The organism is Marinobacter sp. B-21, from assembly GCF_056857895.1.
The window spans coordinates 1-56,134 of the sequence record NZ_JBSXNZ010000083.1 but is presented as its reverse complement, the minus strand read 5'-3'; the positions used below and the strand labels follow the sequence as shown (position 1 = coordinate 56,134).

The 56,134-nt window shown below is 59.4% G+C and carries 54 protein-coding genes (1 of these 54 cut by a window edge); 22 read left to right on the top strand and 32 right to left on the bottom strand.

Annotation, left to right across the window (positions count from 1 at the left end):
• Together AC13C0_RS14635 and AC13C0_RS14630 are read right to left on the bottom strand one after the other, a co-directional pair.
• Positions 1 to 305: the start of a ribonuclease R family protein gene (locus AC13C0_RS14635; protein WP_341581034.1), read on the bottom strand. It extends 1,681 nt beyond the left edge of the window; only the first 305 of its 1,986 coding nucleotides appear in the window; it begins with the start codon at positions 303 to 305; its stop codon lies beyond the left edge, outside the window.
• 84 nt (positions 306 to 389) lie between these two features.
• Positions 390 to 1,064 carry a Fe2+-dependent dioxygenase gene (locus AC13C0_RS14630; protein WP_482954634.1) on the bottom strand — a complete coding sequence of 225 codons (675 nt, stop codon included), beginning with the start codon at positions 1,062 to 1,064 and terminating at the stop codon, positions 390 to 392.
• 133 nt (positions 1,065 to 1,197) lie between these two features.
• Between AC13C0_RS14630 and AC13C0_RS14625 the strand changes: the two genes are divergently transcribed.
• On the top strand, positions 1,198 to 2,076 hold the full coding sequence (locus AC13C0_RS14625) for a hypothetical protein (protein ID WP_341581038.1): 879 nt from the start codon (positions 1,198 to 1,200) through the stop codon (positions 2,074 to 2,076).
• A gap of 54 nt (positions 2,077 to 2,130) precedes the next feature.
• Here the strand turns inward: AC13C0_RS14625 and AC13C0_RS14620 are convergent, their stop codons facing one another.
• The 10 genes from AC13C0_RS14620 to folE form a co-directional block, all read right to left on the bottom strand.
• Positions 2,131 to 2,580 (bottom strand): DUF411 domain-containing protein, encoded by a 450-nt coding sequence (locus tag AC13C0_RS14620; protein WP_341581040.1) that lies wholly within the window; start codon positions 2,578 to 2,580, stop codon positions 2,131 to 2,133.
• Complete coding sequence (locus tag AC13C0_RS14615; RefSeq protein WP_341581041.1) at positions 2,577 to 2,708, bottom strand: hypothetical protein; 132 nt, start codon at positions 2,706 to 2,708, stop codon at positions 2,577 to 2,579. Before AC13C0_RS14615 ends, AC13C0_RS14620 begins: the two co-directional genes overlap by 4 nt.
• Positions 2,708 to 5,338, bottom strand: a complete 2,631-nt coding sequence (locus tag AC13C0_RS14610; protein ID WP_482954633.1) for a heavy metal translocating P-type ATPase — start codon at positions 5,336 to 5,338, stop codon at positions 2,708 to 2,710. Before AC13C0_RS14610 ends, AC13C0_RS14615 begins: the two co-directional genes overlap by 1 nt.
• Before the next feature lie 3 nt (positions 5,339 to 5,341).
• Positions 5,342 to 5,788, bottom strand: a complete 447-nt coding sequence (locus AC13C0_RS14605; RefSeq protein ID WP_117620407.1) for a MerR family transcriptional regulator — start codon at positions 5,786 to 5,788, stop codon at positions 5,342 to 5,344.
• A gap of 252 nt (positions 5,789 to 6,040) precedes the next feature.
• The gene (locus tag AC13C0_RS14600; protein ID WP_117619041.1) at positions 6,041 to 6,355 is read right to left on the bottom strand and encodes a hypothetical protein; all 315 of its coding nucleotides are present in this window, start codon (positions 6,353 to 6,355) and stop codon (positions 6,041 to 6,043) included.
• A gap of 51 nt (positions 6,356 to 6,406) precedes the next feature.
• A complete protein-coding gene (locus tag AC13C0_RS14595) occupies positions 6,407 to 8,674 on the bottom strand; it encodes a putative bifunctional diguanylate cyclase/phosphodiesterase (RefSeq protein ID WP_482954632.1) in 2,268 nt (755 codons plus the stop codon).
• 43 nt (positions 8,675 to 8,717) lie between these two features.
• Entirely contained in the window at positions 8,718 to 10,034 is a 1,317-nt protein-coding gene (locus AC13C0_RS14590) for an HD-GYP domain-containing protein (RefSeq protein WP_341581045.1), read from the bottom strand.
• Between the two features lie 105 nt (positions 10,035 to 10,139).
• On the bottom strand, positions 10,140 to 10,577 hold the full coding sequence (locus tag AC13C0_RS14585) for a CoA-binding protein (protein WP_117619044.1): 438 nt from the start codon (positions 10,575 to 10,577) through the stop codon (positions 10,140 to 10,142).
• Positions 10,578 to 10,600: 23 nt separating this feature from the next.
• Entirely contained in the window at positions 10,601 to 10,975 is a 375-nt protein-coding gene (folX, locus tag AC13C0_RS14580) for a dihydroneopterin triphosphate 2'-epimerase (protein ID WP_117619045.1), read from the bottom strand.
• Between the two features lie 25 nt (positions 10,976 to 11,000).
• Positions 11,001 to 11,570, bottom strand: a complete 570-nt coding sequence (folE, locus tag AC13C0_RS14575; RefSeq protein WP_117619046.1) for a GTP cyclohydrolase I FolE — start codon at positions 11,568 to 11,570, stop codon at positions 11,001 to 11,003.
• Positions 11,571 to 11,784: 214 nt separating this feature from the next.
• Between folE and AC13C0_RS14570 the strand changes: the two genes are divergently transcribed.
• Together AC13C0_RS14570 and AC13C0_RS14565 are read left to right on the top strand one after the other, a co-directional pair.
• Positions 11,785 to 12,705 carry an alpha/beta fold hydrolase gene (locus AC13C0_RS14570; protein ID WP_117619047.1) on the top strand — a complete coding sequence of 307 codons (921 nt, stop codon included), beginning with the start codon at positions 11,785 to 11,787 and terminating at the stop codon, positions 12,703 to 12,705.
• 110 nt (positions 12,706 to 12,815) lie between these two features.
• Entirely contained in the window at positions 12,816 to 13,064 is a 249-nt protein-coding gene (locus tag AC13C0_RS14565) for a CDGSH iron-sulfur domain-containing protein (protein ID WP_117619048.1), read from the top strand.
• 9 nt (positions 13,065 to 13,073) lie between these two features.
• On the opposite strand, the gene znuB is transcribed toward AC13C0_RS14565, so the two are convergent.
• From znuB to pilG, 11 genes are all read right to left on the bottom strand, one after another.
• Complete coding sequence (gene znuB / locus AC13C0_RS14560; protein WP_117619049.1) at positions 13,074 to 13,886, bottom strand: zinc ABC transporter permease subunit ZnuB; 813 nt, start codon at positions 13,884 to 13,886, stop codon at positions 13,074 to 13,076.
• Positions 13,873 to 14,661 (bottom strand): zinc ABC transporter ATP-binding protein ZnuC, encoded by a 789-nt coding sequence (gene znuC, locus AC13C0_RS14555; protein WP_117619050.1) that lies wholly within the window; start codon positions 14,659 to 14,661, stop codon positions 13,873 to 13,875. The genes znuB and znuC overlap by 14 nt, the downstream gene beginning before the upstream one ends.
• Positions 14,654 to 15,145 (bottom strand): Fur family transcriptional regulator, encoded by a 492-nt coding sequence (locus tag AC13C0_RS14550; protein WP_117619051.1) that lies wholly within the window; start codon positions 15,143 to 15,145, stop codon positions 14,654 to 14,656. Before AC13C0_RS14550 ends, znuC begins: the two co-directional genes overlap by 8 nt.
• Positions 15,146 to 15,227: 82 nt before the next feature.
• Entirely contained in the window at positions 15,228 to 15,689 is a 462-nt protein-coding gene (locus tag AC13C0_RS14545; protein ID WP_117619052.1) for a chemotaxis protein CheW, read from the bottom strand.
• 11 nt (positions 15,690 to 15,700) lie between these two features.
• Positions 15,701 to 16,753: a chemotaxis protein CheB gene (locus tag AC13C0_RS14540; RefSeq protein WP_117619053.1), complete on the bottom strand. Its 1,053-nt coding sequence runs from the start codon at positions 16,751 to 16,753 to the stop codon at positions 15,701 to 15,703.
• Positions 16,753 to 24,300: a hybrid sensor histidine kinase/response regulator gene (locus tag AC13C0_RS14535; RefSeq protein ID WP_117619054.1), complete on the bottom strand. Its 7,548-nt coding sequence runs from the start codon at positions 24,298 to 24,300 to the stop codon at positions 16,753 to 16,755. Before AC13C0_RS14535 ends, AC13C0_RS14540 begins: the two co-directional genes overlap by 1 nt.
• Positions 24,301 to 24,311: 11 nt before the next feature.
• Positions 24,312 to 25,211, bottom strand: coding sequence for a CheR family methyltransferase (locus tag AC13C0_RS14530; protein WP_117619055.1), 900 nt, complete (start codon positions 25,209 to 25,211; stop codon positions 24,312 to 24,314).
• A gap of 27 nt (positions 25,212 to 25,238) precedes the next feature.
• On the bottom strand, positions 25,239 to 27,314 hold the full coding sequence (locus tag AC13C0_RS14525; protein WP_162893734.1) for a methyl-accepting chemotaxis protein: 2,076 nt from the start codon (positions 27,312 to 27,314) through the stop codon (positions 25,239 to 25,241).
• A gap of 91 nt (positions 27,315 to 27,405) precedes the next feature.
• Positions 27,406 to 27,951, bottom strand: a complete 546-nt coding sequence (locus AC13C0_RS14520) for a chemotaxis protein CheW (RefSeq protein WP_117619057.1) — start codon at positions 27,949 to 27,951, stop codon at positions 27,406 to 27,408.
• Between the two features lie 20 nt (positions 27,952 to 27,971).
• The gene (gene pilH, locus AC13C0_RS14515) at positions 27,972 to 28,334 is read right to left on the bottom strand and encodes a twitching motility response regulator PilH (protein WP_011787171.1); all 363 of its coding nucleotides are present in this window, start codon (positions 28,332 to 28,334) and stop codon (positions 27,972 to 27,974) included.
• Positions 28,335 to 28,366: 32 nt separating this feature from the next.
• Positions 28,367 to 28,759: a twitching motility response regulator PilG gene (gene pilG / locus AC13C0_RS14510; RefSeq protein ID WP_008175635.1), complete on the bottom strand. Its 393-nt coding sequence runs from the start codon at positions 28,757 to 28,759 to the stop codon at positions 28,367 to 28,369.
• 297 nt (positions 28,760 to 29,056) lie between these two features.
• On the opposite strand from pilG, the gene gshB reads away from it, so the two are divergent.
• From gshB to AC13C0_RS14470, 8 genes are all read left to right on the top strand, one after another.
• The gene (gene gshB / locus AC13C0_RS14505) at positions 29,057 to 30,010 is read left to right on the top strand and encodes a glutathione synthase (RefSeq protein WP_117619058.1); all 954 of its coding nucleotides are present in this window, start codon (positions 29,057 to 29,059) and stop codon (positions 30,008 to 30,010) included.
• Between the two features lie 48 nt (positions 30,011 to 30,058).
• Positions 30,059 to 30,925, top strand: coding sequence for an energy transducer TonB (locus tag AC13C0_RS14500; RefSeq protein ID WP_482954631.1), 867 nt, complete (start codon positions 30,059 to 30,061; stop codon positions 30,923 to 30,925).
• A complete protein-coding gene (locus AC13C0_RS14495) occupies positions 30,922 to 31,488 on the top strand; it encodes a YqgE/AlgH family protein (protein WP_162893735.1) in 567 nt (188 codons plus the stop codon). The genes AC13C0_RS14500 and AC13C0_RS14495 overlap by 4 nt, the downstream gene beginning before the upstream one ends.
• The gene (gene ruvX / locus AC13C0_RS14490) at positions 31,481 to 31,924 is read left to right on the top strand and encodes a Holliday junction resolvase RuvX (protein ID WP_117619060.1); all 444 of its coding nucleotides are present in this window, start codon (positions 31,481 to 31,483) and stop codon (positions 31,922 to 31,924) included. The genes AC13C0_RS14495 and ruvX overlap by 8 nt, the downstream gene beginning before the upstream one ends.
• Positions 31,925 to 31,966: 42 nt before the next feature.
• Positions 31,967 to 32,476 carry a bifunctional pyr operon transcriptional regulator/uracil phosphoribosyltransferase PyrR gene (pyrR, locus tag AC13C0_RS14485; RefSeq protein WP_117619061.1) on the top strand — a complete coding sequence of 170 codons (510 nt, stop codon included), beginning with the start codon at positions 31,967 to 31,969 and terminating at the stop codon, positions 32,474 to 32,476.
• 27 nt (positions 32,477 to 32,503) lie between these two features.
• The gene (locus AC13C0_RS14480; RefSeq protein ID WP_117619062.1) at positions 32,504 to 33,517 is read left to right on the top strand and encodes an aspartate carbamoyltransferase catalytic subunit; all 1,014 of its coding nucleotides are present in this window, start codon (positions 32,504 to 32,506) and stop codon (positions 33,515 to 33,517) included.
• Entirely contained in the window at positions 33,514 to 34,821 is a 1,308-nt protein-coding gene (locus AC13C0_RS14475; RefSeq protein ID WP_117619063.1) for a dihydroorotase, read from the top strand. The genes AC13C0_RS14480 and AC13C0_RS14475 overlap by 4 nt, the downstream gene beginning before the upstream one ends.
• Before the next feature lie 228 nt (positions 34,822 to 35,049).
• Positions 35,050 to 36,054: a putative solute-binding protein gene (locus tag AC13C0_RS14470; protein WP_117620409.1), complete on the top strand. Its 1,005-nt coding sequence runs from the start codon at positions 35,050 to 35,052 to the stop codon at positions 36,052 to 36,054.
• A 48-nt stretch (positions 36,055 to 36,102) separates the two neighbouring features.
• On the opposite strand, the gene AC13C0_RS14465 is transcribed toward AC13C0_RS14470, so the two are convergent.
• Positions 36,103 to 36,375 (bottom strand): HU family DNA-binding protein, encoded by a 273-nt coding sequence (locus tag AC13C0_RS14465; protein WP_117619064.1) that lies wholly within the window; start codon positions 36,373 to 36,375, stop codon positions 36,103 to 36,105.
• Positions 36,376 to 36,676: 301 nt separating this feature from the next.
• On the opposite strand from AC13C0_RS14465, the gene AC13C0_RS14460 reads away from it, so the two are divergent.
• On the top strand, positions 36,677 to 37,741 hold the full coding sequence (locus AC13C0_RS14460) for a hypothetical protein (protein ID WP_341581063.1): 1,065 nt from the start codon (positions 36,677 to 36,679) through the stop codon (positions 37,739 to 37,741).
• A 26-nt stretch (positions 37,742 to 37,767) separates the two neighbouring features.
• Positions 37,768 to 39,834 (top strand): TRAP transporter large permease subunit, encoded by a 2,067-nt coding sequence (locus tag AC13C0_RS14455; protein WP_117619066.1) that lies wholly within the window; start codon positions 37,768 to 37,770, stop codon positions 39,832 to 39,834.
• A 64-nt stretch (positions 39,835 to 39,898) separates the two neighbouring features.
• Here the strand turns inward: AC13C0_RS14455 and AC13C0_RS14450 are convergent, their stop codons facing one another.
• The 6 genes from AC13C0_RS14450 to mutM form a co-directional block, all read right to left on the bottom strand.
• Positions 39,899 to 41,434 (bottom strand): phosphoenolpyruvate carboxykinase, encoded by a 1,536-nt coding sequence (locus AC13C0_RS14450; protein ID WP_117619067.1) that lies wholly within the window; start codon positions 41,432 to 41,434, stop codon positions 39,899 to 39,901.
• Positions 41,435 to 41,605: 171 nt separating this feature from the next.
• Positions 41,606 to 42,460, bottom strand: a complete 855-nt coding sequence (gene hslO / locus AC13C0_RS14445; RefSeq protein ID WP_117619068.1) for an Hsp33 family molecular chaperone HslO — start codon at positions 42,458 to 42,460, stop codon at positions 41,606 to 41,608.
• 76 nt (positions 42,461 to 42,536) lie between these two features.
• Entirely contained in the window at positions 42,537 to 42,944 is a 408-nt protein-coding gene (hslR, locus tag AC13C0_RS14440) for a ribosome-associated heat shock protein Hsp15 (protein ID WP_117619069.1), read from the bottom strand.
• Between the two features lie 41 nt (positions 42,945 to 42,985).
• A complete protein-coding gene (yrfG, locus tag AC13C0_RS14435; RefSeq protein WP_341581065.1) occupies positions 42,986 to 43,675 on the bottom strand; it encodes a GMP/IMP nucleotidase in 690 nt (229 codons plus the stop codon).
• 95 nt (positions 43,676 to 43,770) lie between these two features.
• Positions 43,771 to 44,103, bottom strand: a complete 333-nt coding sequence (locus AC13C0_RS14430) for a hypothetical protein (protein ID WP_117619071.1) — start codon at positions 44,101 to 44,103, stop codon at positions 43,771 to 43,773.
• Positions 44,104 to 44,288: 185 nt separating this feature from the next.
• Positions 44,289 to 45,101 carry a bifunctional DNA-formamidopyrimidine glycosylase/DNA-(apurinic or apyrimidinic site) lyase gene (gene mutM, locus AC13C0_RS14425; RefSeq protein WP_341581067.1) on the bottom strand — a complete coding sequence of 271 codons (813 nt, stop codon included), beginning with the start codon at positions 45,099 to 45,101 and terminating at the stop codon, positions 44,289 to 44,291.
• Positions 45,102 to 45,239: 138 nt separating this feature from the next.
• Here mutM and AC13C0_RS14420 point away from each other — a divergent pair, with 138 nt between their 5' ends.
• On the top strand, positions 45,240 to 46,424 hold the full coding sequence (locus tag AC13C0_RS14420) for a DesA family fatty acid desaturase (RefSeq protein WP_117619073.1): 1,185 nt from the start codon (positions 45,240 to 45,242) through the stop codon (positions 46,422 to 46,424).
• 59 nt (positions 46,425 to 46,483) lie between these two features.
• Here AC13C0_RS14420 and rsmD read toward each other — a convergent pair whose 3' ends face one another.
• Complete coding sequence (rsmD, locus tag AC13C0_RS14415) at positions 46,484 to 47,134, bottom strand: 16S rRNA (guanine(966)-N(2))-methyltransferase RsmD (RefSeq protein WP_341581068.1); 651 nt, start codon at positions 47,132 to 47,134, stop codon at positions 46,484 to 46,486.
• A gap of 160 nt (positions 47,135 to 47,294) precedes the next feature.
• Here rsmD and ftsY point away from each other — a divergent pair, with 160 nt between their 5' ends.
• The 8 genes from ftsY to AC13C0_RS14375 all read left to right on the top strand — a co-directional run bounded on the left by ftsY (position 47,295) and on the right by AC13C0_RS14375 (position 55,473).
• The gene (gene ftsY / locus AC13C0_RS14410; RefSeq protein WP_341581069.1) at positions 47,295 to 48,476 is read left to right on the top strand and encodes a signal recognition particle-docking protein FtsY; all 1,182 of its coding nucleotides are present in this window, start codon (positions 47,295 to 47,297) and stop codon (positions 48,474 to 48,476) included.
• 29 nt (positions 48,477 to 48,505) lie between these two features.
• The gene (gene ftsE / locus AC13C0_RS14405) at positions 48,506 to 49,195 is read left to right on the top strand and encodes a cell division ATP-binding protein FtsE (RefSeq protein WP_117619076.1); all 690 of its coding nucleotides are present in this window, start codon (positions 48,506 to 48,508) and stop codon (positions 49,193 to 49,195) included.
• On the top strand, positions 49,185 to 50,189 hold the full coding sequence (ftsX, locus tag AC13C0_RS14400) for a permease-like cell division protein FtsX (RefSeq protein WP_341581072.1): 1,005 nt from the start codon (positions 49,185 to 49,187) through the stop codon (positions 50,187 to 50,189). Before ftsE ends, ftsX begins: the two co-directional genes overlap by 11 nt.
• A 195-nt stretch (positions 50,190 to 50,384) precedes the next feature.
• The gene (rpoH, locus tag AC13C0_RS14395; RefSeq protein WP_117619078.1) at positions 50,385 to 51,245 is read left to right on the top strand and encodes an RNA polymerase sigma factor RpoH; all 861 of its coding nucleotides are present in this window, start codon (positions 50,385 to 50,387) and stop codon (positions 51,243 to 51,245) included.
• 239 nt (positions 51,246 to 51,484) lie between these two features.
• Complete coding sequence (locus AC13C0_RS14390; RefSeq protein ID WP_117619079.1) at positions 51,485 to 52,396, top strand: NAD(P)-dependent oxidoreductase; 912 nt, start codon at positions 51,485 to 51,487, stop codon at positions 52,394 to 52,396.
• A gap of 7 nt (positions 52,397 to 52,403) precedes the next feature.
• A complete protein-coding gene (hyi, locus tag AC13C0_RS14385) occupies positions 52,404 to 53,183 on the top strand; it encodes a hydroxypyruvate isomerase (RefSeq protein ID WP_117619080.1) in 780 nt (259 codons plus the stop codon).
• 132 nt (positions 53,184 to 53,315) lie between these two features.
• Positions 53,316 to 53,996, top strand: a complete 681-nt coding sequence (locus AC13C0_RS14380) for a winged helix-turn-helix domain-containing protein (protein WP_117619081.1) — start codon at positions 53,316 to 53,318, stop codon at positions 53,994 to 53,996.
• Positions 53,983 to 55,473, top strand: a complete 1,491-nt coding sequence (locus AC13C0_RS14375; RefSeq protein WP_117619082.1) for a HAMP domain-containing sensor histidine kinase — start codon at positions 53,983 to 53,985, stop codon at positions 55,471 to 55,473. Before AC13C0_RS14380 ends, AC13C0_RS14375 begins: the two co-directional genes overlap by 14 nt.
• Here the strand turns inward: AC13C0_RS14375 and AC13C0_RS14370 are convergent.
• Positions 55,467 to 55,748, bottom strand: coding sequence for a hypothetical protein (locus AC13C0_RS14370; protein ID WP_117619083.1), 282 nt, complete (start codon positions 55,746 to 55,748; stop codon positions 55,467 to 55,469). The genes AC13C0_RS14375 and AC13C0_RS14370 overlap by 7 nt on opposite strands.
• Between the last annotated feature and the right edge of the window lie 386 nt (positions 55,749 to 56,134).

Below are 56,134 nucleotides of genomic sequence, written 5' to 3'. Positions count from 1 at the left end.
ACGAAATGGCCTTTGCCTTTGACCAGGTAACGGCCAACAAAGGTGTTCAGGCGGGTTTCCAGCAGTTCGTCCACCACACCCTGGGTTTTGCCTTTCTCCACTTCCTGCTCGGTGACATTCACCCGGTCTCCCGGCAGGACTTTCTGCATTTCTTCCGGAGGCAGAAAAACATCGCGGCCCTCGTCAAGCGCAACGAACCCGAAGCGGCCATTGGTGGCTTTGACGGTACCGGGGAAGACCACCTTGTTTTCCTCGATGTCGGATTTCAGCTGGCGCAACTGGCTGAGAGCGTCGGCATTAAGCATGAAGTAACCTGGCTGGTAAATAATGAATGATGGGGCGGAGTATAACGGTTATGGCCTCATGCGTCAGATAGCAGAATACCCGAATCAGATCTCGGCCCAGAATCGCTGGAGATTGGCCAGGGACTTGGTGAGCAGATCGAACTCGGCGGTCTTGCCCTCACGTTCGAAAAGCTGCCGCCGGGCGGTGTCGAGATCGAACAGCACCTCTCTGTGAGCCGGATCCCGGATGGTACTCTGAATCCAGCCAATGGCGACACGGCGCTGGCCAAAGGTCACCGGCTCAACCCGGTGCAGGGTCGAGGAGGGATAGACCACGGCGGCGCCGGCGGGCAGTTTGTAGGACTGTTCACCGGCCGTGGTATCGGTCACCAGCTCACCGCCCTCGTAGCTGTCGGGATCATCCAGGAACAGGGTAAAGGAAATGTCGGTCCGCAACCGGCCGGGCCCGCGGCCCATCACCGGATCGTCCACATGGTTACCGTAGGTCATGCCATCCCGGTAGCGACTGAACAGGATGGGCGTCATTTTCGCGGGCCTCACCGCCATCTGGAAGAGCGGGTGTTCGGTCAGTGCCTTCTCCACCTCGGAGCGAAGCTCGTTTGCGGTTTTGTCGGCCATCTGCATCTGTTCATTGTTCTTGACCAGTCTGGCGTGCCAGCCGGCGGTGTTGCGGCCATCCTCAAAGCGGCCGCTGTCCAGCGCAGCGCGTATACGGTCCAGTTGCCCGGTGGTCAGGATCTCGCTGATGCACAGAATCATGGTTCCTCCAATCCGTAATACGAATAATTTGCAATCAGGTGTGGCATTAAAGCATCATGCACCACCATGGTACAGCCATTAATCTTCCCGCCGTTGAGGGCCCTCCGCCTGCGGCCTGTTTGAGGAGAACACGATGACAAATCAGAAACTGAAACTGTGGACCGGCATTGGTGTGGCGACCTTGCTGGCAAGCTCCGGTGCCATGGCCGATGAACACAAGGATCGGCAACACGACGATGGGATGACCTCTGGCTCCCACGGTGGAGAGGGCGGTGAAGGTGGTGAAAACCATGGCGAAGCCGGTGCCGCGTTCAGCTATTTTGCTGCCGGTGGTGAAGGTGGCGAAGGTGGTGAGGCCGGAGGCGCTGTGTCTGCCGCTGACTCCGACGGAGCCTATGTTGCCATGCTCCAGATGATGCAGGGGCACCTGATGGCCGCCCGGGAACTGATCAAATCGGGGAAAGCCGCCGACGGCCGGCCCCATCTGACCCATCCCTGGGTTGAGATATATCCGATGGCCGAGGCAGGCCTTGAGAGCCGGGGTCAGAAAGAGCTGGGCAACCATCTGAAGGCACTGGCTGAAAATGCCGGACAGGTAGAAAACTGGGGGGATGTCAGCCAGGAGTTTCAGGCGGCCTGGATGGCCATCCAGAAGGCGGAGAAATCCGTTGAGGGCCGCAGTGCCGCCAGCGTGTCCAAAGTTGTACTGTCGCTGACCAAGCAAGCGGTACTGGAGTATGATGGGGCGTTGGAAAACGGGCGTTTCGTGGCCGAGCATGAATACCAGGACGGCCGTGGTTTTGTCCGCTCTGCCCGGGAATATCTGAATAATCACCAAGTGGTTCTCAAGAAGCGGAATAAAGAAGCCTGGCGGGATGCCGGCAAGGCTCTGGATGAGATGCTGAAGGCCTGGCCAACAGCAGTGCCGCCGGAACAGCCTGTCATTCCTGTCGCCAATCTGTATGCCGCCCAGGCACGCCTGGAGCTGGCACTGGCACCTTACCTGTATTGAGCCCGCCACCAAAACCGGGGCCGCAGTGGCCCCGGTTTTGGCGTAATGTCCGGGTTAATTGTACTGTGCAAATACCCGGGTCTGGCCGGTCTCGTTAAACAGGATGACCTTATAATGGTCTTTCCGGTCGCCCATTTCCATACCCGGTGAGCCGATCGGCATGCCCGGAGCGCTCAGCCCGGTGGCTTTCGGCGCTTCCGCTATCAGCCGCTGGATGTCGCTGGCCGGCACATGGCCTTCGATTACATAGTCACCGATAAATGCGGTGTGGCAGCTGGCCAGGGCCGGAGTGAGACCGGCATCGGCCTTGATCGGATTGAGGTTGCTGGTTTCGGTGACGTCTACCTCAAAACCGTTTTCCTCCAGGTGTTTGACCCAGGCGGTGCAGCAGCCGCAGGTCGGTGATTTGTAAACATGGATATTCTGGGCGGCACCCGCCGCCAGCGTGGTGGTGCTGAAGCCCAGGGCGGCCATCAGGCCGAGAGCCAGGGTGTGTTTTTTCATGGCGTTTTCCTCAGTGGTGACTGTTGGTGTTCGTTTGAGCCCTTTTCGCCGGCTCCGGAAAGCCAGAACCACCAGACAATGGCAGCCATCAGGGCAAGTCCTCCGGCATTGACCAGAAGTGTTTCCATCAGTTCCGCTCCTTTTGCTGTTTCGGACCACTGTTCGCGTCGTCCCGTGCCGGTCTGTGACTGCTTTTGAACAGCCGCAGGCGGTTGGCGTTGGAGACCACGGTCACCGACGACAGGGACATGGCGGCGCCGGCCAGTATCGGGCTCATCAGGATTCCCCAGACAGGGTAAAGCAGGCCGGCGGCCACTGGAATACCCAGTGTGTTGTATATGAAAGCGCCAAACAGGTTCTGGTGAATGTTTTTCACCGTGGCCCGGGAAATTTCAATGGCATCGGGCACGCCGTGCAGGGAGCCGCGCATCAGCGTGATACCGGCGCTTTCGATGGCAACATCGGTGCCGGTGCCGATGGCAAAGCCGACATCGGCCGCTGCCAGGGCCGGGGCGTCATTGATGCCGTCGCCGACCATGGCGACGGTATGGCCCTTGCTGCGCATCTCACTGACCACTTCGGCCTTGTCTTCCGGCAGCACTTCCGCCCGGTAGTCGTCAATCCCCGCTTTGTTCGCAATGGCTTTGGCGGTGGCGTCGACATCGCCGGTGACCATCATTACCCGAATTCCGGCGTCGTGCAGGCGCCGTATCGCCGCCCGGGAGTCGGCCTTGATGGCGTCGGCAACACCGATGACACCGAGGGCTTTGTTGCCCAGTGCCAGGAACAGCGGCGTGCCGGCCTCTTCAGCAATCGTGCTGGCGGCATCGGTCAGGTCGCCCAGGGCAATACCTTCGCCTTCCAGCCAGCGCCGGTTGCCCAGGCGCAAGGGCTCGCCGTCGAACTCGCCTCTAACGCCCTTGCCGTTCAGGGCTTCAAACCCGCTGACCTTTGCGGCCTCGGCACCTTCCTCTTTCGCCTTTGCCAGAATGGCTTCGGCGAGAGGGTGTTCCGAGTGCTGTTCGAGCCCAGCCGCCAGAGTCAGCAGGCGCTGCTTGTCGCCATTGCTGGCATGCACGCGGGTTACCGCCGGATGGCCTTCGGTGATGGTGCCGGTCTTGTCCAGAATCACCAGATCCAGCTTTCCGGCCGTCTGCAGGGCATCGCCCTGGCGAATCAGCGCGCCGTATTCCGCCGCCTTGCCAACGCCGACCATCACCGACATGGGGGTGGCCAGCCCCAGGGCACAGGGGCAGGCAATGATCAGCACCGTGGTGGCGGCTACCATCATGTGGACCACTGCCGGCTCCGGCCCGAGGTTGTACCAGACCAATGCCGCCGATACCGCAATCAGCATGACCGTGGGTACGAACACCGAGGAAATCCTGTCGGCCAGCCGGCCAATGGCGGGCTTGGAGCCCTGGGCCTTTTTCACCAGCCTGATGATTTGCGCCAGTGCGGTTTCGCTGCCCACCCTTGTGGCTTCGTAGACAATGGAGCCACGGGTGTTCAGGGTGCCGGCGGACACCTCATCGCCCTGTGACTTGCTCACCGGCATGGGCTCGCCGGTCAGCATGCTTTCATCAATACGGGTGGAGCCTTCGGCGATAATACCGTCCACCGGCAGTTTCTCCCCGGGCCGGACCCGGATGTGGTCGCCCTTCCGGACCTCTTCCACCGGGATATCCTGCTCTTCACCGTCACGGATCACCCGGGCAGTTTTCGCTCTCAGGTCCAGCAACCGGCGCACTGCTTCGGAAGTCTTGCCCTTGGCCCGCAGCTCCAGAGCCTGACCCAGGTTGATCAGGCCAATAATCATGGCCGAGGCCTCAAAATACACATGCCGCGCCATCTCCGGCAGCGCGCCGGGTACACTGGCTACCACGATGGAGTAGAGCCAGGCGGTGCCGGTGCCGAGGGCGATCAGGGTATCCATGTTGGCGTTATGATGCCGGAGGGCCTTCCAGGCCCCGGTGTAGAAATGCCCGCCGGTGGCGGCCATCACAATCAGGGTCAGCACCCCCAGCCCGAGCCAGGTGCCCTGGTTGGCCTCGGTCACCACCATGGTGCCAAAGCCCATCCCCCAGACCATCAGACCGAGCCCCAGCACGAGGCTCACTGCCATCTTCACCAGCAAGGACTTGTACTGCCTGGTGTCCTGTTCCTGCCTGCGGTCGTCCGCTTCGTCCTCATCCTCAATCACGCTGGCGCCATAACCGGCGCTTTCCACTGCCCTTACCAGAGTCCCGGGATCTGCGTCACCCGTGGCCGTTGCGGTGTTGTCCGCCAGATTCATGTGCGCATGGCGGATACCGGGCACCGACATCAGGGCTTTCTCGATGGTATTGACACAGGATGCGCAGGTGGCGCCTGTCACCGACAGAAGAACCTGGCCGTCCCCGGCAGCAGAAGATCCGGACCGGCTATCGTCAGAGACCGCCTCAGGAGTAACGTCAGCCAGATCATCCTGACGATCACCGATGTCTTTGCTGTCCCCATGTTTGGACGCGCAGCAACCGGCAGGCTCCGGGGTGTCTTCGAAGGGTTCGGCCGGATAACCCGTTTCAGTCACAATCCGTGCCGCCTCGGCCGCATTCACTCCTTCAGGCAGTGCGACTGTCTGTTTGTCGAGATCCACTTCTACCAGCTCCATATCGCCAGTCAGCGGCTCCAGGGCCGTGCGGATCTTTCTGGCACAACCCTGGCACGAGGCCCCGGAAATACTGAGTGTGGTGTGTAACACGACTGCCTCATTCATTCGTTACTGCTCCTCAACCGGGTCGCTTTTCCCACGAATGGGCGAAGGGTCTTCCCAGTGTTCGATCAACCGACAGATGGTATGGCCATCCGGCGTGCCATCCGGCATCTCCTGCCACGCGGACAAGGCCGCGGTCATCCGCTGGCGAAGCTGCTGCAACTCACGAATTTCCCGCTCAACCTCCGCAAGCCGCTGCTGAAACACATCCCGCACCATCGGACACGGAGAATGGTGATCGTCCGCCTGATCCAGAATCTGCCGGATCTCCGGCAATGAAAACCCCAACTGCCGCGCCTTCCGGGCAAACCGGAGGCGTCGTAGATCGTCGGCATCAAACTGCTGGTAGTTGTTGTCCGGATTGCGAGCCGGCTTCAGCAGATTTTCCCGGGTGTAAAAGCGCACGGTATCCGGGTTCACTCCAGCGGCTTCTGCAATGTCTTTGACTTTCATGGCGGATCTTCCGATGCAGTTCTGATCATTTACCCGGACGGGAAGCATACAACTTGCGGAGCGCCGGCGTGGGAGATTCTTCCGAAAACCGCTGTGAATACGTCCCTGTACGCTTGCTCTCCGCCATCCTTGGCTCCGAGCATTTTCGGAAGAATCTCCCACGCCGACGCGGCAATCACCGAAACCGAAAACTTAGAACAGTTTAAAACCTGTGAGCAACTCACAGGTCAAAGGTTTTTTTGGGAAGGAAAGCTACTGGCCCCTGGAGCGAAGAAACGTACCGCAGGCCTTGCACTGGTCCGGTGCCATCAGTTTCGCCTGCCAGCCAATCCTGTGGCCACAGGCCGGGCACGCCAGCCGCAACTGAAGCACAATGATCGGCGTAATCAGAGCAGCGATCAGAACCCCAAGAGGCCCCCAGCTCTCACCACTGGACAACCCAAGCTGACTGCTGAACACCAGGATGATTGTCAGCGCCACAAAGGCAAAAATAAAATAGTTCCGGTTCCAGCGCTCCCACTGGCGGATTTTTTCGTCCTGTTCCGGAGTCAGGTATTTTTCGGCCATAAAGTCTCACCTGAAGTATCTGACGGGTATCATGGCGATGGCCGGCGGCAATTACAAACCGGAATCGGCGGTAATGCCCGCCACCAGAATGCCGGAAGCCAGCGCCTGCTCAAGATCGGACACTGGAATCGGCCGGCTGATCAGATACCCCTGGGCAAAGTTGCACCGGTGATTCTTCAGGAAACTCAGTTGGTCCTCGGTTTCGACACCTTCCGCGACCACCTGAATGCCGAGATTGTGGGCCAGATTGATCACTGCCCGCGTGATCACCGCATCATCATGGCGCTCGGTGACATCCGTGATAAAGGAACGGTCAATTTTCAGCAGGTCCACCGGGAAGTCGCGCAGATAGCCCAGAGAAGAATAGCCAACCCCGAAATCATCAATCGCCAGACGCACCCCGAGTTGATGCAGGCGGGAGAGCTGGTTCAGGTTGTGCTCAATGTTCTGGATGAAGATCTCCTCGGTGAGTTCCACCTCCAGGCGATCAGCGGGCACATTTTCCGCGGCCAGAGCTTCCCGGATGTGATCCACCAGGCCTTCGTCATCCAGCTCCCGGCCGGAGAGATTCACTGCAATGCAAAGCCCTTCTTGCGGGGTCCCCTGCCATTTTGCCAACTGGCGACACGCCGCCATCACCACCCAGCGACCGATATCGGTAATCCGGCCGCTTTCCTCGGCCAGAGGAATGAACTCCACCGGCGGCAATAGCCCCCGCCGTGGGTGCTGCCAGCGAATCAGCGCTTCAACACTCTGGATTTCACCGTTGTCCAGGTTCAGCTGGGGCTGGTAATAGAGCACGAACTCATTGTTGGCCAGGGCCTGGCTCAGGTCCTTGTCCAGCTCAAGGCGCATGACCTCCCGGTCCTGCATGCCTTCGGTGTAGAACTGATAAGTGTTCCGACCCTGCTCTTTGGCCCGGTAGAGGGCGACGTCGGCATTGCGCAGCAGGGTGTCCGCATCCAGACCGCTCTGGGGATACACCGCCACGCCCACGGTGGCGGTAATGCTGTGGGATTGTCCCTGCACATCAAAAGGCTGGTCGAAACACTGTTTGATCTGGCCCAGCAGGTGGATGATATCGTCAATATCATCCACCTGCTGCTGGCAGAGCATAAACTCATCGCCACCGGAGTAGGCCACCAGAATCCGCTCATTACTGAGTCGGTTCAGCCGCTCGGAAACCTTGATCAGCAGCTCATCGCCAAACTGGTGGCCAAGGGAGTCGTTGAGGGTCTGGAAGCGGTCCAGATCGAGCATGATCAGGGCGACCTGGCGCATCTGGCGATCGGCAATATTCAGGGTATGGGACAGGTCTTCCATGAAGAAACGACGGTTCGCGAGGCCGGTCAGGGTATCCGTGGATTCCAGCCGGGCCAGGTCTTTCTGGATGGCGGCTCGTTGCGCGATTTCCCGGTCCAGCTCCCTGCGGGTCTTCAGCAGGGTCCGGTTCCGTTTCAGGATCAGTTGCACCAGCAATGCGGTCAGGCTGGTGAGCAGCCCCATCAGCAGGAGGGTTGTGAAGGTCATTCCCGGCCAGTCGCTGTACCGGTTCTCCACCCACTCTTCGGAAGGGTAGAGGGTCAGTGTCCAGTCCAGTGTTGGCAGATCAACCGGGTGGGTATGCGCGAAGTCAGGATTAACGGATTGCGAGTCGTTCAGCACATAGCGCACTGCGCCGGCCTGGCGGATCTCGATCCGGACAAACTCCAGCACCCGGCTGGTCAGGAGCTGGCGGGCCAGTACGTCCATCCGGAACACGCCGGCAATGAAGCCGTTGTTGTCGGCGCCGGCGCCCACCGGCGCATAGATCACCATGCCCTTGCCGCCCTGGCGCAGATCAACGATGCCGGACAGGTCCCAGTTGCCGGTTTGCCTTGCCAGCTCAAGGGCCTGTCGGCGTTCATCGTTAAACGCCACGTTGTAGCCGATAACCTCTTCGTTGTCGGTTACCGGCTCCAGCCAGCGGATAACAAAGTTCCGGTCGATCCACTCGATAGCCTGGTAAACACCGAAGTCGTCCAGGTAATTGCGGGCGTCTTGCCGCCACTCACGTTCGGTCGTGGAGGGATTTGCCTGCAGGCGTTTCGCCATGCGCCGGATGGCCTCGGAATGGACCCGAAACTCCCGTTCCAGATGGTTGGCCAGGGCCCGGGCTTCATTGGCCAGACTGGTATCGATCTGGTTCCTGTCCTGTTGTGCCAGTCCGTAACGCAGGCCCGTGGCCAGGCCCAGGAAAACCAGAAAGATCACCACCGGAAACACCGGGCTTAAAAGACCCGATATAACGGCTCCAGGGGGCGATGCAGGTTTTTCCACAGGTTACTCCGTGACTTTGAACGGGTTGGCAGAGCGAAATCGATTATGAGGCATTTTGATCGGGCACCGCTATCAGTTGCTGAATCCGGTCATGCAACGAGACTCCGAAGGCACCATCAGGCAGGGGGCGTGCAATTTCCGGTGAGGTCCGGCCCTGGAAAGCGGTAGTGGCTGCAAGATCAATCACCCTGGGCTCTACCGGCTTCTTGCCGGCATCCAACATAATTTCCACCCTCGGCCTCAGCTTGCGCCCCGGGTGTGTTGCCACCACGATGGCAACCTCTCCGGTAGACAGTTCTACCAGACTGCCAGGCGGATACACACCAACCATTCGGATAAATGCCTCCACCATACTGGCATCGAACTGCTGGCCCCGGTTCCGGTAGAGAATGCGAATGGCATCGGAAGTGGGCAGCCCGTCCCGGTAGCAACGGTCGCTGGTGATGGCATCAAAGGCATCAACGATGGAGACGAGCCGGGCAAACCGGCTGATCTGCCATTCCGCCAGTTGTTGCGGGTAGCCCTGACCATCCATTCTTTCATGATGGTGGCAGGTGACATCGCTGACGATGGGGTCAAGGCTTGAGTCGGCCCGGAGCAGTTCATACCCCAGCGTGGTGTGCTGGCGCATGATGCTGTGTTCGTCCGGAGTCAGTGCTCCGGGCTTGTTGAGGACCTCGTCAGGCACCTTGAGCTTGCCGAGATCGTGCAGAAGCCCGCACATTCCCACTGTCTCCAGATCATCGTCCGGCAGTCCCAGAAATCGGGCAAAGGCCACGCAGAAAATGGCCACCCGCAGACAGTGCTCAGCGGTGTAGGCGTCCCGGGATTTGATCCGGCTCATCCAGAACATGGCGCTGGCATTGGCTTTCACGCTCTCAACACACTCCCGAATGACCGGGCGGGCACTCTGGAGATTGAGGTCCTTGCCCGCCTCGATCTTTCGGGTAACCTCCTCCACAAACGCCTGAGTCCGGTTCCAGGTCTCTTGTGCCCGGGGGATTTCCTGGGCCAGGGTGCGGGTTTCCGGTAACGGCTCAGTAGTGCGCCGCTTGAGCAGCGATACCTGGTCGAGCACCGGATTCAGCCGATCTTCCTCGTCTTCCACGAGGACCCATTCGCAATACTGGCGGAGGATCTGCGCCTCGTCATCATCGGTGAGGGTAAAACCCTGGAACAGAACCGGAACCTGGGTCCATGGCCGGTCCAGGCTGACAATCCGCATCCCCGGTTTTAACAGATCGACAGGTAGCCTTGCCCGCTGAAGGATCGAAACGCGGGAGCGGGCGTTGTCAGGAAACGTGCCTGCTGAATTCGTTGATTCCAGGGCCGGTTTACTGGATTTACGTCGGAACCACATGGCGCTACCAGACTTCTGATTATTTGTGCCGATTATGTCAGACCTGACAGGCCTGTTACAGCGGAGTGCCAGAAGTGTGACGTGGTTCCTGATTCAGGTCAGGTTTCAGGTGCGTCCGGCAACTGGGGGGATGCCCTGGCGTGGGATTTCCTGTTTCGGACAGCGATCCATCACCACTGTCAGGCCGGCGGCCTCGGCCCGGGCAGCGCCCTCTTCGTTAATCACCCCAATTTGCATCCAGACCACCGGAATATTCAGTTCGATGGCCTGATCGATCACTGTGTCGGTGCGCTCAGGCGCGAGGAAGAGCTCAACCATGTCAACCGGTTCCGGCAGGGCATGAAGGTCGGCGTAGACGGGTTCACCGAGTACCTGCTGCCCGGCCAGCCGGGGATTCACCGGAATGATCCGGTAGCCGTGGGCCTGCAGGTATTCCATGACCTCGTGAGAGGGCCGGGTGGTCTTTTCACTGGCGCCCACAAGTGCAATGGTTTTTACGGTTTCCAGAATATGGCGCAACTGGTCGGGATTGTTGCTTGGCATAAAGAATGGACGCCTTCGCTGATTTAACGGTGTGCCTCAAGGCAGACTGACACAGATTCCGCATAGCGTAGCGCGTGTGGCTTGTCGATTTCCACCTGGGCCCATTGGACCGCCTCGTGCTCCATCACGATAGTCAGCACTTCATGGGTCAGCCGTTCCAGCAGGACAAAGCGGTTGCCATTCACATGATGGATGATCTGCTTGGTGATCGTGCGGTAGTTCAGGGCCGCCGAAATCTCATTGCGGTTGACCGCCTCGGTGGCATCGTAAGTCAGGCTTACGTTAATCAGCACGTCCTGCTGATTGCTGATCTCTTCTTCCTTGATACCAATATAGGCTCTCAGTAACAGGTCCTTGATACGGACCCTGGCCTGGTGATTCCCGATAACCTCTGTCATACCGTCGCCCTCCGGGTTGCTGTTCTCAGCGGTTGGTGCCTATCAGGTTGAGAAACTCGGTACGTGTCGCCTGGGATTTTCGGAACTGCCCCAGCATCATGGAGGTTTTCATGCGGGAGTTCTGTTTCTCCACGCCCCGCATCATCATGCACATGTGCTGCGCCTCGATGACCACGGCCACCCCCTTGGCGTCGGTGACGCTTTCAATGGCCTCGGCAATCTGCCGGGTCAGGTTTTCCTGGATCTGCAGGCGGCGGGCATACATATCGACAATGCGAGCAAACTTTGACAGGCCAAGCACCTTGCCCTGGGGCAGATAGGCGATGTGGCACTTGCCAATGAACGGCAGGATATGGTGCTCGCACATGCTGTACAGCTCGATGTCCTGAACCACTACCATCTCGTCCATGGCAGACTCGAACACGGCATTGTTGATCAGGTCGCCGAGATCCTGCTGATAGCCGTGGGTCAGGAACTGCATGGCTTTGGCGGCACGCATGGGGGTGTCCTGCAGACCTTCACGGTTGGTGTCTTCGCCCAGCCCGTCAATAATGGCGCGGTAGTGGCCCGAGAGGTCGTCAAGGAGTCTGGTCATAATCTCTTCCGGTTAGCTGTGTCTTACGAGGGCAAAAGCTTAAGTCAATTCGTCCGTTATCTCTACGGTTTACGGCAACACGCCGGGAAAAGACCACTTTCTCGGTAACGCTGCCCGCCTGTTTGGTAAGGCTATGGCAGTTCGCTAAGGCTATGGCAGAGGGGGCGGGTTTGTTCTAAAGTTTCAGGCTGTGAACGTTCGCCGGGGACAGTGCATGGAACAGGTGATAGCCAATGTCGGTGGTGCAACCGCCGCAGGGCATGATGCCGCCACCCTTGAGGGGTGGCAACAGGGAGGTAAATGGTTCAGTTACGAGGGCCATGCCATTTTCAGTCGCATGGCGGGCACGGGAGAGCCGCTGGTCCTGATTCACGGATTTCCCACTGCCAGTTGGGACTGGAACCGGCTTTGGCCGATGCTGGTGCAGCAGCACAATGTTCTGACCCTGGACATGTTGGGTTTCGGTTTTTCCGACAAGCCTCTGAACTACGATTACAGCATTGAGGACCAGGCTGACCTGTTCCAGGGCTGGATCGAGGGCCTGGGTTTGCCTTCGGTACATCTGTTTGTCCATGATTACGGATGCAGTGTGGCACAGGAGCTGCTGGCCCGTGAGCAGGAAGGTGGTTTGCCGTTCCGGATTGCCAGTGTGTGCTTTCTGAATGGTGCCCTTTTTCCGGAAGTGCACAATCCCTTGCTGATCCAGAAGCTGTTGCGAAGCCCTTTTGGCGGGCTGATCAGCCGGGGTCTGACCCGGCGCAGTTTCGAGCGCAACTTCCGCCGGCTGTTCGGGAGCCAGAACCCGCCGGACCGGCAGGATATGGAAGACTTCTGGCACCTGCTGACCTACAACAACGGCCGGGGCATACTGCACCACCTGATCCAGTTCATGGAGGAGCGCCGGTGTCATCGAAACCGGTGGGTCGGCGCCTTGCAGAAGGCAAAACAGCCGATGCGACTGATTTCCGGTACCGCCGATCCGGTGTCCGGTGCCGGCATGGCCAGACGTTACCGGGAACTGATTCCAGATGCCGATGTGGTCTGCCTGAGGAATACCGGCCATTACCCCCATTTCGAATGCCCTTGGGACGTCTTCAGCGCCTACCGGGATTTACGCAAACAGTGCGATCATTGAGCGGGCCTGGCAGCCTGTCCGAGGTTGTCAGACCCCTCTGAGTCGCGGACGGTCTATACTGGTACAGATTACAGGTAAAGAGTGCAGACCGAACCGTCCGGGAGAAGAATATGTCAGATGAGAAACCGGTAGTGGCCAGTAAGACACCCTTCTCCGTGCTCGTGGAAGCCGGCAAGAACTACTTCTGGTGTGCTTGCGGGCGAAGTCAAAGCCAGCCCTTCTGTGATGGGACCCACAAAGGAACCGGGATAACACCGGTGAAGTATGAGGCCCGGAAGAAGGAGTGGGTCTGGTTTTGCGGCTGCAAGCAGACCGGCAATGCCCCGTTTTGCGACGGCAGCCACAAGAATCTTGCCTAAGGGAAATACTCAGGCCCGGGCCTTGCCGGCCGCGCCGTACACCAGTAGAAACGTCGCAAAGGCCGTCACCACAACCGAAGGCCCCGCGGGCGTGTCCAGGTGCCAGGACAGGCTCAGGCCTCCGGTCACCGCAACAAATCCGAACACCACCGCCATGGCCGCCATGATTTCCGGGTTATGGGCCAGTCGCCGGGCGGTCGCGGCGGGAATAATCAGCAAGGCGGTGATCAGCAGCACACCGACGATTTTCATGGCCACCGCGATCACCAGGGAGAACATCAACATCAGCACCAGCCGGAGACGTTCCACGGCAATGCCTTCGACCCGGGCCAGCTCCTCGTGGATGGTGCTCATCAACAGCCCGCGCCAGAGCACGGCCAGAAGGATCAGGATGAGCGTGGCGCCCCCGTAGATCCACAGCAGGTCGTTCCGGCTCATGGCGAGCAGGTCGCCGAATAGCAGGCCGGTGAGATCCACCCGGACATCCGGCATGAAGCTCAGGGTAACCAGACCGATGGCGAGGGCACTGTGGGCGAGAATGCCCAGCAGGGTATCGGTGGCCAGGGCCTGGGTGCGGGAAAACATCACCAGTGCCATGGCCAGAACCGCACAGGTGATGATCACGCCGACGTTCAGTGGCACGCTGATCAGAAAACTCAGGGCAATGCCGAGCAGGGCAGAGTGTGCCAGGGTGTCGCCAAAATAGGCCATGCGGCGCCAGACCACAAAACAGCCCAGCGGTCCCGCCACCAGCGCCACACCCAGGCCGCCGATCAGGGCACGCCAGAAGAAGTCGTCCAGAACGGCATCAATGGTGGGCATGGTCACACCCCTCATGGCCGGTATGGGCACGATGCGGTCCAGCGGCAACCACATCGCCGTGCAGATCATGGCGATGATTGTGGTGGTGATGGTAAACCGCGAGGGACTCAGCCACCGGCTGTCCGAAGGTTTCGATAAAGGCCGGGTCGTGGGAGATATCCGCCGGGGAGCCGCTGCAGCACACATGCTGGTTCAGGCAGATGACCTTGTCGGTTGCCGCCATTACCAGGTGCAGATCGTGGGAGATCATGATCACGCCGCAGTTCAGCTCGTCCCGGAGCTGGCGAATCAGGTCATACAGCGATGCCTGGCCGTTGATATCCACGCCCTGGGCAGGTTCATCGAGTACCAGAAGATCCGGCTTCCGGGCCAGGGCCCGTGCCAGCAGGAGCCGCTGTTTCTCGCCGCCGGACAGGTGGTGGACGGAAGCGTCCAGCAGCTGCCGGACCCCGGTGCGGGCCAGGGCTGACTCACATTCCGCCAGTGGCATGCCACTGAGCAACATGAACCGCTTTACGCTCAGGGGAAGCGTTGCTTCGAGTGTGAGATGTTGCGGAACGTAGCCGATCACCAGGCCCTTCCGGAGCGACACCTTGCCATCCGACACCTTCTGAATGCCAAGAATGGCCTTGATCAGGGTGGTCTTGCCCGCTCCGTTGGGGCCGATAACGGTGATGATATCCCCGCGGTGCACTTTCAGATTGACCCGGTCCACCACCGGCCGTTTGTCAAACCGGACGGTGAGATTGTCGAGGGTTACCAATGGGTCAGTCATGGCCGGGCTCCGCCTGGCAACGGGGACATAGCCCGGCGATCTCGAGGGTGGTGTTTTCGGCTCTGAAACCCTCGTCAGCAGCCGCTTTACGTACCTCGGAAGAGACTTCCGGCACAGTCAGCTCCAGGACATTGCTACAGGCGCGGCAGATCAGAAACATACCGGTGTGGCTTTCCCCGGCGTGGGTACAGCCGATAAAGGCATTGAGGGAGGCAATGCGGTGCACCAGGCCGTTTTGCTGCAGGAAATCCAGCGCCCGGTAAACCGTGGGTGGCGCCGCGTTATGGCCATCAGAGGACAGCTCTCCGAGCACATCGTAGGCCCCCAGGGGCTTGTGGGACTGCCAGATAAGTTCCAGAACGCGCTCCCGGATGGGGGTCAGGCGGGCATTGTGCTGCTGACAGATGATCCTGGCGTCAGCAAGAGCCTGGCTGACACAGGCATCGTGATTGTGGGGCCGATAGGGAATGGGTCGGGCAGACATGACGGAAATCCTGCAAAATTTGCAACATTATAACATTTGCAAGAATCCCTGCCATGCCGGCGCGGCGGTCCGGGAGAACAGCTCAGTGACGGGTCTGTCGGACGAGAGACTCCAGGAACTCAAGGTTGGGAATCCAGGCGTTTTCCCCGTCCACTTCCACCTGCATCAGGTCAGCGGGGCCGGGTTCGCCATCCAGCTTCCTGACCTGTTCCCCGGTCAGGCGGGCCTGGCTGGGAATACCCTGGGTAACCAGGGCCATGAACGGAACTTCCTTGTGGTGGTCTCCGATGCTGTTGAGAACCACAATCCGGCCACGGCTGTCGCCGGGCACGGTCAGAGCGCCGCCGTTGGCCGCGTCGTAGGAAATCACCGGAAGCTGCAGGCCCCGCCAGTCCAGGTAGCCCACAAGCCACTCCGGTGTATTGGCTCCCGCTTCGGTGCTGGCGTAATCCACCACTTCCGCAATCGAGACGTTGGGCAGCAACAGTTGCCGACCGCTCATGGGGATCATGACGCAGGAGAGGGTTTGGCTGTTGTCATTCATTGCTTGTTTCCTCAGGCGGAATCACGTTTCTGCCGGTTCTTGAGCAGGCAGGATTCTTCAATGATTTTTACCAGTTCCCGGGCCAGTTGTTCCGGGGAGCCGCAGAATCCGGTGCAGCCGGTGGCTGCCACGGAGTCCGGCATTGAGCTGTTGCCGCAGCTGGTGCTTTCCTGCACCCAGATCCGGCTGCCGTAGGCTTTCAGCAAAGGTGCTGCAATCGCGCCGTCGTTGCCCATGCCGGAAAAAAGAATCGCATGGCAGCGCTGGCCATAATGATCCGCAACATTCAGCAGCACCTGATCGATGGAAGGGCCGTAGGGTCCCGGCCAGGTGTTGCCGGTTTCCGTCAGCGCACCCTGCTCATTCAGCTTCCATTCGTGTTCAACCGGCATCAGTACCACATCGCCGTTTTTCACCCGGTAGCCTTCGTGTGCCCGTTTGAGCTGGTAATGGGCATGGCGGCCCAGCACCCGGGCCAGCACATCGGTGAAATTGCCATCGATGTGCTGGGCGTAGATAAAACCCACCGGAAGGCCGGCTGGAAGGTGATCGAGGAACGTCTTGACCGCCGCCGGGCCACCCAGTGAGGCGCCCAGAATCCAGACTTCCTCGGCCACCGATCCGGGAACCGCCGGCGTAATCCAGTGTGGCAGGTCCGGCGAGGAAGGCACGGCCGGCGCGTCCTCCTCCAGTTGCTCCAGTGTTGCCTTTGAATCCAGTTCTTCCAGGTGCCCAAGCTGTTGCTCCAGCTTGCCCAGCAGTCGCCGTTCCCAGCGAAAATACTCGGTGCTGCCGGGCCTGGGCGCTTCGTCCAGACCGAACAGCACCGGCACTTCGGTGTTCTCCAGAAGGTGATCGAACAGCACCGGGTGATCCGCCTCGTCTTCCAGGGTCACCAGCCAGAGGCTGGCATCCGGAAATTCCGGATAGCCCTGAAGCCGGTCCGGATCCCCGGAAAAGCAGACGTCGAGACCGAACTTGGCCGTGGCGGCCTGCAAGCGATGACGCTGCAGGACCACATCCGAGACAATCCCGACCCTCGGCCTGGCAGACTGGCCGGCCATCACTGCCTTCCGGTCAGTCGCTCAATCGTCTCGAGCAGCTCGGTTTCCTGGAATGGCTTGCCGAGGTACTCATTCACGCCGATGGCGAGCGCCCGCTCGCGGTGTTTCTCACCGGTACGGGAGGTGATCATGCAGATCGGGGTTTCCCGCAGGTTATCGTCGTGGCGCACGAAGCTGGCAACCTCGAAGCCATCCATGCGCGGCATCTCGATATCCAGCAGAATGATGTCCGGTTTGTGGTCCTGAAGCTGGGCCACGGCATCCAGGCCGTCTTTCGCAGTGATGACTTCCATGCCATTGCGCTCCAGCAGTCGCGAGGTAACCTTCCGTACCGTAACCGAATCGTCCACCACCATCACCACGGTGGCCTGCTCCTCATACCGCGCCGACTCGCGGGCTTTCTCGAGATTGGCCAGGCGCTGGCGTTCGGACAGGATGTCGGAACGGATCATCGCCGGCAGGTCGAGAATCACCACCACGTTACCATCCCCCAGGATGGTGGCACCGGACACGCCCCGGACCGTGCTGAACTGCGGCCCAAGGGATTTAACAACAATTTCCCGGCTGCCCATCAGGTTATCCACCTGCAGGGCCATGGGCTGTTCGGCACCACGAACCAGAATCACCGGAAGTGGCAGGGCCTGGCCCTGCAGCTTGGGATGGTGGTCGCTGTTCAGCAGGCTGCCGAGGTACTGAAGCCGGTATTCCTGGCCGGCATACTCGTACATCGGCGCGTCCGGCTTGTAGTACTCTTCGAGTTCGTAAGTGCTGACCCGGACAATGCCTTCAATGGTGTTCAGCGGGATGGCGTAGAAGTCTTCGCCGGTGGAGACCATCAGGGCCCGGTTCACGGATACGGTAAACGGCAGGCGCACCGTGAAGGTCGTACCACGACCGACCGCAGAATCGATATCCAGGCTGCCACCGAGCTGCTTGATTTCGCTGGCAACCACATCCATGCCCACACCACGGCCGGAAATCTGGGTTACCTGCTGCGCGGTCGAGAAGCCCGGCTGCAGGATGAACTGCAGGATTTCCCGTTCGGACAGATCCTCATCTTCCCGCAGCATGCCCTGGCGGATGGCCTTGTCGCGGATGACCGGGGAGGGAATGCCGGCGCCGTCGTCAATCATGCGCAGCACCACATCACCACCTTCGCGGGTCAGTGACAGGGTGACTTCGCCGGTTTCCGGCTTGCCGGATTTCTTGCGGTCGGCGGGGCTCTCGATACCATGGTCAAGCGCGTTCCGGAGCATGTGCTCCAGCGGTGCAATCATGCGCTCAAGGATGTTCCGGTCCATCTCGCCTTCGGCGTTGCGGACATCGAAGTCCACTTTCTTGCCCAGTTCGCCGCTGATCTGGCGGACGATCCGCCGCAGGCGCGGCACCATGGAGGCGAACGGAATCATCCGGGTCTTCATCAGACCTTCCTGGAGTTCCGTGTTGATCCGGGACTGCTGTACCAGCAGGGTTTCTGTGTCCCGAACCCGGTCAGACAGGGTTTCACGAAGGTCTGCCAGGTCAGAGGAGGACTCGGTCAGTGCCCGTGACAGCTGCTGAATGGACGAGTAACGGTCCATCTCCAGAGGGTCGAAATCGTCGCCGTAGTCCGGCCCGTGCTCCTTTTCGGCACTGAACAGGATCTGGGCTTCGGTTTCGATTTCCATCCGGCGCAGCTGCTCCCGCAGACGCTCGATGGTGGCGGCCATTTCGTCCAGGGTTTGGCCGAAGTCACTGGTCTGTTGCTCCAGCCGGCCACGGGTGATACTGGTTTCACCCGCCAGGTTGACCAGCTCGTCCAGCAGCGGTGCGGATACCCGGATGGTTTCCTGGGCAGCGCGCTGTGCTTCCGCCGCCTGTTTGCGAACCTTGGCGGGAGACTTCGCGGGCTTTGGCGTTGGTGCGGCCGGCTCTTCCGGCCGTTTCGGTTCCGGCGCGACGGGGGCTGGCCTGGGTTCTTCGGCCTGGACCCGTTCCGGCGCAGACGCACCGGATTCAAAGCGTTTCTGAATACCGGAGACCAGGGCAATAATGGCGTCGTGGTCTTCGGTAATGGCCTGCCACTGATGCTCGTCGGGGGCATTGCCGCCCAGGTCAATCAGCCGGGTTTCAAGGGCGTGGGCCTTGTCGCCAAGCTGGGTAAGCCGGGACAGGCGGGCGCCACCCTTGAGGGTGTGCAAGGCCCGCTGGGCTTCCTGGTTGAAGTGGTGGTTTGCGGGTTCCTTGCGCCAGTCATCGAGCAGCTGTTCGAGCTGATCCATGATGTCACCGGCTTCCTCAAGGAAGATTTCCATAACTTCCGGATCAATGGCTTCCTGCCCCGTTTCTTCGGTTTCTTCCCGAGGCGAGGCAGTCTCTCCGGCAGCGATGTCGTGGGCTGACCGGAAGTCAGCGATGAGTCCGCCATCGGGTTCCGCCTTTTTGCCTTCTTCCAGGCTGTTGAGCATGACCTTCAGGCTGGCCAGCGCGCGGTCGCTGAGGCCAAGCAGGGTATTCTGGTTGTTGGCACCCGAGATCAGGGGGTCCAGGGCATCAGACCAGGCTTCCGCCAGATCGGCAATCGGGTCGATGTCGGAGAGTCTTGCTCCGCCTTTAAGGGTATGCAGCTCCTGCTGCAGCTGGGTCACGCCGGTCAGTTCTTCCGGTTCGTCGCGCCACTGGTCCAGACACTCACGGATGGCGTCGCGGATTTCCAGGCCTTCATCCAGGAAAATACCAGTGAGGTCGTCATCACTGGCTTGGGCCAGGGTGGCGCTGAGGCTGGTTGTTTCCGGCATTGCCTCGGCAGGCTCGGCTTCTGTCGGCTCGCCGGACTCTTCCACGCCGGCCAGAGGCGGCATGGGTTCGCCACGAAGAAGAGCCTGAACCTGAGCGACCAGTTCGTGCGCTGGCGGGCAGGGTTTCTGGGTGGCGACCTGTTCGACCATCCGGGCCAGCCGGTCATGGCAGGCGAACAGCAGGTCGTTCATGGTATCGCTGGCGTCCAGCTGACCTTCAGCAACCTTCTCGAAAAGGTCTTCAAGAACGTGAGTCAGGTCGCCGATGGCTTCGACGCCGGCCATTCTGGCGCCACCCTTGAGGGTATGCACGTCCCTCTGGAGTTCTGCGGCAACCTGGCGATCCGAGGGATCTTCGGTCCAGGTGTGCAGGGCGCTGCCGGTGGAATTGATCAGGTCATAGGCTTCTTCCAGGAAGATGCCTAACAGTTCCGGATCCAGGTGGGAGAGGTCGGTTACGCCGTCCCCGGCATCAGGCTCCTGTTCGGAGGCAACCTCTGCCGGTTCGAACTTCTCCGGCTCATCAAGCTCCGGAAGTGGAGCCTGCTCACCGGAGCTGTCCTCCAGGTCCGTCTGATCGTCGCGGGCACTGACGTTAGTCACTGGCCGTGTCCCGGTGGCGCTGTCCATATAAGCCTGGATCTCACCGATAAGGTCCGGTGCCGGGCGCGGTGTTTCCCTGGCTTCCAGGTTCTCTACCATGCCGGCCAGGCGATCGTGGCAGCGGAACAGCAGATCTGACAGCTCATCGTTGACCGACAGCCGTTGTTCAGTCAGTCCTTCGAACAGGTTCTCCAGCTCGTGGGAGAGATCGCCAACGGCTGGAATATCCGCCAGTCGTGCACCGCCCTTGAGGGTATGCAGGTCCCGCTGCAGCAGGCGGAGGATATCGAGGTTGCCGGTGTTCTCGCTCCAGCTCTGGAGGGCTTCCGCGGTGCTGTCGATGAGGTCCTGGGCTTCTTCCAGGAAGATTTCTGCCAGTTCCTCGTCCATATCATCGTCGGATTCCGACAATTCCGGCAGGGGCGGCTGTTCTTCGGCCGGGGATGGTGCTTCCGAAGGCGCTTCTGTCTCGTCCATGTCGAAGCTGAGATCGATCTCTTCCAGGTCGTCGGTGAACTCCTGTTCGAAGGCATCCGGCTCGGCGTGTTCTTCCGTTGGGGCCTGCTTCAGGGCTTCGAGACTGGCAACCAGCTCGTCACTGGACTCGGTGGCGAGTCCGGCGGCGACCTGATCCATCATGTTGATCAATTGTTCGTGGGCGGCCCGAACGGTCTCAAAGAAACCGTCATCGGGCGCTTCATCGTTTTCGGCGGCGGAATCGTAGGTATCTTTCAGGGCACCCGAGAGCGCGGCCAGGTCGGTAAGTCCAGCATCGGAAGAACCCTGGGTGAGCTGCTCAAGTTCGGAGCGAAGCTGGTCCAGTGAGCCAGTCTCCTGGGGATTAGCGGCCCAGTGATCAAGAATCCGGTCGGCATCCAGAACGATATCCAGACCTTCGTTCAGGAACAGTTGAACCAGCTGAGAGGGGGCTTCCTGCTGATGCTGGTCGGTCTTGTCTTCGCTATGAGTGCGCAGGGTCTCATCCGTGAGGCGATCCAGTTTTTCAAGGAACACTTCAGTGCCTGGCAGGGAGGCCTGCGGGTTTTCGCGAATCTGGGCCAGTCCCTGGGTCAGGAAATCGCAGGCAGACCCGATCAGCGAGAGTACCTCGCGGTTGGCCCGTTTGTTCTGGGCACGGGATTCCTTGACGAACCGTTCCAGCGGCGTGATGACTGCCGCGATCGGTGCAATACCGGCCGTATGGGCGCTGCCCTTGAGTGTGTGCAGGGCCCGGGACAGGTCGTCGGTATAGGTAACGGTCGTCTTGTCACCGGCTGTGGCCAGGAAGTCCTTCAGCGTTTGCAGGTGGGTCTCGGTTTCGCTCTCAAAGATGTCGAGCAAAACTGGATCAACGGCGTCTTCCTCAGCTTCTCCGGCGTCAGTTCCGGTCTCTGTTTCCACCTCGTCCATGGATTCCGCGGCGGGCATTATGCTGGCGTCCGGAATTTCTCCATTGGCCAGAGCGTTGGCCCGGGCTTCAAGATTGGAAATGTCCAGTGAGGGTGCCCGGCGCTTTTCAAAATCCTCAACCAGTGCCGGCAGATTGGTGGTGACATCGTCCAGCAGGCTGGCAATGTCGTCATTCATGAAGATGCTGCCGTCGATGACCCGGTTCAGCATGTTTTCCACGGACCAGGCCAGCTCCCCGACAACCAGTGCGCCTACCATCCGGCCACTGCCCTTCAGGGTATGGAACGCCCGGCGGACTTCGGATAGCGCACTGCGGTCATCGTGCCGCCGCAGGAGCATGGGCAGGTATTCGCGGATGGTTTCCAGTACCTCGCCGGCTTCCTCGACAAAGATTTCAAGGATTTCGTCGTCGATCAGGTTGTCGTCATCGGCGGGCTTTTCAGCTGCGGCGCTGGTGTCCGCGGGCGTGAGCTCAGGTTCCTCGACAGGAGGCGCCTGCACCATTGGCTCTTCAGCGGCTTTTCGGGTATCCGCTTCGGCCGGTGCCTCGCCCTCGGTGCGGCGTGTGGTAGCCATGGCTTCGGCGCGCTGAATGAGCTCACCGACATCACCGGCCGTCTGGCCAGCCTTGAATTCCCGAATCAGTGAGGGAATGCGGGCATTGACCTCATCCACCAGAGTAAACATGTCGTCGGTCGGCCGGATGGTCTGGTCGATAACGCGGTTGAGCAGGTTTTCCACCGACCAGGCTAATTCACCAATGCTGGTTGCGCCGACGAGGCGACCACTGCCCTTGAGCGTATGGAATGCGCGACGCACTTCGGTCAGGGCTTCACGATCACCATGATTCTGGCGCAGGCGCGGGTAGAACTCATGGATGGTTTCGAGAACTTCCTCGGCTTCCTCAACAAAAATACCGAGGATTTCATCGTCCAGAAGTTCCGAATCCGAGCCCTTGGATTCTTTGGGACTGGCTGCATCGGTTTCCGGAAACTCTTCAGCCGGCTCAACCACGGGAATTTCTTCCGCAGCGGATTCGGACCAGGTGGGCTCGGCACCAACCGGGAAGCCGAGGGAGGCCAGGCTGTCCTCTGCCACTCTGAGGATGGAGTCGTTCTCGCCGATCCCTTCGGCAAGGCGCTCCAGGTAATATTCGATGCTGGTTACCGCATCGGCCAGGATGTCGAGCTGTTGCCAGTCCGGTACCTGCTTGCTGCCCAGCAGCACGTCGGTAATGTAGCGCTCGGCTGAGGCCAGCATGCTGGCAACGCGATCCAGCGGGATCAGACTGAGGCCACCGCGAATGCTGTGCAGCAGGCCGGGCACGTGCCCAATTTCCCGGGTATCCCATTGTGATGCAATGAAGTTCACAATGGCGGACTTGACCTGTTCCAGGGTGTTCCGGGATTCTCTCAGCAGGGCGCCGCTGGCCTCTCCAAGCTCACGAGAGCCCAGGTTAACCGGAGCATCGTTGGCTTCATCGCCGGAAGTTTCCTGGCGGCCTTCTGCGTCCAGGCCGGCCAGACTGGCTTCGACATAGAGCAGCGCACCGGCAATGTCCATCAGGGTGCCGTCATCCACCGGTTCGGTCTGGGCGCTGAGTTTTTCGACCAGTTCAACCTGCTCGGTAATGACTTTTCGTGGTATGCCGAGACCGAGTACCGCCAGGGTATTGGCCACCTGGCGCAGTCCGGGCAGCAGGTCGTCAAGCTCGCTGTTCTGGCGAAGCTCTGAACGTACATACAGGTCGAGCTGGTCTTTTAGCTTGGCCAGCTCTTCGTTAAGTGCGCCGACAACCGAGTGAATAGCATCCCGGCCAGGGCCGGAGACCCGGCTTCGGGCGGCATCCACGTCGTCTTCCGAGGGCAGCGCCTGACTGAGCTGGTAGGTATCCCGAAGGGCACTGACCTGAGGTGAGTCCAGGTCACGGGCGCGGGCCACGTAGTAAAGCAGGTGCTTGAGCAGGGCTTCCGGCGCTGGTTGCTGAAGAATATCCGCGTGCTCATCGGTCAGCCGGCGCACTTCGCTGTCGAGTTCCCGAAGCAGGGACTTCACCGCTGCGTTCACCGGATTGACGTTTGCCTGCAGGGTCTCAACAAATGCGCTTGCGGCCTTCCAGAGTTCGCCCCTGGGCGTTTTCTGGCATAACCGGATGAGCCGTTGGATGACCTTCTGCATGTAATCGAAGTGGGCGCCGAGATCCGCCTCCCGGATGACGCCGGCCAGAGCGAACTGGTACATCTGCCGCAGTTTGCGGATGTGGCCGAGAACTGTCGGGTCCTGCAGACGCTGTGAAACCTTTCCGGTGACCCGGATCTTTGAGGGGCTCAGGTCAGGTTTGAACAGTGACGTATCAGACAGCAGGGATTCGCCACGGGCAGCACGGAGGTCATTCAGCAGCGGCAGCAGCACCATTGGAAAATCGTCCTGGCTGCTGGCCAGGTGCTCAAGGTACTGGGGCAACTGAAGGATTGCCTGCATCAGTACTTCGACCGCTTCATCCGTATTGGCAACGGTGTCGTTGAGTACCGCCTGGGTGAGCTTTTCCATTTCTTCGGTGAGCAGCGCCGCACCGTAAAGCTCGACCATTTGCAGGGTGCCATGCACCTGATGGAGATAATTCAGGCAGAAGCGCAGGCGCGCAGTGTCGTCACGATTCTCGACATACGCTTCCAGTGCATGCTGGCCCTGGGTCAGCGTGTCCTGTATTTCGCCCCGAACCCAGTCGAGGGCGATGCTGTCATGGTGATTGCCCATAACCACTCCGGTTATTCTTCGTCAGTCTGGCGTTTGATCCACGCCAGCACATGTTCCGAGGGAACTCTCTGTAACCCTGGAGGCTGCCAATCGGTCAGTTCCCCCTGGCCCAGAACCAGCAGCCCCCCGGGCGCCAGCCGCTCTGCAAGTCGCCTGACAATTTCCCGCCGGCGCCAGCGGCGAAAATAAATCAGCAGATTCTGGCAGAAGATAATGTTCATCCCGTGCATGGGTGCCTTGTCGAGATCCAGAACGTTCAGTCTGGTAAAGCACACCCTGTCGCGGATGCTGTTCACAATTTCTACAGTATTCCGCTCGGCCGGGCGGAAATACCGGGATTTCATGTCCTCGTCCACTCCCAGCAATTTGCGGGGATTGAACTGGCCGTTCCTGGCCTTGTCGATCACGGGCTTGCTGATGTCAGAGCCGGTGACACCAAACAGCGGCTGCAACGCCAGCTGGCTCATGCACTCGTTCAGCACCATGGCCAGTGTGTACGGCTCCTCTCCGGTGGAGCATCCGACACTCCAGGCTTCCAGGGGACGCTTTTTCAACGGTTCCCGGGGCCGTGTCAGAACATAGTCGGAAACCAGCCGGAAGGCGTCGGGATCCCGGAAGAACCGGGTTTCCTGAACCGTCAGCCTGTCTACCAGCGTTGACCATTCCCTGATCGCATCAGGCCCGGAGACGATTTTTTCGTAATAGGCCTGATAGCTGCTGCAGCCGATTTCCCGCATCCGGATGCCAAGGTTGGTCTCCAGAAACGAACGGCGCCCGGCCGGCAGGGTTATGCCGGTGCGATGTTCCAGCAGGGTTTGCCACTGGCTGAACTGCGCCTCGTCCATATCCGGGAGTCGGCGCAGTGACCAGATGCCCTCGGCGGGTGACAGGTTGTTATGCATTTGCGCCATAAACCGTCAACAGCCCTGGATCCGAAATCAGCCCACCACCGGAACGTCGCTGTCTTCCTCTTCTTCCTGATCAGCCTCGTCTTCTTCCGGCAGGGTGAAGCCGGCAACGGAGGACCGCAGCTCGGACGCCATTTCCGCCAGGTTACCGATAGACTTCGCAGTGGCGTTGGTGCCGGAGGAAGTCTGGGACGTGATTTCCTGGATAACGTTCATGGTGTTGGAAATGTGCGCCGCAGACGACGACTGCTGTCGTGCCGCGTTGGAGATGTTCTGGATCAGTTCCGCCAGAGACATGGATACGTTCTCGATTTCCTCGAGGGCGATACCCGCGTCCTGGGCCAGACGGGCACCACGGACCACCTCGGCGGTGGTGTGTTCCATGGAGATAACGGCTTCGTTGGTGTCAGACTGGATCGTCTTGACCAGTGCCTCGATCTGCTTGGTTGCCGCAGAGGAACGTTCCGCCAGCCGCTGAACTTCGTCCGCAACCACCGCGAAGCCCCGGCCCGCGTCACCGGCCATGGAGGCCTGGATTGCGGCGTTCAGGGACAGGATGTTGGTCTGGTCGGCAATGTCGTTGATCAGGGATACGATGTCACCGATTTCCTGGGAAGATTCACCCAGGCGCTTGATCCGCTTGGAGGTTTCCTGGATCTGCTCACGGATGTTGTCCATGCCGCGGATGGTGTTCTGCACCACTTCCGCGCCTTTCTTCGCGATCGCAACCGACCGCTCCGCAACCGCGGAGGATTCCGCCGCGTTCGAAGATACCTGGTCGATGGACACCGCCATCTCATTCACCGCGGCGGAGGCGCCGGCAATTTCCTGGGCCTGGTGCTCGGAAGCATCGGCCAGGTGCATGGCCGTGGCCTGGGTTTCCTGGGCGGCTGAGGCTACCCGTACGGCAGTACCACGAATCGCCTGTACCAGTCCGCGCATCTGGTCAATCGCGTAGTTGATGGAGTCGGCGATGGCACCGGTGAAGTCTTCGGTGACCGTGGCCTCGGTGGTCAGGTCACCGTCGGCCAGGTCGGCCAGTTCGTCCAGCAGTCGCAGGATCGCGTTCTGGTTCTGTTCGTTCTGTTCCTGGGTGGCCGCCAGCCGGGCCTGGGCTCCCCGGTAAAGGGCGAGGCCGATGAACACAACAATGGCCACCATGGCGGCCAGGATAGCAAAGGCCAGGGTCGGGCTGATCAATCGCGAGCCGGGCTGGTTGCGGAAACTCTCCGCCAGTACAGAGAGTTCGGAAAGCAGGATTTCGGAATTCTGGAAGATGTCGCTGGCCGCAGTACGCACCTTGAAGAGGTCGGGAGAGGCTTCAAGGATGGCGTCTACGTTCTGGGAAACGAACTGGAACAACTCATCAACGGCCTCGAGGCCGTAAATGGCATCTTCATCGTTTACCCGGGAGATGCCCATGGCTTCATTGCCATTGAGCTGGCCTTCAAGAACCCGGCCAAACAGGCTGGCGTCCCGGCCGAAACGGTCGGCGGCGATAACCGCATCCTCGTCACCGGACAGTACGTTGTTAACCGAGCGGACAATCCGCTCCGCCAGCAGGGACTGGCGCTGCGCCAGTGCGATCTGTTCGGCGGGCGCGTTGTTGTCCAGCAGGATCTGTACGATGTCGTCGTACTCGACCTGAAGCTGCGGGATGGTTTCGTTGAGGGTCCGGGCTACTTCGTGCAGGCCAAGTACCGCGTGCTGGGTCGAGAGGATGCTGTCGGCGTTTTCCCGGACAGTGTTCCAGTTCTCCTGTACACCGCTTTGCCGGGCCAGCTCACTCGGTGGCAGGTCGGTCTTCGGGTTGCCCTCGGTCACGTTGGTCCAGAGCTGCTGGAAATCATCACGGGAGCTGCGCAGCTGGTTGAATGCTTCGGCGGTACCACCGGCAGCCTCAGTCGCGTTCTTCGCGATCTGCTGCGAGAGCACCCTCAGCTCGGCGGTGTTGGAGATGTATTCCTGATCGTGCTGGCTGTCTTTATTGAGAATGAACAGCACCACAACGAGCAGGACGGTGAGTGCGATCAGTGCGGCGATCAGGCTGGCAACCAGCTTGTTGCCTCCCTGTCCCATACTGAGTCTTCCGGCTCTGTTCTTCATTTTCTGGCTCCCGGCCTCTTCAAGAAATTGGCAAGTTTGTTTTATCGGGCTTCAGGCGGTCAGGGTGATGTTCCTGCCATTGTCACCACCCTTACCACTGTGCGACGTCCAGGAAGCGTTCGTCTTCGAGCAGGTCGACGGCCGAAAACACTTTCCAGACTTCTTCGTTGCGCTCGTAACCGCCTGAGACAAACGGCCGAACGTTTTCAGGTACGCCTTCGGGCGCATCCTTGAAACTGTCTGTTGCGAAGTACTGCATGCCCAGTACGCTATCGACCACGAGCCCGCTGAAAATGTCCCCCTGTTCAACAACCAGTACCCGGCGCTCCCGTTGGCTTCGGGACGAGCGGGGAATATCAAAAAAGCCGGCGAGATCGACAAGAGGCAGGAGGCGGCCGCGAACATTGGCCGCTCCGAGCAGAAACGGGCGAACCCCCGGAATATGGGTAAACCGGGGGACGTGGAGGATTTCAGTGACTTCGCCCATTGGGGTAACGTAGCGTTCACCTGCAAGAACGAAGCCGATGCCGTTCCACAGTTCAACGGCTTCCTGTTGTTCCGGCAGGCCGGCGGCCATGGACCGGCTGCGCTGGGCGATATCCGTCAGAACGGCGAAAGGGGCGGCCTGGGCGGACATGCATACTCCACGGTTGGGGATCAGGCAATCAGACTGTTGATTGTTTTGATCAGATCGTCTTCGTTAACCGGCTTGACCAGATAACCCTTGGCGCCCTGGCGCGTGCCCCACACACGATCAGTTTCCTGATCCTTGGTGGTCACGATAACCACGGGGATGGATGCGGTCTCCGGCGCGCGGGTCAGTTGACGGGTTGCCTGGAAGCCGTTCAGGCCCGGCATAACCACGTCCATCAGAACCAGATCCGGGGTTTCAGCACGGGCCTTGGCAACGCCGTCCGCGCCATTATCGGCGGTCAGAACTTCGTGCTTGTGCTTTTCCAGAATGGTGGAAATTTTCTTAACCTCGGTAGGGGAATCGTCAACAATCAGAATGCGGGCCATGGTTTCCTCGATGGTTCTTGGTGTCAGCAGGTTTACTGTTCCGCCTGCGGAACGTACTGGCGGATGGTATTAAGGAGCTCATCCTTGCTGAACGGTTTGGTCAGGTACTGGTCCGAGCCTACGATCCGGCCTTTGGCCTTGTCGAACAGCCCGTCCTTGCTGGAGAGCATAATAACCGGCGTCTTTTTAAAGGAGGAATTGTTCTTGATGAGTGCGCAGGTCTGGTAGCCGTCCAGGCGGGGCATCATGATATCAACAAAGATGATGTCCGGCTGGGAATCGGCAATCTTGGCGAGAGCGTCAAAGCCGTCAGTTGCGGTGATGACCTCACAGCCGACCTTTTTCAGAAGGGTTTCCGCGGTGCGACGTATGGTTTTACTGTCGTCGATCACCATGATCTTCAAGTTCTCGAAGTTGTCATCCATTGTCCAACTGCCTTGCGCTCAGCGACTGTCATTATTTTAAAACGGGGTTTTTAACACAAACCTTAGGGTTCTTCTATAAACCCCGCTCATTTATAGATTATCAATGGCCGGATAAAAAGTATTAGTTTGTGACCAAATGTACTTCTGCCCGCAACGTCACGTAACTGACTGAGGATTTCTCCGGATGCATTCGCGGCTCGGGTACAATACCATCTGATTTCACAGCATAGCACTGTTTGCCCGGTGCACTCTGCAGACCGGTTCGTGTTTTTAATCCTCAGGAGCGCAAGAGAGCCTATGACCGTCCGCCTCGGGATCGTGATGGATCCGATTGAAGATATCCACTTCAGGAAAGACAGTTCACTGGCCATGTTGCTGGCTGCCCAGAAACGGGGCTGGCAGATCGAGTACATGGAACTGCCGGACATGTATCTGGATGGCGGCAAGGCAATGGCCCACACCCGGGATCTGACCGTGCACATGGATCCCGAGAACTGGTACAGCTTCGGCCCGGGCCAGGATAGGGCTCTGGGCGATCTGGATGTGATCCTGATGCGCAAGGACCCTCCGGTGGACCGGGAGTTCCTGATGGCCACCTATATTCTGGAGTCGGCCGAGCAACAGGGCGCGCTGGTGGTCAATCCTGCTTCAACATTGCGCGATTGCAATGAAAAGCTGTTTGCCACCCAGTTCGAGGATCTGACACCACCACTGTTGGTCAGCCGGTCGGCGACCCGTTTCCGGAAGTTCTACGCCGAGCACGGCGATGTCATCATGAAGCCGGTGGATGGCATGGGTGGTCACTCCATCTTCCGTATCCGGGAAAACGACTTCAATCTCGGTGTGATCATTGAAACCCTGACCAACTATGGCAGCCATCAGGCCATGGCCCAGAAATACATCCCGGAAATCAGTGATGGCGACAAACGCATTCTGCTGATTGACGGTGAGCCGGTGCCCTATGCACTTGCGCGAATTCCCTCCCAGGGAGAGAATCGCGGCAACCTGGCAGCTGGCGGGCGAGGCGAGGGCCGTGAGCTGACCGCCCGGGACCGTGAAATCTGTGACCGGGTAGCCCCGGCGATTCGGGAAAAAGGCCTCATCTTTGTCGGGCTGGACGTGATCGGTGATTACCTTACCGAGATCAATGTCACCAGCCCGACCTGCATCCGGGAGCTTGATACGGCCTTCGGTATCGATATCGGGGGCATGCTGATGGACGCCATTGCAAAGCGTCTGGGACAGGCGTAACCCGGCAACACTGGCGGGACAGGTTTAACGACAGGACCAAGATCAGGAATGGCAGTTCAGGTAAGCGACTTTGACCGGTTTTCCTTCACCCTTTTTATGGCATTGGCGGTGCACGCCATTGTTGTACTGGGGATCAGCTTTGCGCCTGAACCACCCCGGTCGTCCGCTCAGACCATGGAAATTACCCTCTCTCAGTTTGATGACGAGAAAGCACCGGAGAAAGCGGACTTTCTTGCCCAGACCAGCCAGCAGGGCAGTGGTACTGAAGAAGAGGTCCGGGAAATGACCACGCCCCTGCCGGCCGAGGTCAGCCAGCCGGAAGTGGCCCGGGTCCAGCCGGAGCCACCCGCGCAGACCGAGCCGCAGCCGCGCCAGGAAAAAACGGTGGTGCAGACCGAAAGCCGGTCCAGTCAGACAGTGCAGCAGCCGGAGGAGCGGACGACACCGGAAGAAGAGCCACTGCCGGTGCGCAAGAAAAGGAGCCTGATGGAGCGCAGTCTTGAGATCGCCAGCCTGGAGGCCCGCTTCGACGCCCAGCAAAGGGCTTACGCCCGGAAGCCGAGGGTGATGCGCGTAACCGCAGCCTCCACACTCAAATCCACCAACGCCTGGTACGTACAGAATTGGGTGACCAAGGTGACCCGGGTTGGCAATATCAACTACCCCACCGAGGCGCGCCGTGCCGGAATCTATGGCACACTGAGAATGCTGGTGTCCCTGAAGCAAGACGGCACCCTCAAAGAGGTAGCGATTCTGCAGTCCTCCGGCAGCACCGTTCTGGACGATGCCGCCATCCGGATTGTCAGAATGGCCGCACCTTTTACCCCGTTCCCCGAGGAAATGCGGCAAGAGGTGGACGAACTTGAAATCATACGCACCTGGTCCTTCCAGCGTCGGGGGCTGACATCCGGATGACAGCGTCAAAACATTCTCCCCACAGCCTGCGGCACCACTTTCTGGTGGCTTCGCCTTACCTGGCCGACCCGCGTTTCCATGGCGGCGTCATCTATCTCTGTGAACATTCCGATGACGGTGCCCTGGGATTAATGATCAATCACCCGTTGGACATCCATCTGGGCGAGATTCTGGAGCAGCTGGACTTGCCTGGAGGTGAGCTGGATTTGCCGGTATTCAGTGGTGGCCCGGTGCAGCCGGAACGGGGCTTTGTCCTGCATTCTCCCGGGACCAGCTGGCAGAATACGGCAAAGGTGACCGAAGACGTTCTGCTGACCACATCCCGTGATGTACTGGCGGGCATTGGCCGTGGGGAAGGGCCGGAGGAATACCTGGTGGCGCTCGGATACTCGGGCTGGGGCGAGGGCCAGTTGGAGGACGAACTGGGCAGCAACGCCTGGCTCACGTGTCCTGCTACCACGGATATCCTGTTCCGGACTCCCTGGGCAGATCGTTACAAGGCCGTGCTTGAAGTGATTGGTATTGATCTTAACCAGCTCAGCGAATCGATTGGCCATGCCTGAGACCGGTAACCGTCGCGTGATGGCGTTTGATTTCGGAACCCGCCGGATCGGGGTTGCCACCGGCCAGGAAATGCTGGGAACCGGCCAGCCCGTGGCGCTGATAGCCGCCCGGGACGGTATTCCGGACTGGCAAAAGATTGAAATGCTGCTGCAGGAGTGGCGTCCGGATCTGGTGGTGGTTGGTCTGCCGCTGAATATGGACGACACTGAGAACGACATGTGTGCCCGGGCGCGCAAGTTCGGCAAGCGCCTCCACGGCCGTTACCATGTGCCGGTTGAAATGGTGGACGAGCGCCTGACCAGTTTTGAGGCCAAGGGCGATGTAATGGCAGCCGGTGGCAATCGCGACTTTGGCCGCCATGGGGTGGATGACCGGGCGGCGGTTCTGATTCTGGAAACCTGGTTTGGCCTGCAGGGCAACCTTGCCGGTGAATGACAGTAAGGATAGTCCCCGGCTTTTAATAACAGTGAGGCATTAATGACCGCATTGCTTGATATCGACCAGTTACTGGATCAGATGGAAACCGGATTGCGCCAGGTTCTTGAGCAACGGGGCGCTGAATCCCCAGTGCTCATTGGTATCCGTACCGGTGGGGTCTGGCTGGCGGATGTGCTTAGTAAGCGTCTTGATATTGAAGAGCCGTTCGGGGAACTGGATATTTCCTTTTATCGTGATGACTTCAGCCGCATCGGGCTGAACCCCAGGGTCAAGCCTTCCAGTCTGCCCTTTGATACCGAAGGACGGGACATCATCCTGATTGACGATGTCATCATGAGTGGCCGCACCATTCGCGCGGCAATGAATGAAATTTTCGATTATGGCCGTCCAGCCAGTATCATACTGGCCACCCTGATAGACCTCGGAGCCCGGGAACTGCCGATCCAGCCGGACGTGACCGGCAAGACGCTGGCACTGGACTCCCATCAGCGCGTCAAGCTCCGTGGCCCCGACCCGCTCCGCATCGAGTTCCAGGAAGCCAGACAGTAAACCTCCGAAACAGATAACAGGCGACCCATGACCGCAAACGACGCTTCCCCGCACCCCTTGCAGCTGACCCGGGATGGTCAGTTGCGGCACTTTCTCACCCTTGATGGCCTCGACCGCGCCTTACTGACCGACATCCTGGATACCGCCGATTCGTTTATTGAAGTCGGCGAACGCACCATCAAGAAAGTGCCCCTGCTTCGCGGCCGGACTGTGGTGAACCTGTTCTTTGAATCCAGCACCCGGACCCGCAGCACCTTTGAGCTGGCCGCCAAGCGTCTGTCTGCCGATGTGCTTAACCTTGATATCAGCACCTCGGCCACGTCCAAGGGCGAATCCCTGTCCGACACGCTTCTGAACCTGGAGGCCATGGCCAGCGACATGTTCGTGGTTCGGCATTCCCAGAGTGGCGCGCCGCACTTTATTGCCGAGAGCGTCACCCCGGGCGTGGCCATTATCAACGCCGGTGATGGCCGCCATGCGCACCCGACCCAGGCCATGCTCGACATGCTCACCATTCGCCAGCACAAGGGGCATTTTGAGGGCCTGAAGGTGGCCATTGTGGGTGACGTGCTTCACTCCCGGGTGGCCCGCTCCCAGATTCGTGCCCTGAATGTGCTTGGGGCGGAAGAGGTCCGGGTGATTGCCCCGGGGACCTTGCTGCCCAAGGATGTGGAAAGTCTGGGTTGTAAGGTCGAGTACGATATGACCCGAGGCATGAAGGATCTGGATGTGGTGATCATGTTGCGCCTGCAGAACGAACGGATGGAAGGCGCCCTGCTGCCGAGCGAGCGTGAGTTTTATCGGCTCTATGGCCTGAATCAGGAAAAGCTGGCTCTGGCTCATCCGGCGTGCATTGTGATGCACCCGGGCCCGATCAACCGGGGCGTTGAAATTGAATCGGCGGTGGCCGATGGCCCGCAATCCGTGATTCTCAATCAGGTGACCAACGGCATCGCCATCCGGATGGCGGTCATGTCCATGGCCATGGGTGGCCAGGTGGCCGAGCGCCAGCAGAAACTGAGTGGGAGGGGGCAGGCATGAGCAGTGTTGAAACATCCAGCGGCAACAGCCTGAAAATCACTGGCGGACGTCTGTACGATGGCGAAGGAAATGAGTCTGAAAACATCGCCTTGCTGGTTCGGGATGGCCGGATCGCCGCTATGGGTGAAACGGCCACCAGGGAGCGGGCGGACGAAACCATCAGCGCTGAAGGCTGTGTGATTGCCCCGGGTTTTGTTGATCTTTGCTGCAACCTCCGTGAACCGGGCAATGGCCAGAAAGGCAATATTGCCTCGGAAACCCGGGCAGCGGCCCACGGTGGCTTTACCACCGTCTGTGCCTCTCCGGAAACCTCTCCGGTGAACGATTCCAGTGCCGTTACCCACCTGATTCGTGACGGTGCCGCCAGCCGGTCGCCTATCCGGGTGCTACCCGTAGGTGCGATTACCAGGGGCCTTGAAGGCGACCTGCTCAGCGACATGGCTGGGCTGGCCGCTGCCGGTTGCGTGGCGGTCGGTAATGGCTCCCGGGGTGTGCGCAATGCCCGGATATTGCGCCGGTGCATGGCCTACGCCCAGACCTTCGGTTTAACGGTGATGTTCAGCCCCGAGAACCAGGCCCTGGCGGCGGACGGCTATGCCCACGACGGGCTGGTAACCTCCCGTCTGGGTCTGCTGGGTATTCCGGAAGTGGCGGAAACGGCGGCGGTGATGGAAATGCTGTTGCTGGCAGAGGAAACCGGCGTGCGGTTGCACCTGAGCCAGCTGTCCTGTGCCCGCAGTGTTGAGATGCTCGCGGATGCCCGCCGCCGAGGCATTGCCGTGACGGCCGACGTGGCCATGCACCAGTTGGTGTTCACCGACGACGCCCTGGCCGGATTCGACAGCCGGTTCCATGTGCGTCCGCCACTGCGCAGCGAGAAAGACCGAAAGGCCTTGATTGCAGGAGTCCGAGAGGGCGTCATTGATGCCATCGTGAGCCAGCATCAGCCCCATGACACTGCGGCCAAGCAGGCGCCCATGGCGGCCACCGAACCGGGGCTCTCCAGCATTGAGAGTGTGTTGTCGCTGGGGCTGGAACTGGTGGAAATGAACGAACTGGCTTTGCCTGACCTGGTCCGGGCGCTGACCACCGGTCCCGCCTCCGTGCTTGGCCGAACGGCCCGCCTTGCGGAGGGTGAGCCTGCCGATCTTTGTCTGTTTGATCCGGAAGCGTTCTGGGCACCGGGTCCGCAAACGCTTGTCTCGGTTGGCCGTCATGCGCCGGTAACCGACCGGGAATTGCCTGGCGTGGTCCGGCTCACTCTTGCTGAGGGCCGAAAAGCCTGGCAACAGCCGGCGGGCTGATTTCCGGTCGCCGGTCCAAAATGCGGCAGGGGTTGCGGAACCTCTGTCGACACCATCACAGAATCACCCCCTCTTGCTGAAAAACCCTTGATAGCAGGCACCCGTGCCGACGTATTCTTGTAGCCGTCGTCCTATGGTCGACCAAGGAACGTGTGGCCCGGCCGGTGCCCGACAATAAAAATCAGGAGTCATCCCGTGAAATCAACAAATCTCCCCCAGTGGGTAGCCATGGCGGCTGCCCTGTGTGCCAGTCTGGCGTTGCCCTCGCTGGGTCATGCTCAGGCACAGAACGAGCCTCTTGAGCGCAGCTTCTGCGTCTTCGACCCGGTTGGTGCCAATGGCCCGCTGTTCGCCATCACCAAAACCTTCCAGCCGGCTGCCCTGAATAGTGGCATCAAGCTGGATCTCCGGGCCTACACCGATGAGAAAGTTGCCGCCGAGGACTTCAAGGCAGGGCAGTGCGATGCCGTCCTGCTAACCGGCACCCGGGCCCGGGAGTTCAACAAGTTCACAGGCAGCCTGGAGGCCATGGGTGCTGTGCCCGGTGAAGCGGAAATGCGGCTGCTGTACAACACCCTGAGCCAGCCCAAGGCCCGGCCGTTCCTGATCGACGGCCCCTATGAGGTTGCCGGTGTCTTCCCGGGCGGTGCCATTTATCTGCACACCCGTGACCGCAGTATCGATTCGGTCGAGAAGCTGCAGGGCAAGCGGATCGCTACCCTGGACTATGATCAGGCGTCCGTCCGTATGGTTCGCCACGTAGGCGCATCGGTGGTGGGATCGAACTCGGCCAACTTTGCCGGCAAATTCAATAACGGCAGTGTCGATCTGGCGTACGCACCGGCGGTCGCCTATACCCCGCTTGAGCTCTACAAGGGTGTGCAGCCAAACGGCGCGGTGGTGAAGTACGCTTTGGGTTACATGAATTTCCAGGTGATCATCCGCCGCGACCGTTTCCCCGACTCCGCCGGCCAGATGGTGCGGGAACAGGCGATCAAACGCATTGATGAGGCCTATGAAATCATTGCCCAGGCAGAGGCGGAGATCCCTGAGGATGTCTGGATGATTCTGCCACAGGAAGACACGGCGGAGTATGACAAGATGCTGCGCAAGGTTCGTCTGTCTCTGCTGGAAGACGGGGTTTACGACGAGCGCGCCATCAAGCTGATGAAAGCGATTCGCTGCCGGGTTGATGCCACCCGTTCCGAGTGTGCGTCCGTGGCCGGAACCTGAAATTCGGTCAGAGGGTAAACAGGCCCGCGTCGGCGGGCCTTCGACTGCCTACCGGATCTTGTCTTTCAGTGCCTTGCCGGCCTTGAATCCGACCGTTTTGCTGGCAGGGATGCGAATGGTTTCGCCGGTTTTCGGGTTTCGCCCTTCCCGCGCCTCGCGGCTGCGGATATTGAACGTGCCAAAGCCGGTCAGGGTGGTATCTTCGCCCCGGGAAGCAGCGGCTGAGACCTGGTCGGTAAAGGCGGTGATCACTTCGCTGGCTTTTTCACGGGTCAGGCCTGTGCGGTCGGCAATGGCCGCGGCGAGTTCAGGTTTGCGCATCGGATACTCCTTTTTTGTAGTTCTGCTTTGTAATTCTGCTGTTTGGTCTGGGTCCTGGCCGGAATCACAACGACTCACGGTTGCTTCAATCTATAGTGGCTCGCGGCCTGTTGTGCAAACGATCGGGCGTTGGCGGTGTGTGTAATTTGGCGTCATTTGCGGCATCGGTCGCATAAAAACAGAATCTCGTACGCCATAATGCGTGCCTGATTACACTCTGTAACAAACCGGTTGGTTAGCCGGTGTGACCGGCATCGCATAAGAGTGCATCAGAACAAAACACGCAAAAGGTGAAGAAGGTATGACCCATTTCCGGAATCCATCCCGCAAGGCGCTTTTTACGGCGCGCCGTTTCCGTAACCTGGTGGCAGCCTGTACAGCCAGTGCGATCCTGAGCGGCTGCGGTGCGGTCAATCACATGATGTACAAGACCACCGGGGATGTCATGCAAGGCTTCTCCCGCGATCACACCGTTCCCTTTCTCATGGAGAGCGGTGACCTGGCCATGGGTTGTGCCATGAGTGAGGCGACGGCACCGTTGCTGATGTCTTTCGGCCGGGTGACCAGCGAGCCGGATCAGCTGGCGGTCATGCTCTATCTCTCTGCCGGCGGTTGTGCCGATGAACAGGCGCGGGAACATGAGCTGGCGGCCCTTGCCGCCCTGCACGCCATGAACGGGAATGCCGCAGAAGATGCGATGATCCGTCAGAAGCGGGCCCATGCCCTTGCTGCCCGGCGCTATTTCAAGGGCTGGCAGCACCACAACGCCCATTACGGTGAGCCAGGCAATGGCGAGTGTCCCGATTTTGACGACGACATGGATGAGTTCATCTACATGGCCGGCCTGCTTTCAGGTCTGCAGGCCCTGAACGCCCAGACCCAGTCCACCTCATCCATTGGCGTTCCGGCGAATATCGGTTCGGTCGTGGCCCGGGCCACCGGCTGTCTTGAAAATGACAAGTGGTGGGGCGCACCTATGGCTTTGCGGGCAACCGTATGGGCCATGATCCCCGGCGCCCAGCCGAAGGGTGAAGACGCCTTCGAGCGACTGGAAATTGCGGATGCCCAGGGGGAAGCGGCCGGTGTTCGGCTGCCCCATGTATTTCACGCCATCGCTGCCCTGAACAGGGGTGATGAGGCCATGGTCCGCGAGGTGATCCGGAACCATGCCGAGTCCCTGGAGAGTGCGCCAGCCAACGAGGACTGGCGGTTTGTAGATGCCATGGCAACGGACATGATCGTGGCAGTCTCCGACCGCCTCTGGGTTGAGAACACAGGCCACCGTACACCGCTTGGCCAGCTTGGTACCTTCTGGGATGACAAGCAGGAAGCCGTTGAAACCATGGATCTGGACGATCTGCTGTAACCATTCCATACCCAGAGTGATCAGTTATGTCGAAGCGCGGTTTTCATCGTAGCGGGCTGGAGTGGTTTTCGTCGCTGCCCGCGTGTCTGCTGTTGCTGGCAGTGGTCATCTTCTCCACCAGCAGTGATATCCATAACCAGATGTTGCGCGGAGGTGAGCAGCTGTGGAGCGGGTATTACAAGTTGCGCGTGGATCCGGTTCAGCCAACCTGTGATCCCGATCGGGACATTGAGGCGGCAGTGGCTGCTGAACTGGCCGCGGATGCCCCTGCAGACGACCCGATGGCCGCCTTGCTGGGCGCCGGGGAAAAGGACCCGGCAGACATCCGGCTGGCCATCGAGCGGTCTGTCGCCGACTGCAGGCAGGCCCATCGAAGCTTCGAGAACCTCCGGGACCAGCTGACGCCGGGTGTCACAGCCTACCGGACAGTGGAACTGTTCATTGCCGACCTGATCGCCTTTGGCCTGGAATCCCAGCGTTTCATTCTGGTGATTTTGGTCATGTTGTGCGCGGTGACCGCCACGTTGACCCGCCATCACATCGCCATGCGTGCGATGGAGACCCGGCTGGACCACACGGTATCCCATACGCTGCAAACCATTGCTAACGCCATGTTGCTGGGTTCCAGTGCCATCTTCCGGCAATCCAGCCTGGGCTCGGATACCGCGGTTTCATCGGAAGAACTGCTGCTGCACAATTTCTGGATTATCGGTTTTGCCTGCCTGACCCTGGCCAGCCTGTACCGGCTGTTCCGGGTGCCGGATGATCTGCCCGAAGGCGGCAGCCTGAACAAGGCCTTCCTGGCGGTGCCGCTCTACACCGTTATGACCCTGATTTCCGGTACCTATTTCGCCCTGATCGGGCACGCCTCGGGGATCGGCATCTATCTCGGCAAGATGATGGAACTGTCCGATATGTTCCTGAATGTCGGTCTTTACGTGTGGGTGGGTATGATGCTCAAGCAGACCCGACTTGCCACTCTGGTGTTCAATGTCTTTCGGCCCTGGCGCATGCCGCCGGAGATGCTGGCCGTCGTAGCCGTTCTGGTTGCGGCGGTGCCGACCGCCTACACCGGTGCTTCCGGCATCTTTGTGATTGCGGCCGGGGCGGTGATCTACAGTGAGTTGCGAGCCGCCGGCGCCCGCCGCCATCTGGCACTGGCCGCGACGGCCATGTCCGGTTCGCTGGGGGTGGTCTTGCGGCCCTGCTTGCTGGTGGTTGTGATTGCCTATCTGAACCGGGAAGTGACCACCGACGAGCTGTTCGGCTGGGGCATCTGGGTGTTTGTGCTGACCGCCACCCTATTTGCGGTGGTGGCCCTGACGGTAAACCGCCAGAGCCAGTTCAATCTTGCACCGTCCGCCGAGGCCTTCCCGGCCATGACTCAGGCCCTTTGGCCGCTGATTCCCTATGTGCTGGTGATCACCGGTGTGGTGCTGTTCTACCGTCTTGCCCTGGACGTGAGCATGGACGAGTTCTCCGCACCCAGGCTGTTGCCGGTGATTATGCTCGCAATCCTGGTGTTTGAGCATGTCAGCCTGAAAAACCGCAGGGGCAGGGCATCCGGGGAGATTAATCATCAGGGACTGGAGCGAAGCCTGCGTGGCGCCACCAATGACACAACGGCCGAGATCGGTGCACTGCTCCTGTTACTGGGGCTGTCGGTCAGCATTGGCGGGGTTATCGAGCGCTCCCACATCATGGCGGCCTTCCCGCAGTCCTTCGACAGTGCCTGGTCGGCGATGCTGCTGATGGTGGTCATTCTGGTGGTACTGGGCATGATCATGGACGCCTTCGGCGCCGTGATCCTGGTGACCGCCACGGTTGCGACCATTGCTTACTCCAGTGGCATTCACCCCATTCATTTTTGGATGGTCACTCTGGTGGCGTTTGAACTGGGTTACCTGAGCCCGCCGGTGGCCCTGAATCACCTGCTGACCCGGCAGGTGGTGGGCGAGGCAGAGGTGCTGGCCGCGCAGCAGGAACCCGGGACTTTCTATCAGCGCCACGAGCGCATTATCATGCCGCTGATTGTCATGGGCATCTCGTTGTTGTTGGTGGCCTTTGTGCCTTTGATGTTCTACGCGGGGTAACGGCAAAACGTGAACCCGGGGTCAGATGAACGCTTTCATCTGACCCCTCTTTCAGTATTTAGCCTCAGCTCAGCTTGGGGCCAGCGTCTACAATCGCCTCTGCCACATCGAACTTCTTGAAGTTCTCCACGAACTGGGCAATCAGCTCCTGGGCCTTGCCGTCGTAGTAGTCCGGGCTTACCCAGGTATTGCGCGGGTTCAGCAGCTTGGTATCCACGCCGGGTACGCGTTTCGGAACGTCCAGATTCAGGGTGGGCAGGTGCTCGGTTGCCACATCGTCAAGATCACCGTTCTGGATCGCGGCGATGATGGCGCGGGTCGTCGGGATGCTGAAACGCTCGCCTTCACCGTAGGGACCACCGGTCCAGCCTGTATTGACCAGGAAGACCTTGCTGCCAAACTCGTCCATGCGCTTCATCAGCAGTTCTGCGTAAACGCCGGCCGGGCGCGGGAAGAACGGTGCGCCGAAGCAGGTGGAGAAGGTGGACTTCAGCTTGGAGGAAGATCCCATCTCGGTGGAGCCGACCAGCGCGGTATAGCCGCTCAGGAAGTGATAGGCGGCACCTTCACGGCTCAGGATGGACACGGGCGGCAGTACGCCGGTCATGTCACAGGTCAGGAACACAATGTGCGAGGGTTCACCGGCACGGTTCTCGATCACCCGTTTCTCGACGTGCTCGAGCGGGTAAGCGCAACGGGAGTTTTCGGTAAGAGAAACGTCGGTGTAATCCGGTTCGCGGGTCTCCGGGTCGATCATCACGTTTTCGACGATGGCACCAAAACGGATGGCGTTCCAGATGATCGGTTCGTTCTTCTGGGAGAGGTCGATGCACTTGGCGTAGCAGCCGCCCTCAATATTGAATACGGTGCCAGGGCCCCAGCCATGCTCGTCATCGCCGATCAGGAAACGGTGCGGGTCAGCAGACAGGGTGGTCTTGCCAGTGCCGGACAGGCCGAAGAACAGGCAGGTTTCGCCGTCCTCGCCCACGTTGGCGGAGCAGTGCATCGGCAGCACGTCTTTTTCCGGCAGCAGGAAGTTCTGCACGGAGAACATGGCTTTTTTCATTTCGCCGGCGTAGTGCATGCCTGCCAGCAAAACCTTGCGCCTGGCAAAGTTGATCATGACGCAGCCGTCACTGTTGGTGCCGTCCCGCTCGGGCACGCACTCGAAGTTGGCGGCGTTCAGGATCTGCCATTCCTGCTTGTCGGCCGGGTTGTAACTGTCCGGGCGGATAAACAGGTTGCGGCCGAACAGGTTCTGCCAGGCGGTTTCGGTGGTCATTTTCACCGGCAGATAGTGCTCGGGGTCGGAGCCGACGTGAACGTGGGATATAAAACGGTCTTTTTCGGCAATGTAGGCTTCAACACGGTCCCAGAGTGCGTCGAATTTTTCAGCGTCAAACGGACGGTTGATCGGACCCCAATGGATGTCGTCAGAGGTGCTTGGCTCCTCGATAATGTAACGGTCCATGGGAGACCGGCCTGTGCGATCACCGGTTGTTACCACCAGTGACCCGTTGGAAGCCAGCTGGCCTTCGTCACGTGCCAGTGCCACCTCGACCAGTCGTGCTGTACTCAGATCATGATAAGTGTTGCTCACTTCGACCTCGCCCTCGGGATGTCTTAGTGATTGCTCAGGCTGCCCCCAAAATTGACGGAAATCTGAACAATCGGGTCAATTCAGGCGCGCTATTATGCCAGACACGCCGGTAAAAAACGACTGCCCGGGAAGCCTTGCTATCAGTGGCTTCCCGGCGAATCAGAAGAGCTGTTAGTGTAGCGTATGACCGGTGAAAAGATGATCGATATCATTTCTATCGAAACGATAGTGAGCATGACAGAACTGGCAATCCATATCGATGGTGCCCTGTTCATCCAGAATGCTGTAGCACTCTTCACTGCCAATGGCCTCCAGTGCACCGAGGGTTCGTTCCCTGGAGCAACTGCAACGGAAGGCGACCGGTTCGGCATCGAACAGGCGCACGGTCTCCTCGTGGAACAGGCGGTGCAGGAGCGTTTCACTGTCCAGTTCCAGTAGCTCGGAGGCCTCTACCGTCCGGGCGAGATGGTTGACCCGGTCCCAAAGGTCGTCGTCCTCTTCGGTGGCGCCCGGCAGGCGCTGAAGCATCAGGCCGGCGGCGGCATTTTCATCGGCAAACAGGAACAGGCTGGTGGGAATCTGTTCCGAGCGCTCGAAATAGTCTTCCAGGCAGCCGCCGAGGGTGCCCTGTTCCCGTGGCACCACACCCTGATAACGGTTGCCCTTGTTCGGAGTAATGGTGATGGCCATACGGCCCTCGCCTAACAGGTCGTGGAAGCTGTCCTCGCTGACGGCGTGTTCGTCAAAGCGTGCCAGCCCCCGGATGTAGCGGTCATGGCTGCATTCTGCCATCAGTGTGCGCAGAGGCCCTTCCCCCTGGGCCTGGATCGACAGGGTGCCCTCGAACTTCAGGGTGCTGCTCATCAGAATGCTGGCAGCCAGGGCTTCGCCCATCAGGCCTCTTACGGTGTCCGGGTAAGGCGCCTGGCTGCCGATTTCGCGAAAGCTTTCTCCCAGCTGTACCCAGGCTCCCCGCACCTGACTGTGCTCGAAGATAAAACGCTGGAACTGGTCGCGGGATGCCATTATGTGTCTCCTGAAAACTGAATGCCGGTCTTGGCAGTGATGATCCCGACATACGTGCGGGGGTGCATGAATGGGCTCAGATGCGGTTTTGCTCGCGGAAGCGCTGAATATCCCGGCGGTCCTTTTTGGAAGGACGCCTGGCCGGAGGAAGCTGCGCTGCCTGCATGGTTTTACGCTGCCAGGCCATTTCCTCGCGTTTTTTTACGCTGTCTTCGGTTTCGTGGTAAAGCTTCTGGGCTTCCGGTGCACCGCGGCGCCGGTCGCTGATGTCATCAACAATGACCACCTTTTCCTGCCAGCCCAGGCGCAGGGTCAGTTTGGCACCGGTCTCCACCAGCCTTCCGGGCTTGCAGCGCTGGCTGTTGTAGTGAACCTTGCCGCCCTCAATCGCTTCCTTGGCCAGGGATCGGGTCTTGTAGAAGCGCGCAGCCCAGAGCCATTTGTCGAGCCTTACGTGTAGGTCGTCAGGGGTTGATGCCGTCATATCTCCTCACCTGATGGGCTTGTAACCTGATTATAACCCTGTCATCGGCCGGATGGCAGGGGTGAGCGCTTTCGCAGGGCCGGAAGGATTTCGTCAAAGTGGTGAATGCAGGGTATTTCCGGGTGCCGGGCCCGGGCCTGTTGCTGGCTGTCTGGTGCCAGTACCGCAAGGCATTGCGCAATGCCCGCACTTCGAGCGCTCTCCAGCACCGGAAAGCTGTCGTCCACCATCAGGGTGGTTTCGGCCCGGTAAGGCGCCAGCCCCTGAAGATCCTGCCAGAATTCGGGGTCTTCCTTGGGTTTGCCAAGCTGGTGGCTGGAAACAATGTCATCGACCCGCGCTTCAAGACCGGTACGCCGGAGTTTCAGGGCCAGGGGGGCCGGGTGGCAGTTGGTGACAATGACCGAGCGAAGGCCGGATGCCCGAAGGGCGTCAAGAAAATCGGTCACGTGGGGCCGGTAACCGATCCGGTCGCCGACTTCCGCTTTCAGGCCGGTGATGTCGAGGGAAAGCCGTTCACTCCAGTAGTCGGTGCAATACCAGTTCAGGGAGCCGCGTTCGGCCATGATCATCGGGATCAGCCGGTCCTTGGCCTCCTGAGGGTGGAGGTCATAGTGCTCGGCATAGCGTGCGGGCAGATGCTCGAGCCAGAAGTGGTTATCAAAATGCAGATCCAGCAGTGTTCCGTCCATATCAAGGAACACCGTTTCGAGGGAAGACCAGTCAACCATATACAAAAACAGCCTGAAAATTTTTCTTCAGGCTGCCGGAGATCGCTCGCCGGGGCAAGCCGTGATAGTACGGAGGCTGTCCCGCTGGGTCCGGATCAGTTGTCGGTCTGTTTAACCGTTTCCGGCTTGCGGCCGGTACGGGTGCAGCCGAGACAGCGTACAAAGGTGGCTCGCGCCGGGCCCATTACCAGCACTTCACCGGCTTCATCTGCGTTACCGCCCAGCAGGGAGAAGGGCAGTGATACGAGGTATACGGCGCTGCCCACGATGGTGGTTGCCAGCAGGGCCGGGCGAACAAAAATGGCGTCGCCGGTCATCGCTAACGCTGACGGGGTTTCATCCACAGCCTGAGCGTGTCCGAGGGATGAAAATACCAACAGGCAGGCCGCCACAGTGGCCACCAGGGTGCGGGAAATCTTGCGGGTCATCGTACTGTCTCCTGAGCTTTTTTGGCCCTTGTAGGTGCTGTCTCCAGAGAAAATGGCACCAGAATCGCATCGAGTGGATACAATCCTAATTGTAAACCGTGGGCGTTAATCCTCTGTTAACTATGAATCATATTTGCGCATTTTCAAACGATTTTCCGTTGCGGAATGTGCATTTTCGTTAGCGTTCAGTGCTGGCAGCGGGGGCAGTAAACCGTGGCACGGTTGTTCATGCGAATTTCTTTTAGCGGGGTTTCGCATTTCTTGCAGGGTTCTCCGCCACGGCCATACACCAGAAGAGACTGGGCGAAGTAGCCGGGTTTGCCGTCGCTGTTGACGAAATCTCTCAGGGTGGTGCCGCCCATCAGGATGGCTGCGCTGAGGGTCTCCCGAATGGCCTCAGCCAGCCGGTGATAGCGGTCCCGGCTGATGCGACCCGCCTTGCGCCGGGGGTGTATGCCCGATTTGAACAGGGCTTCATTGGCGTAGATGTTGCCAACGCCCACCACCACATGATTGTCCATGATGAAGGACTTCACTGGGGTGTTTTTGCCTCGGGAACGCCGGAACAGCATCGCACCGTTGAATTCCGGCGCCAGAGGTTCAGGTCCAAGGTGGCTGATCAGCGGGTGATCTGTGACGGAGTCGGCCCAGAGCCAGCAGCCAAAGCGCCGGGGATCGTTGAACCGCAGAATGACACCGGATTGTAGTGCCAAGTCAATATGGTCATGGGCCATAGGTGGTGTGTCATCAGTAATGATCCGGAGGCTGCCGGACATGCCCAGGTGAACAATCACCGTTCCCTGGTCCACATTAAGGAACAAATATTTCGCACGCCGGTCTATACTTCTTATCATCTGCCCCCTGAGTCTCTCGCCCAGATCCGCTGGAACGGGCCATCGCAGGCCGCTGTTTCGTACAGTAACGCCAACAATGGTCTGGCCTTCGCAATGGGGCGCAATACCGCGGCGGGTGGTTTCGACTTCAGGCAGTTCGGGCAAAGGGGAGTCTCCACAGGAAAAGGAATAAGTGTAATCAGTAACAATTTTGCAGCCAAATGCTGTTGTTGTGGCTTACAGCTGTACGCTAAAGTGATGAAGTTGGCCTTGCGCCAGGGATTATGATTTTGAGGGTTTGCTATGTGGTTTAATGGTCTTCTTGACCTGTCGGTGATGCAGCTCATTCTGGTTACGCTCGGAATGACCCATGTCACGATTGTCAGTGTAACGCTCTACCTGCATCGCCATTCGGCGCACAATTCGCTGGATCTGCATCCGGCTCTGAAACACTTTTTCCGGTTCTGGCTGTGGCTGACCACGGCCCAGAACACCAAGGAGTGGACCGCTATTCACCGGAAGCACCACGCCAAATGCGAAACTGAGGAAGATCCTCACAGCCCGGTGGTGCTGGGTATCCGCAAGGTACTGTTCCAGGGCGCCGAACTTTATGCCGATTCGGCAACGGCTGAGACCCTTGAGCGCTACGGCCAGCGCACCCCGGAGGACTGGGTCGAGCGCAACGTCTACAGCCGGCACAGGACGCTGGGCATTACCCTGATGGCGATCATCAATCTGGCGCTGTTCGGTGTTCACGGAATCTGGATCTGGGCGGTGCAAATGATGTGGATCCCGGTATGGGCCGCTGGCGTGGTGAACGGTATCGGCCACTGGATGGGTTACCGCAATTATGAATGTGCCGATAACGCCCGCAACATCTCGCCCCTGGGGCTGCTGATCGGTGGCGAAGAGCTGCACAATAACCATCACACTTACCCGAACTCCTCCAAGCTATCCCGTCGCTGGTTCGAAGTGGACATTGGCTGGGGCTACATCCGGCTGTTCCAGTTGTTCGGACTGGCGAAGCCGAAAGGGTTCCGCCCGATTGCCCATCATGTGCCCGGCAAGATCGATGTTGACGTGGAAACCGTTCAGGCTATTGCCAATAACCGGTTTGATATCATGCGTCAGTACCGCAAGCGGGTGATGGAGCCCGTGCTGCGCCAGCAGAAGGCGCTTATGGACGATGAAATCCGTCCCCGGTACCGGAAGCTCAAACGGCTGCTGTCTCGTGAAGTCACACTGATTCAGCCGACAGAAAAGGAGACCCTGGAGTCCGTATTGGCGCGAAATCCGGTGCTGCGTCAGATCTATGAGAAAAGTCATGAGCTGCAAGCACTCTGGCGCCAGCGTGGTCTCAAACCCCAGGACAAGCTCAACGCTCTGATGGAGTGGTGTCGGGAAGCGGAAGCCAGTGGTATTCGCTACCTGGAAGAGTTTGCCGAGCACCTTAGGGCTTATTCTCTGCGGCCTTCTGCCGGAGTTTGATAGGCGACTGAATATGGGGTCAGATGAACGCTTTCATCTGACCCCGTCTTTACCCTTTGTCATTCCGCCTCAGCCATCACCCGAAACAGGGAATAGGTCACCTGGCCAGCGCTTTTCTGGCGATGCAGCTGCCAGGTGCCTGGCACGGCAGGGGTCGGGATCTCGCTTTCGTGTTCCACGTAAACCCAGCCCCCGGGCCTGATCCATTCCTGTTGGTCAAGGAGTGGAAACAGTCTTCCCAGCCAGCCCTGACGGAATGGTGGATCCATGAACACAATGTCAAACGGTGGGCGGTTCCTCTGTTTCAGGTAGCTTTCAACGTCGGCACAGATCACTTCACCGCCGTTGGATTTCAACAGCCTTAGATTGTCTCTTAATGCCGTGGCCAATGCCGGGGTGTGGTCCACGAGGGTGACCGTGGCAGCGCCCCGGGAAAGTGCCTCCAGTCCCAATGCGCCCGAGCCGGCAAACAGATCCAGACAGCTACTGCCGGCAAGGTGAAAGGTGAGCCAGTTGAACAGGGTTTCCCTGGCGCGGGCCGGTGTCGGGCGGACGCCGCCGGCGTCCGGAAAGCGCAGTTTCCGACTGCGCCAGTCGCCGCCTATGATGCGCAGCTCGCCGGTACCAACCTCTTTCCGGGATGAGGAAGCACCCGGCCGGGGTTTTGGTTTTCCTGGCTGGCTCCGGTTTGCGGGGTTTCGGCGCGCCATGTTTGCAGCTCCAGAGGCGGGTCTGATTCGGAATATCCGGTGCATGGTAACGGAAAGCGGGCCCGGCGTGATAATCCGCGTAGTCCTCACTTCACCGGGACAGTCTGCTAGAATGTCGGCTTTAATTTGTCCCGCCCATTCAGACTGATGGTATGACTTTATGACGGCAGAGTGGATTTCAATCGGCCTTCTGGCCCTTCTTGTGCTCGTATTTGTTCTGGATATCGCCGGCAACCGAAGCCGCGCACCACGGCCCAGGCCGGTTCCGCAACGTAAGCCGGAGGTCGCGAAGGGTCCGGCGCCTGCACCCGGGCCAGAATCATCCGAGAGCGAAGCACCGCCCGCCATCGTACCGCCGTCTCAGGCGGAACCGGAGCCCGAGGCAGCCCCCGAACCGGAGCGCATTCCGGAACCTGAGCCCCAGGTCAGTGTGTTTGAGCGCATCCGGCAGGGCCTGGGCAAAACCCGGGCGAATCTGACCGGTGGCTTGTCGGATATCTTCTCGCTGAGCAAGAAAATTGACGAGGATCTGCTGGAGGAAATCGAAACCACACTCCTGATGGCAGACGTGGGCGTTACCGCCACCTCCGAGATTATCGAATCTCTGACCGACAAGCTTGAGCGTAATCAGCTCAAGGATGGCGAGGCGCTTCGCAAGGCCCTGAGGGATGAGCTGAACGGTCTGCTGAAAGATGTCACCAAGCCCCTGGAGGTGGATGCCGGCAAGGCGCCCTATGTGATCCTGATGGTGGGTGTTAACGGGGTGGGTAAAACCACGACCATTGGTAAGCTCACCAAAAAATTCCTGAATGAGGGCAAGTCGGTGATGCTGGCGGCAGGTGATACCTTTCGCGCCGCCGCCGTTGAGCAGCTTCAGGTTTGGGGTGAGCGGAATAACGTGCCGGTGGTGGCGCAACACACCGGCGCTGACAGTGCATCGGTCATCTTTGATGCGATCCAGTCTGCCAAGTCCCGGGGCGTGGACGTGGTGATTGCGGATACCGCGGGCCGGCTGCAGAACAAGGATAACCTCATGAGCGAGCTTGAGAAGGTTGTCCGGGTGATGAAAAAGCTGGACGAATCCGCGCCCCATGAGGTGATGTTGGTGCTGGATGCAGGCACCGGCCAGAATGCCCTGAGCCAGGCCCAGGTTTTCCAGCAGGCGGTCGGCGTGAGCGGCATTACGTTAACGAAACTGGACGGTACCGCCAAAGGCGGTATTGTGTTTGCCATTGCCCGTCAGTTGCAGTTGCCCATCCGCTTTATCGGTGTTGGTGAGCAGGTGGACGACCTGCGCAGTTTCGATGCCGAAACCTTTGTGGGTGCACTGTTTGACGAATAGCCCGGAGTTAAGTCCAGCGGTAGCCGCCCATGATTGAGTTCCGTCAGGTCACCAAGCGATACGACAGTGATCACACCGCCCTGCGCCAGGTCAATTTTGGCCTGGAGCGTGGTGAGCTGGCGTTTCTCACCGGCCACTCCGGTGCCGGTAAAAGTACCCTGCTGAAACTCATCATGGTGATGGAGCGCCCCAGTGCCGGCGAGGTTATTGTGGGCGGGCAAGTGCTGAACCGTTTACCCCGTCGCCAGATTCCCTACATTCGCCGTCACATCGGAGTGGTATTTCAGAACCATCAGCTGCTGTTTGACCGTACGGTCTTTGACAACGTGGCCATGCCTCTGGAGGTTATGGGGGCATCCCCGAGGGATACCGGGCGCCGGGTTCGGGCCGCCCTGGACAAGGTGGGGTTGCTGAACAAGGAAAAAATGAACCCGGTGCAGCTTTCCGGTGGTGAGCAGCAGCGCGTGGGTATTGCCCGGGCTGTGGTTAACAAACCCCCGGTCCTGCTGGCGGATGAGCCGACGGGTAACCTTGATCCGGCGCTGTCTGCCGACATCATGAACCTCTTTGGTCAGTTCAGCCAGGTGGGTGTTACCGTGCTGATCGCGACCCACGACACTGCCCTGATCAACAAAATGGGGCGGCGGACCCTGACGCTTGATCACGGTCGCCTGACAGCGGGTGGCGCGCCAATGGCAGGGGGTGTGAGTGGCTACTGACCCCCGACGAAGGCCGGAGCAGACCCGTGGCGCAAACAGGGTCCGCTCGGCATGGCGCGAGCAGGTGGAAAGCTACCTGACCCACCACCGCAAGGTGGCCCGCGACAGCGCCCGGCGTCTGGGGCGCACCCCGGTTGCCAGCCTGATGACCTGGACAGTGATGGGGGTGGCGCTGGCGCTGCCGGTCGCGTTGCTATTATTGCTGACCAGTCTTCAGGGTGTGAGTGCTGGCTGGGAGAACAGTGCGCGGGTGACCGCCTATATCGACCTGGAGGTGCCCCTGGAACAGGCTCGCGAGCTCCGTGATGAGATGGCGGCGGACGGCCGGATCGCCAGTGTCGAACTGGTGGACCGCGATCAGGCGCTGAAGGAGTTCCGGGCATCGTCCGGGCTTGAAGATACCCTGGATTACCTGGAAGAAAATCCCTTGCCGCACACCCTGCTGGTGACGCCCGAGGAAGGTGCCCGCTCTGCGGAAGGTGTGGAAGCTCTGGTCCGGTTTATGGAGGGGATGGAAGGCGTCGAGCGGGTTCAGGTGGACCTGGGCTGGTTGCAGCGCCTGAATGCCATGACCGACCTGTTGGCCCGGGCTGTCTGGGCGCTGGCTATCCTGCTGGCGGCTGCGGTGGTGCTGGTGATAGGGAATACTGTGCGACTGTCGATCGAGAGCCGGCGGGATGAAATCCTCGTCGCCAAGCTGGTGGGCGGCACTGACAGCTTCGTTCGCAGGCCCTTTCTCTATACCGGCGCCTGGTTCGGTTTGGGTGGTGGGGTGGTAGCACTGATATTGTTGCAGCTCTCCTTATGGTGGCTCAGTGGGCCCATAGAGCGGCTGGCAGGCCTGTACCGGAGTGATTTCTCGCTCAACGGACTGAACTTTGATGGTGCGCTGGCGTTGATTATTGTAGCAATGCTGCTAGGCTGGCTTGGCGCCTGGGTCGCGGTGAAACGTCATTTGGATGACATGGAGCCGGGCGATATTACCGGGGGTTAATGATCCGGATAGCGGGAAAACCGTATTGTGGAGACAGCTTCCGCTGACGTAGTGTCGAGGACAGCATATTCAGGGTGGATTTTCCAGATAGTTGATTCATAACGTTTTACTGGGGAGTCCGGGAACTTTTAAGGTTCTTGGCGGTCTAACGTGCAGTTGGTATATTTAAGGATCGTCGGGTTCGGAGGTTAAGGCATGGGTACGAGTTTACAGCTGGTTGACAGACTGGTTCCGGGCGCAAATCTCGAGTCGTACATTCAGGCTGCGAGTCGCATTCCGGTGCTCACAGCGGATGAAGAGCGGGAGCTGGCCGAGCGGCTCCATTATGAGGGCGACGTGGACGCAGCCCGTTATCTGGTTATGTCACACCTGCGTTTCGTGATCCACATTGCCCGGAGCTATTCTGGTTATGGCCTGGCGCAGGCAGACCTGATCCAGGAAGGTAACGTTGGCCTGATGAAGGCAGTCAAGCGCTTTAACCCTGAGTATGGGGTTCGGCTGGTGTCTTTTGCCGTGCACTGGATCAAGGCCGAGATTCACGAGTTCATTCTGCGTAACTGGCGTATTGTGAAAGTGGCCACTACCAAGGCCCAGCGCAAGCTGTTCTTCAATCTGCGCAGCCAGAAGAAGAAGCTGGCCTGGCTCAGTCACGATGAGCTGAACGCGGTGGCGGAAGATCTGGGTGTTGCGCCCAAGGTTGTTCGGGAAATGGAAGGCCGGCTAGCCTCCCATGACACGGCGTTCGATGGTCCGATGGACGATGACGAGGACAACGCCTATCAGGCGCCGGCGTATTATCTGGAAGATACCCGTAGCAATCCGGCCACCCAGTTGGAGAACTCCGACTGGTCAGAGGATTCCAATGGCCGCCTGATGGAGGCTCTGGAGCAGCTGGATGAGCGTAGCCAGGACATCCTGCGCGAGCGCTGGTTGTCTGAAAGCAAGTCGACGTTGCATGAGCTGGCTGATAAGTATGGCGTGTCTGCGGAGCGGATTCGGCAGCTTGAGAAGAATGCGATGAAGAAGATCCGCGTGCAGATGTCTGAGGCTGCCTGATTTATCGGCCAGGCTTTCTGGGCTGCGCAATTAAGAACGCCACCACCGGTTCCGGTTGGTGGCGTTTTTGTTTGTATAATCGGAAATTATAACTTGGGGGCAGAAGCGATTGGGTGGGCCTTTCCAAAACACGCTGTGAATACGTCCCTGTACGCTCGGCTCCGCCATTCATGGCTCCGCACGGTTTTGGAAAGGCCCACCCAATCCCTTCTCGAACTTCTGGTGTTAAGGCCTGAAAAATGACTACAAATCGTCTTCATATTGCCTTTCTGGGTATCGGCCTGATGGGCGCGCCGATGACCCGAAATCTTCTGAATGCGGGTTTCCCGATGACTTTGTGGAACCGGACTGCCAGCAAGTGTGAGCCGTTCGCCTCGGAGGCATCGATTGCCGAGTCTCCGGCAGAGGCGGTTGCCAGTGCCGATGTGGTGATCACCATGCTGGAGAACAGTGATGTGGTGGAGCAGGTGCTGGTGGTACAAGGGGCGATTGATGCCCTGAAGCCGGGTGCGCTGGTGATCGATATGAGCTCTGTTCAGCCGTCTGTGGCCCGGCGTCATGGCGAGCTGGCCGCGGAGCGCAATGCTGGTTATGTGGACGCGCCGGTATCCGGGGGCACGGTGGGTGCCGCTGAGGCCCGCCTGAGCATTATGGCCGGTGGCTCGGAGGCGGATGTGGACCGGGCCCGGCTGGTGTTTGATGCGCTTGGCAAGTGTACGAGGATTGGTCCGGTGGGATCCGGGCAGCTGGCGAAGCTGGCCAACCAGGCGGTTGTGGGGATTACCATCGGTGCGGTGTCTGAGGCGTTGTTGCTCGCTGCGAAGGGCGGGGCGGATCCAGCAGCGGTTCGGGAAGCCTTGTTGGGCGGCTTTGCTGGTAGCCGGATTCTGGAATTGCACGGTCAGCGGATGATTGACCGTGATTTCGCGCCCGGCGCTCCGGCCCGTATTCAGCTCAAGGACATGCGCATGATTCTGGATGAGGCTCGCGCGGAAGGTTTAACCCTGCCGCTGGCCCAGCAGACCCATAATGAATATCTGTCGCTGGTGGCCAATGGTCACAGTGAGGTTGACCACAGCGGTCTGCTGCTTGAGCTGGAGCACCTGAATGGTGCTCTGCTTGGCGCTCTTGGCCGCCGCCCCAAGGAGTAACGACGCCATGCCCCGTTTTGCTGCCAATCTGTCCATGTTGTTCACAGAAGTCGATTTTCCCGAGCGTTTTGCCATGGCCCGGGCTGCGGGATTTGAGGGAGTGGAGTATCTGTTCCCCTATGCCTACCCGAAAGACATGCTCAGTCAGATGTTGAACGACAATCAGCTGACGCAGGTGCTGTTCAATCTGCCGCCGGGTGACTGGGAGGCTGGTGAGCGGGGCATTGCCTGCCTGCCAGACCGGGTGGATGAGTTCAAAGCTGGTGTGACTCAGGCAATCGTGTATGCCCGGGCGCTGGGTTGCAGGCAGTTGAATTGCCTGGCAGGGCTGAAGCCGGCCGATCTGCCCGAGGATATCGCATGGCAGACCCTGGTGGACAACGTGGCCTGGGCGGCCGGAAAGCTGGCAGAGGACAACATCACCCTGTGCCTGGAAGCCATTAACTCACGGGTGGATATGCCGGATTTCTTTCTGGACACCTCCGGCAAGGTGCTTGCAGTGATTGAGGAGGTGGACGCAGACAACGTTCGCCTGCAGTATGACCTTTACCATATGCAGATCATGGAGGGGGATCTGGTGCGCTCGATGGAGTGTCTGCTGCCCTGGATTGGCCACATTCAGTTTGCCGATAATCCGGGGCGTCATGAACCGGGCACCGGGGAGATTAACTTTTCGAATGTTTTTGCGGCCATCGACAGCATGGACTATGAAGGTTGGGTAAGTGCCGAGTATCGGCCCTCAGGCGCCACGGGCGACAGTCTGGGCTGGTTTAAAGGTAAGGGTTGACCGTCGCCATAGGCGACACCCTCTTACAAGATGGTAACTGGCCGGCTTACCAAGTTCTTCGTACCCTTGTGGTCAATGAAATGTGGTCAATGAAATCGTGGTCAATGTAATCCGCTATCGGGAGGAGAGCCGGTGAAAGCGCTGGTAATCGAAGACGATCAGGACGTAGCAAATTATCTTGTCAAAGGGCTGAAGGAATCCGACTTCGTGGTGGATCATGCGGCCGACGGCAAGGAAGGCATGATGATGGCGGCCAGTGAGGACTACGACATCATGATTGTGGACCGCATGCTGCCGGGGATGGACGGGCTGTCTATCATCAAGACCGTCCGGGCCACCGGAAACCAGGTGCCGGTTCTGATTCTGAGCGCCCTGGGCGATGTGGACGACCGTGTTGAGGGTCTGCGGGGCGGCGGTGATGACTACCTGACCAAGCCGTTTTCCTTCACCGAGTTGTTGGCCCGCATCGAATCCCTGATCCGACGCAATCGGCAGACGGCGGAAACCGAAACCGTATTGCGGGTGGCCGATCTAGAGATGGATCTGCTGGCCCGGACCGTCAAGCGGGCAGGCCAGAACATTGATGTTCAGCCCCGCGAATTCCGGTTGCTGGAATATCTGATGCGCAACGCCGGCCAGGTGGTCACCCGGACCATGCTGCTGGAGAAAGTCTGGGACTATCACTTCGATCCCCAGACCAACGTCATAGACGTGCATATCAGCCGGCTGCGAGCCAAGATCGACAAGGAATTCGATACCCCCTTACTGCAAACCATCCGGGGTGCAGGGTACATGTTACGTGAAACTGCTTAGCCAGCTCAGGACCTCGTCTTTTCAGTTAGCCCTGCTGTACATGGTGGTGTTTGCCACCTCGGTATTTCTGTTACTGGCCTTTATCTATTGGCGTACAGCGGGCTTCATGACCGCCCAGACCGACGAAACCATTGAAGCGGAAATCGCCGGTCTGGCGGAGCAGTACCGGGGCCGTGGGGTAAACGGCCTGATCACCATTATTCGCGAGCGGGTTGCCCGCGATCCCAATGCCAAATCCATTTACCTGCTGACCACAGACGACTTCCTGAAGTTGGCCGGAAATATCGAGACCTGGCCGGAAGGCAGCCGTTCCGAGAGCGGCTGGATCAACTTCACCCTGAACGAATCGGTTGGCTGGACCGGGCCTGAACGGCTGGCCCGCGCCCGCATCTTCGAGGTGCAGGGTGGTCTGCGACTGCTCGTGGGGCGGGATGTGGACGAGCTCACCAATCTGAAGCGGGTGATTGAAACCGCCATCAACTGGGGGATGGGGATCACTCTGGGGCTCGCCCTGCTGGGCGGCTTTTTGATGAGCCGGAGCACCACCCGCCGCATTGAGATCATCAACAACACCTCCCGCCGGATCATGAATGGCCACCTGTCCCTGAGAATTCCTACCCGTGGAACGGACGACGATTTTGACCAGCTGGCGGAAAACCTTAACCAGATGCTGGACCGCATTGTTTATCTGATGGAAGGTATCCGGCACGTTTCCGACAGCATTGCCCATGACCTTCGCACCCCCCTGACCCGCCTGCGGAACCAGCTTGAAAATACCCTGATGTCGGTAGATAACGATGAAGCGAGGGAACAGGCCGGCCGCGCCGTGGCCGAGGCCGATCAGTTGCTGGCAACCTTCAACGCCTTGCTGCGGATTGCCCGGCTTGAAACCCGGGGCAATGCGGCTGATATGAAACCGGTATCGCTGGATGAACTGGTTACCGACGCCTGCGAACTCTATGAGGCGTTGTCGGAGGATAAAGACCAGTCCTTTGAGCAGTCCCTGGAAAGCGGCGTGATGATCGAAGGTGACCGGGATCTGCTGTTCCAGATGGTAAGTAACCTGATCGATAACGCGATCAAATACACTCCGGAACACGGGGTTATTGGTGTTGCCGTTCGAAAGGAAGGTGCCGAGGCGATCTTCGAGGTTCGGGACAGTGGTATTGGTATTCCCGACGCCGAGAAAGATCAGGTGTTCCAGCGCTTCTATCGTGTTGGCAAGAGCCGCTCATTGCCAGGCAACGGCCTGGGGCTGAGCCTGGTGAGCGCGGTTGCGGAAATCCACCAGGGCCGAATTGTTCTGAGCGATACCCACCCGGGGGATACTCCGCCCGGACTGACTGTGACCGTCCGGATGCCTGCCTTTACCGAGGCCCGGAAACGGATCCGGGCAGCGCAGGCAGAACAGCCAGCGGACTCAGCGGGAGCGGAAGCCCGAATCGCAACAGAATCCACTGGCGCAGAAACTCACTGACTGGCGCGGAACCGGTTAATCCTCGACAGTACCGGGCTTACCAGGGCATCTGTGCGGCATTCAATCTGGTGGGTGATCTTTTCAACCTGTGAACGGCGGCGATTCACCCGCACCTGAATACTGTCCCACTCCCCCTCCAGATGCTTCTGCTCGGCCATCAGAAAGGCCGCAATGTTATGGCGGTTCACCTTGCCGGTGATGCCGAACTGGTCCAGCCTATAACCCACGGCGTCTACGCCATTAAGCGCCATATTCAACAATTTTTGAGTATTCATGTCGGTATCTCCGTCACTGGAACCTGTAAAAAGTTATTTTGCAAAGTTATGCCTTGCCCCTAGAGTGTGCAACCTAATTCCCGGGGGAGAGGGTCGGCCATTTCCCTGACCAAAAGGTAATTCCTCGGCCACGCCGGTGTAATGCTCGCTGTGCATAATAGACACTGTAGCTTTGGAAGCATGCACGAATTGTTGCTTGCTTCTCCCTCCAGCACAGCGCTAGCCTTACCCCGTTTTTACGGGGTTTTTTTAGTGCGCCCGGCATGGGCGCACTCCTGGAGGTGCAAGTCCTCCCGTAAGCTGGCCACAGCGAACGAAGTGAAGCGCAACTGCGGAAGGGCGACCAACTGTGGAGAGGAAGCGTGGAGCGTAAACCGTGAGCCGAT

Excerpts from the sequence above, each read along its gene's own strand:
- AC13C0_RS14630 (WP_482954634.1), bottom strand. The coding sequence starts at position 1,064 with ATGATTCTGTGCATCAGCGAGATCCTGACCACCGGGCAACTGGACCGT.
- AC13C0_RS14625 (WP_341581038.1), top strand. The coding sequence starts at position 1,198 with ATGACAAATCAGAAACTGAAACTGTGGACCGGCATTGGTGTGGCGACC.
- AC13C0_RS14620 (WP_341581040.1), bottom strand. The coding sequence starts at position 2,580 with ATGAAAAAACACACCCTGGCTCTCGGCCTGATGGCCGCCCTGGGCTTC.
- AC13C0_RS14615 (WP_341581041.1), bottom strand. The coding sequence starts at position 2,708 with ATGGAAACACTTCTGGTCAATGCCGGAGGACTTGCCCTGATGGCTGCC.
- AC13C0_RS14610 (WP_482954633.1), bottom strand. The coding sequence starts at position 5,338 with ATGAATGAGGCAGTCGTGTTACACACCACACTCAGTATTTCCGGGGCC.
- AC13C0_RS14605 (WP_117620407.1), bottom strand. The coding sequence starts at position 5,788 with ATGAAAGTCAAAGACATTGCAGAAGCCGCTGGAGTGAACCCGGATACC.
- AC13C0_RS14600 (WP_117619041.1), bottom strand. The coding sequence starts at position 6,355 with ATGGCCGAAAAATACCTGACTCCGGAACAGGACGAAAAAATCCGCCAG.
- AC13C0_RS14590 (WP_341581045.1), bottom strand. The coding sequence starts at position 10,034 with ATGTGGTTCCGACGTAAATCCAGTAAACCGGCCCTGGAATCAACGAAT.
- AC13C0_RS14585 (WP_117619044.1), bottom strand. The coding sequence starts at position 10,577 with ATGCCAAGCAACAATCCCGACCAGTTGCGCCATATTCTGGAAACCGTA.
- folX (WP_117619045.1), bottom strand. The coding sequence starts at position 10,975 with ATGACAGAGGTTATCGGGAATCACCAGGCCAGGGTCCGTATCAAGGAC.
- folE (WP_117619046.1), bottom strand. The coding sequence starts at position 11,570 with ATGACCAGACTCCTTGACGACCTCTCGGGCCACTACCGCGCCATTATT.
- AC13C0_RS14570 (WP_117619047.1), top strand. The coding sequence starts at position 11,785 with ATGGAACAGGTGATAGCCAATGTCGGTGGTGCAACCGCCGCAGGGCAT.
- AC13C0_RS14565 (WP_117619048.1), top strand. The coding sequence starts at position 12,816 with ATGTCAGATGAGAAACCGGTAGTGGCCAGTAAGACACCCTTCTCCGTG.
- znuB (WP_117619049.1), bottom strand. The coding sequence starts at position 13,886 with ATGCCCACCATTGATGCCGTTCTGGACGACTTCTTCTGGCGTGCCCTG.
- znuC (WP_117619050.1), bottom strand. The coding sequence starts at position 14,661 with ATGACTGACCCATTGGTAACCCTCGACAATCTCACCGTCCGGTTTGAC.
- AC13C0_RS14550 (WP_117619051.1), bottom strand. The coding sequence starts at position 15,145 with ATGTCTGCCCGACCCATTCCCTATCGGCCCCACAATCACGATGCCTGT.
- AC13C0_RS14545 (WP_117619052.1), bottom strand. The coding sequence starts at position 15,689 with ATGAATGACAACAGCCAAACCCTCTCCTGCGTCATGATCCCCATGAGC.
- AC13C0_RS14540 (WP_117619053.1), bottom strand. The coding sequence starts at position 16,753 with ATGGCCGGCCAGTCTGCCAGGCCGAGGGTCGGGATTGTCTCGGATGTG.
- AC13C0_RS14535 (WP_117619054.1), bottom strand. The coding sequence starts at position 24,300 with ATGGGCAATCACCATGACAGCATCGCCCTCGACTGGGTTCGGGGCGAA.
- AC13C0_RS14530 (WP_117619055.1), bottom strand. The coding sequence starts at position 25,211 with ATGGCGCAAATGCATAACAACCTGTCACCCGCCGAGGGCATCTGGTCA.
- AC13C0_RS14525 (WP_162893734.1), bottom strand. The coding sequence starts at position 27,314 with ATGAAGAACAGAGCCGGAAGACTCAGTATGGGACAGGGAGGCAACAAG.
- AC13C0_RS14520 (WP_117619057.1), bottom strand. The coding sequence starts at position 27,951 with ATGTCCGCCCAGGCCGCCCCTTTCGCCGTTCTGACGGATATCGCCCAG.
- pilH (WP_011787171.1), bottom strand. The coding sequence starts at position 28,334 with ATGGCCCGCATTCTGATTGTTGACGATTCCCCTACCGAGGTTAAGAAA.
- pilG (WP_008175635.1), bottom strand. The coding sequence starts at position 28,759 with ATGGATGACAACTTCGAGAACTTGAAGATCATGGTGATCGACGACAGT.
- gshB (WP_117619058.1), top strand. The coding sequence starts at position 29,057 with ATGACCGTCCGCCTCGGGATCGTGATGGATCCGATTGAAGATATCCAC.
- AC13C0_RS14500 (WP_482954631.1), top strand. The coding sequence starts at position 30,059 with ATGGCAGTTCAGGTAAGCGACTTTGACCGGTTTTCCTTCACCCTTTTT.
- AC13C0_RS14495 (WP_162893735.1), top strand. The coding sequence starts at position 30,922 with ATGACAGCGTCAAAACATTCTCCCCACAGCCTGCGGCACCACTTTCTG.
- ruvX (WP_117619060.1), top strand. The coding sequence starts at position 31,481 with ATGCCTGAGACCGGTAACCGTCGCGTGATGGCGTTTGATTTCGGAACC.
- pyrR (WP_117619061.1), top strand. The coding sequence starts at position 31,967 with ATGACCGCATTGCTTGATATCGACCAGTTACTGGATCAGATGGAAACC.
- AC13C0_RS14480 (WP_117619062.1), top strand. The coding sequence starts at position 32,504 with ATGACCGCAAACGACGCTTCCCCGCACCCCTTGCAGCTGACCCGGGAT.
- AC13C0_RS14475 (WP_117619063.1), top strand. The coding sequence starts at position 33,514 with ATGAGCAGTGTTGAAACATCCAGCGGCAACAGCCTGAAAATCACTGGC.
- AC13C0_RS14470 (WP_117620409.1), top strand. The coding sequence starts at position 35,050 with ATGGCGGCTGCCCTGTGTGCCAGTCTGGCGTTGCCCTCGCTGGGTCAT.
- AC13C0_RS14465 (WP_117619064.1), bottom strand. The coding sequence starts at position 36,375 with ATGCGCAAACCTGAACTCGCCGCGGCCATTGCCGACCGCACAGGCCTG.
- AC13C0_RS14460 (WP_341581063.1), top strand. The coding sequence starts at position 36,677 with ATGACCCATTTCCGGAATCCATCCCGCAAGGCGCTTTTTACGGCGCGC.
- AC13C0_RS14455 (WP_117619066.1), top strand. The coding sequence starts at position 37,768 with ATGTCGAAGCGCGGTTTTCATCGTAGCGGGCTGGAGTGGTTTTCGTCG.
- hslO (WP_117619068.1), bottom strand. The coding sequence starts at position 42,460 with ATGGCATCCCGCGACCAGTTCCAGCGTTTTATCTTCGAGCACAGTCAG.
- hslR (WP_117619069.1), bottom strand. The coding sequence starts at position 42,944 with ATGACGGCATCAACCCCTGACGACCTACACGTAAGGCTCGACAAATGG.
- yrfG (WP_341581065.1), bottom strand. The coding sequence starts at position 43,675 with ATGGTTGACTGGTCTTCCCTCGAAACGGTGTTCCTTGATATGGACGGA.
- AC13C0_RS14430 (WP_117619071.1), bottom strand. The coding sequence starts at position 44,103 with ATGACCCGCAAGATTTCCCGCACCCTGGTGGCCACTGTGGCGGCCTGC.
- AC13C0_RS14420 (WP_117619073.1), top strand. The coding sequence starts at position 45,240 with ATGTGGTTTAATGGTCTTCTTGACCTGTCGGTGATGCAGCTCATTCTG.
- rsmD (WP_341581068.1), bottom strand. The coding sequence starts at position 47,134 with ATGGCGCGCCGAAACCCCGCAAACCGGAGCCAGCCAGGAAAACCAAAA.
- ftsY (WP_341581069.1), top strand. The coding sequence starts at position 47,295 with ATGACGGCAGAGTGGATTTCAATCGGCCTTCTGGCCCTTCTTGTGCTC.
- ftsE (WP_117619076.1), top strand. The coding sequence starts at position 48,506 with ATGATTGAGTTCCGTCAGGTCACCAAGCGATACGACAGTGATCACACC.
- rpoH (WP_117619078.1), top strand. The coding sequence starts at position 50,385 with ATGGGTACGAGTTTACAGCTGGTTGACAGACTGGTTCCGGGCGCAAAT.
- AC13C0_RS14390 (WP_117619079.1), top strand. The coding sequence starts at position 51,485 with ATGACTACAAATCGTCTTCATATTGCCTTTCTGGGTATCGGCCTGATG.
- hyi (WP_117619080.1), top strand. The coding sequence starts at position 52,404 with ATGCCCCGTTTTGCTGCCAATCTGTCCATGTTGTTCACAGAAGTCGAT.
- AC13C0_RS14370 (WP_117619083.1), bottom strand. The coding sequence starts at position 55,748 with ATGAATACTCAAAAATTGTTGAATATGGCGCTTAATGGCGTAGACGCC.